Raw genomic sequence first — 57,671 nt, 5'->3', positions numbered from 1 at the left:
TGACCACAAGCGCCGCCAAAGGCGCGGTGCGCGTCGTCCCGGAATAGCGGAGCTTCGCCCGCTCGGGCGGAAGGAAATTCTCTGATCCCTTAAGAAATCTGTCACCCGCCGCGGCTCAATCGCGGCGGGTATATTCATTGATCTGCATCTTGTTCAACGAAGTGCTAACTCACGCCACGCCGAACAGTAGGTTAGACAGGGGTGAGACTTTCTCGGGTAAGAACCGCGGGCGTTGCGCCTGCGCGCAATCGTCAAAAAGGTTCACCCGAGGAGGTTTTGGAATACAGGGAGGAGCCTTCATGGCCGCGAGTGCATTAGACATAGAACGAAACCCGAAATTCAAGCAGTTGGTGGCCGCGCGCAAGTCGCTGGGCTGGACCCTGTCGGTGATCATGCTGTTGATCTATTTCGGCTTCATCCTGCTGGTCGCTTTCAACAAGGATTTGGGCAATTTCCTTGGCACGCCGCTCTATTCGGGCGCGGTCGCCACGGTCGGGATCGTGATCGGCCTGCTCGTCATCATCTCGGCCTTCGTCCTCACCGGCATCTATGTCGTCAAGGCCAACAAGCGCTACGACGAACTCACCCGCCAGATCGTCGAGGAGAGCCGTTGATGACCCGCATCAAGACTCTCGTTTCCGGCGCTGCGCTCGCAGCCCTGGCCTCGCCCGCCTTCGCCGACGCGATCGCCGGCGGCGCGCAGAAGCAGGCGACCAACTGGACCGCCATCGCCATGTTCGCGGTGTTCGTGGTGTTCACGCTCGGCATCACCTATTGGGCGGCCAAGCGCACCCGTTCCGCTGCGCAGTTCTACACCGCCGGCGGCGGCATCACCGGCTTCCAGAATGGCCTCGCCATCGCCGGCGACTATATGTCGGCGGCCTCGTTCCTCGGCATTTCCGGCCTCGTCTACACCTCCGGGTTCGACGGCCTGATCTATTCGGTGGGCTGGCTGGTCGGCTGGCCGATCGTCACCTTCCTGATCGCGGAGCCGCTGCGCAACCTCGGCAAGTTCACCTTCGCCGACGTCGCCTCGTTCCGCTTCAAGCAGGCGCCGATCCGCGTCATGGCGGCCTGCGGCACGCTGGTGACGGTCGCCTTCTACCTGATCGCGCAGATGGTCGGCGCGGGATCGCTGATCAAACTGCTGTTCGGTCTCGATTACGCTTATGCCGTGATCTGCGTCGGCGTGCTGATGATCGTCTATGTGACCTTCGGCGGCATGGTGGCGACCACCTGGGTGCAGATCATCAAGGCCTGCCTGCTGCTCGCCGGCGCGACCTTCATGGCCTTCATGGTGCTGTGGCAGTTCGGCTTCTCGCCGGAAGCCTTGTTCGCCAAGGCGGTCGACGTGCATCCCAAGCATCTGGCGATCATGCAGCCGGGCTCGCTGATCAACAGTCCGCTCTCGGCGATTTCGCTGGGCCTGGCGCTGATGTTCGGCACCGCCGGCCTGCCGCATATCCTGATGCGCTTCTTCACCGTGGCTGACGCCAAGGCGGCGCGCAAGTCGGTGTTCTACGCCACCGGCTTCATCGGCTACTTCTACATCCTGACCTTCATCATCGGCTTCGGCGCGATCGTGCTGGTTTCGACCAATCCGGACTTCCTCAATCCGGCCCTGGTCGCGGCGGGCAAGAACGGCATCGAAGCGATCCGGGGCGGCAACAATATGGCGGCGATCGACCTCGCCGGCGCTGTTGGCGGCAACGTCTTCCTGGGCTTCATCTCGGCGGTGGCCTTCGCCACGATCCTCGCGGTCGTGTCCGGCCTGACGCTGGCGGGCGCCTCGGCGATTTCGCACGACCTCTACGCCACCGTGATGAAACGCGGCCAGGCCAACGAGCAGGACGAAATCCGCGTCTCGAAGATCGCCACCCTGATCCTCGGCGTCATCGCCGTTGTGCTCGGCATCCTGTTCGAGAAGCAGAACGTCGCCTTCATGGTCGGCCTCGCCTTCTCGATCGCGGCCTCGTGCAACTTCCCGGTGCTGCTGATGTCGATGATGTGGCGCGGCATGACCACGCGCGGCGCGGTCTATGGCGGCTTCATGGGCCTGATGTCGGCGCTGGTCGGCGTGATCTTCTCGCCGGCGGTGTGGGAAGCCACGCTCGGCAATCCGAAGGGCTCGGCGCTGTTCCAGATCTCGAACCCGGCGCTGTTCTCGATGTCGATCGCCTTCCTGGGCATCTATATCGTGTCCAAGCTGGATCGCAGCAAGCGCGCCCAGCGCGACCGCGAAGGTTTCGACGCGCAATATGTGCGTTCGCAGACCGGCATCGGCGCCGCCGGCGCCTCCGCCCACTGACACCAAAACCGCCTCTCCCCGCTCGCGGGGAGAGGCTTTTTTTTCCCGGGGGCGCCCGTCCTCGGCGTAACCTCTTCGTCGGCCGCGGCGAGAGGGAGCTTCCTCTCAGAGACTTGCCATGAGCGTGCTTCTCGACACGTCGGCGGCCCCGTTCGATCGGCTGACGCCGGACGAAGCCGAGGAAATGAAATCGTCGCTCGACATCCATTATTACCGGCCCGGCGAAACCATTCTGTCCGAAGGCGCCTCGCCCGAGGGGCTCTATCTCGTGGTCAAGGGCTGCGTGGAGGAGCGCCAGCAGAACGAATTGCTCGGCATGCTCGGGCCCCGCGACTTTTTCGACGCGCGCGCCGTCGTGCAGGGGGCGAGCGTCAGCACCTTCATCGCCGCCGAGGAAACTTTGTGCGCCATCGCGCCGCGCGGCGAGATGTTTCGCCTCATCAACGCCAATCCGCGCTTCGGCGCCTTCTTCTATCTCGACATTACGCGCAAACTCGACGCGCTCGCCGGCGAGAGCGAATCGAACCAGTTCAATTCCATGATGCATGCGCGCGTCCGCGATCTGCCGATGTGTCCGGCCGTGCCCATCGACGGGAGCGAAAGCATCAGGGCGGCGGGCCGGATGATGCAGTCGATCGACTGCAACGCGCTGCTGGTGCGCGACGGCGACCGCCGGGGCATCGTCACCGGAATGAATCTCGCCAAGGCGGTGATCCTCAAGGACATGTCCACGGACGAGCCGGTGAAGAACATCGCCCGCTTCGATCTGGTCACGGTCGCGCCCGACGATTTCGTCGCCCATGTGCTGCTGCTGATGACCAAGCACAACAAGCGCCGCGTCGTGGTGATGCAGGATGAATCCTATCTCGGCATTGTCGAGGACATCGACCTGCTCGGCCATTTCGCCGGCAATTCCCAGCTTGTCTCCAACCGCATCGACCGCGCCGGGACGATCGACGAACTCGCCGCCGCCGCGCGCCAGATCGCCGAGCAGATCAAGCCGCTGCGCCGCCAGGGGGTCAAGTTCCAGGTGGTGGCGGAGATCGTCTCCGACCTCAACCGCCGCCTGTTCGCGAAACTGTTCGAGCTCACCTGCCCCCCGGAGATCGCACAAAAAGTCTGCCTGATCGTAATGGGCAGCGAGGGGCGCGGCGAACAGACGGTGCGCACCGACCAGGACAATGGCCTGATTCTCGCGGAACCCGTCGACAGCAGCTTGCTCGACTCGTTCCGCACCAAATTTTCCGCCGCGCTGGAAAAGTTCGGCTTTCCGCCCTGTCCGGGCAATGTGATGGTCAGCAATCCCTTTTGGGTGCGCACCGTCGATGAATATGTCTCTGATTTCAATCGCTGGATCACGACGCCGGACAATGAATCGGCGATGAATGTCGCGATTTTCTTCGACGCGGCGGCGGTCGCCGGCGATGCGACTCTGCTCCAGGACACCAAATGGGCGCTGCTGCAAAAGGCGCGTCGCGAGCGCGTCTTTCTCGCCCGTTTCGCGGCGGCGGTGCTCGCCTTCGAGCCGCCGATCGGCCTGTTCAACAATCTGAAGCTGGCGGGGGCGGAAGGACTCGACGTCAAGAAGGGCGGCATTTTCCCCATCGTCCACGGCGTGCGGGCGCTGGCCATCGAACAGGGCTTGGAGGAAACCAACACGTTCGAGCGGCTCGGCAAGCTCGCCGAAAAAGGTCTGCTCAAGGAGGATTTCGCCCGCGGCCTGGCGCAGGCGCTGGATTACCTGCTGACCCTGCGGCTCGACGCGCAACTCGCGGCCTCCGACTCGTCCAACCTTTACCGCCCGGGCGCGCTGACCAGCATGGACCGCGACCTGTTGCGCGACTCCTTCCAGCAGGTGAAGCAATTGCGCGATCTGGTGCGCCGCCGCTTCAACCTCAACATGTTCTGAGGCCGCGAAACATGGTGTTGCGCTGGCTGATGCGGCAGATGGACAAGGTTGCGCTCCAGGACCGCTCCTACATGTTCCTGTTCGAGCCGGGGCCGGCGGACGAATATATTTCCATCGATTGCGAAACCACCGGCCTCGACCGCAAGCGCGACGAGATCATTTCGGTCGCGGCCATTCGCATCAAGGGCAACCAGATCCTCGCCAGCGAAAGTTTCAAGGCGATCACCCGCCCGCGCATCGCCATCGATCCCGAGGCGATCAAGGTGCATGGGTTGCGCGAGCAGGACGTCGCCCAGGCGCCGACGATGCAGGAGGTGCTGCCGGAGTTGCTGCAGTTCATCGGGGGCCGGCCGCTGGTCGGCTATTACATCGACTTCGACCTGGACATGCTCAACAAGCATGTGGCGGAGCTGATCGGCGTCGAACTGCCCAATCCGGTGGTGGAGGTGTCGGGCATTTATTACGATTTAAAGTATGGCGACGCTCCGCCGGGCACCCAGGTCGACCTGAAATTCGCCAGCATTTTGCGGGACCTGAAACTGCCGCTGTTCAACCAGCACGACGCCTATTCGGACGCGCTGATGACGGCGATGATCTATGTCGGCCTGCGCGACATGAAGGCCCGCGGCGTCACCATTTCGCGGCCGCGCTTCAAGCCCAAGCAGGATTATTCGGGGGGCTAGAGCATTTTCGAGCGAAGTGGATGCCGGTTCGCGTGAAGAAAATGCGTTAAAACAAAAATCTAGATCGTGTTCGGTGAACTGGAGTTCACTGAGCACGATCTAGCGTGCGGGGCGTGACGCGAAAGCCTGATCGGCCGTCCTCGCCGCGCTGCACACAGGGACCTCCATCGGCAGATCGCTCGACGCCTTTCGCTCGGCGCCAAAGGCGAGGCGGCCCGCCTGAAACGCGCCGCCCGCCAGCGCGACGATGACGGCGGCGCCCAAAAAACCCCATTGAGCGCGCGTCATGAAAACGCCGCCATATCGGTCTCGAGCGCCCGCAAAAAGGCGGTGGCGCTCGCCGTGCGCAGGGGGCGCATCGGCTTGCCCTCGCTCTGGCAGATTTTTTTCACCGCCTCCACCGCGCCATGGCTGACGCAATCCACGGGGAAGAACACGGCGTCGGCCTGACGCACGAGGTCGCCAAGCCGGGCCGAGGCGTTTTCCACGCCGCCATCGTGGTGCAGCAGCTGGCCGTTGCGGCCAGAGATCAGCTGGCGCAGCTTGCAGACGGTTTGGGGACGGCCGCCGACATAGAGCAGGCAGCGGCCGCACAGATTGGCGGAGGCCGCTTCACCGCATTCGGCGTCCTCAATCAGTGTGTCCGCCGCGCACTCCGGCGGCGCCTCCGTCCTGGTGTCGGCGGCGCGCAACCGGGCGCGCAAATGTTCGCATTGCAATTCAAAACCCGTGGCCTCGCGCTTGAGCAGAGCGTTTTCCTGCCGCAGCAGGGTGAGTTCTTCGGCCGAGGCGCTCAGTTGCGCTGCGCAAAAATTCTGGTCGCCCAGATCGCGCAGCCGCGCGCATTCGCGCTGCAGCGGCTCCAGGGAGGCGACCCGCGCGCGCAACGCCGAAATCTCCTTGTGCGCCGCGCGTAGGCGGGCGTCGCGCTCGGCGATGCGCGCGGACAGGCGGCGGGCCAACTCCCCCTTTTCGCGCCGCGCCTCGGCGACGGCGCGGGCGTCGCCGCGGTTGGAGGCGCCGGACATATGCGACATCATGTGGATTTCGCCGTAGACGCGGGATTCCACCTCAAGCGGCAATTTGGGATGGGTGACCATGGCCCAATAGGCGCCAGGCGCGAGGCCCGCATCGACCGCCGCCTCCCAAAAACCAATGAAATCGTCGGCGTTTTGCAGCGCGCGGGCCTTGCGGATCGCGCCCTCGAATTTGGCGTCGAGATGTTTGGTCACCGCGCGGGCGGCGGGATTGTCCGTGCTCATGCGGGCGGTGAGCGTGCCGTGAATGTCGTAATCGCTCATGCGCCAGGGATCGTCGACCACGCCGCATTTTTTGGCGATGCGGCGCAGTTCGCCGAGCGACATGCAGGTGCCGACGATGGAGCACAGCGAGGCGCCGCGCACCTCCCAGATGGCGAGACGGCGTCCTTCGCCGCGATGGTCGGCCGCCGAACTGTTGGCGGGCGGCCGGATCAGATCGGCCAGGATCGGCGTCATCGCCGTGGTCCCCAGCGCCAGCGCCGCCGGCGCGATCGAATCCTTGCACAAATGACGAGCCTCCGGGAGCGATGGGTCTATTCGGCGGCGGTCGCGAAGGCGGCGCGCCCGCTGCGGGCGAGATAGCGCAGGCATTGCTGTTCGCGGTCGTAGCCGAGCAGGGCGCCGAGCATGAAATCCTCTTCCGCCGTGAGCGCGTTCAACGGCCGCGTCGCCAGGGCGCGCGCCACATCGACAAAGGCGCTACGGCCAAAGAACAGGTTCCCCTTGTTGGGACAGACGGTTTGGACGAAATGGTCGATGCCGCAGGTTTGCAGCCGCGCCACGGCGACCGCCAGTTCGGCGCGGTTCAAGGTGAGCAGGAACAGGGCGCGCACGCCGCGCCCATATTCATAGATGTGGTGGTGGAACAGCCGCAGGAATGCATTGCCGTCGGCCGCGCAGGGCGGCGCGAACGGCGTTTCGCCCTCGGGCGTCAGAGCAATTGGCTGAGCCATGCCGTCACTCTTTTCTCGGTCATGCCGGATTGGGTGTCGAGATCGAGCGCGAGGCCGACAAATTTGCCGTCCCGCTCGGCCGTGGATTCGATGTAGTCGAACCCGGCGGTGTCGGTGAAGCCGACGATTTTCGCGCCCAGGGCCGACACTTCGTCGTAGAGAATGCCCATCGCGTCGAGGAACGAGGTGGGATAGGTCTGCTGGTCGCCGGTGCCGAACAAGGCGACCGTCTTGCCCTTGAGATTGGCGCCGCGCAGTTTTTCGATGTTTTCTTCCCAATCGGTCTGCAGGGTTCCGTCGCCATAGGTGGGCGATCCCAGCAGCAACAGGTCGCACGCCTCGAAATCGGCGACGGCGGCCGTTTTGATGTCGATGGCGCGCCCCTGGCATTTGGCGGCGATTTTCGCCGCGACGCCCCGGGTGGCGCCGCCGTCGGAGCCGAAAATGATGTTGATCCTCACGCTGAATTCCTTGTTTCACGTCCGCCCGAAGATCTCGACAAGAGATTGAGCGCAAAGTTTCGCACACGCGCTCTTTTCAAGAGCGCGAATGACTGGGTGATATGCCGAAGCCACGTTGGTCCTGTGAGGAATGAGGCGATTTCACTCCGTCATTTCGACGCTACGACGCAAAAGATACCGACAAAGCGGCGGCGAACAAACAAAAGGCGAAAATTTAGAATCGTTCTATATCTATGGCTGGGCATTGGATGCGGCGACGCCACCGACCGCGTTAGCAGGTCAGTCGACATCCGAGGCCGGCGCGAATCTTCCCCGGGCCCGATCGCCATGCCCTTTGTGGCGTCCATTCCTTTGGCTTATCCTTTGCGCAAGCGCGCCCCTCGGATCGGTTCGAACGTGACGATTGAAACGTGCTTCAGCCGAACGCTTATGCAACGCTCAGTATCGACATTTCGCGCGCAAAAAAAGGCGCGTCCAGCAGGAGCCTCTCTTGACCGACATCACCTTGTTCGAAACGCGCGGCGAGATCGCGCATTTCGTTTTCAACCGCCCGCAGGCCCGCAACGCCCTCACCTTCGAAATGTACGAGCATCTCTATCAGGCGGTGTTGCGCGTGAACGAGGACAAGGCGGTCAAGGCCCTGCTGATTTATGGCGCGGGCGGCAAAGCCTTTGCCGCTGGCACCGACATTGCGGAGTTCCGCGTCCTCGCGTCCGACCAGGACTGCATCGATTATGAGGTGAAGATCGAGCGCATTCTCTCTGCGCTGGAGCAATGCCGCGTGCCCACGCTCGCGGCGATCGCCGGGGCCTGCACCGGCGGGGGCGCCGCCATCGCCGCCTGTTGCGATCTGCGCGTCGCGGCGTCGGACGCCAAATTCGGCTTCCCCATCGCGCGCACGCTGGGCAATTGCCTGTCCGTCGCCAATTACGGCCGCCTCGCGCATCTGATCGGCGCGGCGCGCGTGAAGGATCTGATTTTTACGGCGCGGCTGATCGACGCCGAGGAGGCCAAGGTGTTCGGGCTCGTCGGCGAGATCGTCGCGCCGGACGCGCTCATGACCCGCGCGGAGGATCTGGCGCGGACGGTGGCCGGCCATGCGCCGCTGACGCTCGCGGCGACCAAACAGGCGCTGCTGCGGCTGCGTCCGCCGATGGAGACCGGCGCGGATCTGGTGGTCATGTGCTACCGCAGCCAGGATTTTCAGGAGGGCATGGAGGCTTTCCTCGCCAAGCGCGCGCCGCAATGGCGCGGTGAATGAGCGACCGTGACCTTGGCTGTCCCGACTTCGCCATGGTCTGGGGGTACAGAGAGGCTTGCTCCCCGAAGCGCGCGCGCTCTTCGGGGAGTTGTGTCGGTGAAGGTCTTGCTTCACGTACGTCAGCTTACGTGCGTCACCTGTATTACCAAAGTAAAGCAAGTTACCTACGTCACAAAGTATTGAAATTCACGATTAAAATGTGATTAAGTTGCGACGCACAATGGTTTGCATATGATTGAATTATGGAAGGTGAACTTCTGGGGGAAAATGAAAAGTCTGGATCTGCCGAGAGGAGGCGTCGTCGAAACGCTCGCATCCCGTCGCGTTGTTCTTTCGCCCGGCAGTGAAATTTCGGCTTTCCCGCGGACAATTGAGAGTAACCATAATGTCTGACGTCAATCCCATTGATAAACATGTCGGGGCTCGACTACGGGCCTTGCGCGAGGCGCGCGGGTTTTCGCCGGAGGAATTGGTTCGCCCCACCAACCTCAGCATTGACCGGCTCGAGCGCCTGGAAAGCGGACGGGAGCGCATCAGCGTCGACGACATGCGCAAGCTCTGCGAGGTGCTCGGCGCCACGCCGGGGGATTTTTTCCGGGGCCTCAACGACGAGCGCGGCATTCGCGGGCCCATCGGCGGCGACTTGTCGGTCGAGGAGGAGGGCCGCGTGCTGCTTTCCGATTTTCGCGCCATTGGCGACGCCCGCAAGCGCCGGATGATCCTGATGATCGCCGCCGCTTTCGCCCGGGAAAAGTGAGTGCGCAGGCGACTGGGGTGCGAAAAGCGGCGCTTCGATCAACTTTTATTGAATTTCTGAAATCCGCGTTCGTCGCTATGAGTCAGGGTGTCGCCAACGGCGCGAATTTTGGGGTGGACCATGGCGGTGGCGTTTGAAACCAGCAATCTCGATGTCGCCTTGACCAAGGCCGAGGCGGGCTTTGACGTCACTTATACCGGCCCGCATCACGGGGTGTTCCGGTTCGAGAGCGTGAGGCGCAAGGCGCTGCGCGCCCGTGACAAGATCGCCCGCGCCCGTGCTGAAACTTTTGAAACTGCGCTTGAACGCCTGGTCCAGGACGCTCGGCGCGAGAGCGGTCGTTCCCTGGACGCGTTCCAGCCCTAACGCCTCGAAACGCTCGCTCGAAAAACCCTCCGCTCCCGACGGAGGGTTTTTTCTTTTTCGGGCGCAGAGAGAGGGGATATAATGGTTGCGCTGGCCCTCACAGGGAGAAAAGACATGGAACGCCGGGAATTCATGGCCGCCTTTGGCGCCGCCGCCGTCCTCGCCGCCGCGGATCAGGCCATGGCGCAGACCGAGCACGGCATGCACCCGCCGAAATTCAAGGAATTGCAGGACGCCTGCGGCCATTGCGTCGCCACCGCCAATGATTGCCTGCGTCATTGCATCGGCATGCTGGCGATGAAGGACTATTCCATGACCGGCTGCATCAACACGGCCTATCAGGTCGTCGCCGCCTGCGGCGCCCTCCAGGCGCTGGCGGCGGTGAATTCGGCGCAGGTCCCGGCCTTCGCAAAGGCGACGGCGGACGTCTGCGCCGCCTGCCAGAAGGAATGCGAGAAATTCCCCGACAGCCCCGAATGCAAGGCTTGCGCGCTGTCGTGCAAGACCTGCGGGGAGGCGTGCCGGAAGATCGCGGCCTGAAGGCGGGGCTGAATTGACGTCGCGCCCGGCGACCACTGCGGCGGTGACGCGGGGCGCGCAAAGAATGTTGCGGTCGGCGGGCCTGACCAGCCTGACCGAAGTGTCCCTGCCGAGCGGCCGCCGGGCCGACCTGATGGCCTTGGGCGGCGATGGCGAAATCTGGATCGTCGAGATCAAGTCCTCGCCCGAGGATTTGCGGACGGACCACAAATGGTCGGACTATCGCGCCCATTGCGACAGGCTGTTCTTTGCAGTGGACGGCGCCATGCCGATTGACCTCATGCCCGCCGACGCCGGGCTGATCGTGGCCGACGCTTTTGGCGGCGCGATTTTGCGCGATGCGCCCCTCCACCGGCTGGCCGGGTCGACGCGGCGCAGTCTGCTGCTGCGCTTCGCGCGCATCGGCGCGGACCGGCTTCACGTGATCAACGATCCCGAGGCCGGCGCGGGCTTGCTGTTCTGAACCCTCACACGGGCGCGACGGCGGCGCTGGCGCGCCGCGCCGCCGCCACTAGCGCCGCGACGGCGCAGGAGGCGTAGCGCGTCACCAGCGAGTCGGCGCGGCTGGTCAGAATGATCGGCACGCGCGCGCCGAGCACGATGCCCGCGCAATCCGCCCCTGCCAGGAACGACAGGCTTTTCGCCAGCATATTGCCGGCCTCGAGGTCGGGAACCACCAGAATATTGGCGCGGCCGGCGACCGGCGACACGATTTTCTTCACGCTGGCCGCCTCCAGGCTGATCGCATTGTCGAGCGCCAGCGGCCCGTCGAGCACGCCGCCGACAATCTGGCCACGATCGGCCATCTTGCACAGGGCGGCCGCGTCGATGGTCGAGGGAACCTTGGGATTGACCGTCTCCATCGCCGAGAGGATGGCGACGCGCGGTTCTTCCGCGCCAAGCGCTAAGGCGAGATCGATGGCGTTCTGGACGATGTCGACCTTCTCCTCCAGCGTCGGCGCGATATTGACCGCGGCATCGGTGATGATCAGCGGATGGGCGTGGCCCGGCACGTCCATCACAAAACAATGGCTGATCCGACGCGCGGTGCGCAGGCCGGCGGCGCGCGAGACCACGGCGCCCATCAGTTCGTCAGTGTGCAGGCTGCCTTTCATCAGCGCTTCCGCCTCGCCCTTGCGCACCACCTCGACCGCCTTGTCGGCGGACTCGTGGCTGTGCTCGGCGTCGACGATGCGGAAGCCGGAAATGTCGAGCCTCTGGTCGGCCGCAATGTCGCGGATGCGAGCCTGCGGCCCCACCAGAATGGGATGGATCAATTTCATGCGGGCGGCTTCCACCGCGCCTTCCAGCGAAACCGCATCGCAGGGGTGGGCGACGGCGACAGTCACCGGTCCCGCCTTCACCGCGCGCTCGATGAGATGCTTATATTTTTCGTGCCCTTGGGCTTGAACCGCCTCCATGATCCACCTCCCCAGCCGTCTTGCGCGGAACCCCGAACAGTCCCCGGATTTCGTCGATCCGGTTCTCGGCTTCCGGCGTCAGCGCGCCCTTGGCGCTCACCACATCTTCGATGATCAGGACGACCGTCCGGCGGCGCGAGGGATCGTCCGGGATCATCGCCGGAATGGCGGCGAGCGCCCGCGCCGTGTCCGCCCGCAGCAGCGTCGACTGGCGCCGCACGATGGATTTCAGCTGCGACCCGGACACGCGCTCGTTCTGCGGCGCGGCGGCGCGAATCTGCTCGATGGCGTTGAACTGCCGCTCATCGACGCCGGCGCCCCACATCACGTAAATGAGCGCCCGCAAGCCTGCTTCCAGCAGCCCGCCGCGGCCCATGTCGGCCTCAAGCTCGGCGGCTGTCTCGGCGCGCTCCAGGGCGCCATAGGCGTGCCGCGCCACCTTGGCCTGGTCCGAGTTCAAGCCCACCGCGGCCTGCAGGCCCGGCGATCCATAGGTCGAATGGAACAGGGCTTCCGTCCAGGCCTCGCGCGCGCTGGCGAAGGCCTGAAGGCCGGTGACGATCCACGAGGACATGATCCGCTCGCAGGCGAGGAACGGATTGTCCGGCGACACGGGATGGCGGTGGCCGTCGGCGCGGATGTCCTCGGCGAGTTGCGCGACCGGCGCCATCAACGGATTGGCGTCGGAAAAGGCTTTGAAGGACACCCGGTTCGGATGCATGTCGCGCAGGAAGGCGGCGGTTTCCGGCGTGATCATCGTCTTCACCGCCGGGCTGACGAAGGTCCTGTAAAAACCCTGGTTGATTTCCGACAGGCGCGCGACCGTCTCGAACTTGCGCGTATCCGCCGCGTCATTGCAGCCGAGCGCTTTGATATCGTCGAGCGTGCGCGGCGCGATCTTGGCGACAAATTTGCCTTTCACCAGCTCCGGATTGCTCGTCTGCGCATCCAAGGCCGACAACTCCAGCTCGTACAAACCCGGCGGCATCGCGTCGATCATGTTCATGTTGAGCGCGAATTCCTCGTGCTCCTTGGTCGCCACCGAACCCGCGACGAAAATGCCGAGATGGCCGATGCTCTGGTGCAGGCAATAGAGGATGGTCTGGCCGTTCTCGACGATCTGCTCGACGTTTTCGTAGAGGTCGAGCACCCAGTCGAGCGCCTGCTGCGGCGGGGTGATGTCGTCGCCGAACGAACAGAAGACGACTATGGGCGAGCGGATTTTTCGAAGATCGACGCGCTGGCCGTCGCTCATGATCGTCCGGCCGGTCGCGAGCCGGTTGCCCACAAAAAGTTCGTCGACGATGAACTGCATCTCCTCGGCATTGAGGATGATCGGCACGCCCCACCATTTCTCAAAGCTGAGGAAGCGCTCCGCCTCGGTGTCGACCTTGGCGTAGACGTTATAGGACTTGCTCCAGAACGTGTTCGCCGGATTGTTGGATTCGAAATTGGCGATCAGCGCGGCGCCGTCGAATTTGCCGGCGCCGAGATCTCCGGCCAGCGACGTCATCCAGGAGCCGCCGCACAGGCCGCCGAGATAGCGCATCGGATTTTTTCCGCGCACGCCCGCCCAATAGGACAAGGGCGTCCCCGCCAGCACGATCGGGCCGGGCAGTTCGGGATGGAGCGCCGCCATGATCATGATCTGCCAGCCCGCCTGGCAATTGCCGATCAGCGCCGGCTTGCCGTCGGCGTCGGCATGCAGGTCGGAGACAATCTTCACAAAATGCGCTTCCGCGCGGCAAACGTCCTCAACCGTCTGGCCTGGCATGGGATCGGGCAAAAAGCCGACGAAATAGCAGGAATGGCCCGCCTTCATGGCGACGCCGATCTCGCTGTCGTGTTTCATCCCGCCAATGCCGGGGCCGTGGCCGGCGCGCGGGTCGAAGACGATGAACGGCCGCTTTTTCGGGTCGATCGCCACGCCCTTCGGCGGGGTGATGCGCGTCAGAGCGTAGTTGACGGGTTTTTCCAGCTGGCGTCCGTCGCAGACCACCTCGGCCTTGAAGGTCAGGACGTGGGGCGCAATGCGCTTGGTCTGCTCTTCGTAGATGTTGCCGCGCTGGCGGAGGATGTCGAGAAACAGCACGGAGCGCTCGAAGGCGTCGCGCATGTAGTCGAACCAGGGATTAAAATTTTCGGGTTTCGCTTCGGACATGGACGCCTCCACAGGACGGGGCTGGGACCGCCTACCAGGTCAGATACATGCCGATGTCGCCCGGCAGGCCGTTCGGCCATTCGACGATCATCACTTCCAATTTGTAGCCAAGCGGCTGCAGCTTGTCTTTCCAGGTCAGATAGGCCTGGCGCGGAAGCCCTTGCAGCGTCTCCGGCCAGCCCGCCTCGCCCTGGTTGATGGCGCGTCCGTGATCCGTGCAGAGTTCGCTCGGGAAACGGCCGATCATGATCCGGTCGGCGCCGGTCGCCGCGACCGTCTTGAGCCGCATGAGAAAGGCGCGCAGCGTCGCCTCGTCGATGGGCGCGTCGGATTTGAGATGCCGCAGCAGCTCCTGCTGCTTCTCATACGCCTTGTTATAGGCCGCCAGCGACTGCTTCGCCCGGGCCATTTCGACTTCGGCGACATAGTGCTTGAGCGCCTCGACCGACATCAGCAGGTCGTCTTCGGCGGCGGGAACGGCGGTCGGTTTGTCGGACATGGTCCTCTCCTGTTCTTATCTTTTGTCTCAGGCGGCCGGGGTCTTGACCTCCTCGGCGGGCCGCGCGCCCGGCCGCAGTTTCTCGCGTATGGACTGGAAGAAGACATAGAGCGGCGGGATGGCGAAAATGCCGAGGAAGGACGCCAGCAGCATGCCGCCGAACACCGGCGTGCCGACGTTTCGGCGCGCGAGCTGCGACGCGCCGACCGCCACCACCAGCGGATAGAGGCCGAGGATGAAGGCGAAGGAGGTCATCATCACCGGGCGGAACCGGTCGCGCGCGCCAAGCTCGGCGGCGCGAAGTAGAGCCATGCCCCCCTCGCGCTTCTCCTTGGCGAATTCGACGATGAGAATGCCGTTCTTCGCCGCGAGGCCGATCAGCACGACCATGCCGATCTGGGCGTAGAGATCGAGCGTCAGCCCGCCCATGACAATGCCGAGATAGGAGCCGAGCATGCCCACCGTAACCGACAGCAGGACCGGCACGGGGATCGTCCAGCTTTCGTAAAGCGCCACCAGGAACAGATAGGCAAACAGGATGGCGAAACCCAGGATCATCGCGGTCTTGCCTTCGGCGCGCTTTTCCTGGAAGGCGGTGTCGGTCCATTCCCCGGCGAAACCCGCCGGCAGGGTTTTGGCGGCGACCTGCTCCATCGCCGCCAGCGCCTCGCCCGAGGAATGGCCCGGCGAGGGGCCGCCCTGGATGGTGACGGCGCGGCGGTTGTTGTAGCGGATCAGCGCCGGCGGCCCGACGACGACCTTGACTTCGACCAGGCTGCGCAGCGGGATCATCTGCCCCGAGGCGCTGCGGACATTGATCCGATAGATATCGTCGACGCTGGCGCGGTCGGCGGCCTCCGCCTGCACCTGCACCTGCCAGGTGCGGCCGAACAAATTGGTGTTGTTGACGAAATAGCCGCCGAGCGACGCTTGCAGCGACTGGAAGATCGTGTCGAGCGGCACGCCCAGCACCTGCGCCTTGTCGCGGTCGATGTCGAGATAGATCGACGGATTGGTCGCGGAAAAGGTGCTGAACACGGCGCTGAGGGTGGGGTCCTGGTTGGCGGCGACGACCAATCCGCGCAGCACCTGCGCCAGGGTCTTGGGGTCGCCCGCCTGCAGGTCCTGCAGCACATAGGTGAAGCCGCCGCCCGTTCCCAGGCCGATGATCGGCGGCGGCGCCAGCCCAACGACCGCGCCTTCGCGGATCTGCACGAATTTCTGGCTGAGGCGCGCGATGATCTCCTTGGCCGATTGTCCCGCGCCCTGGCGTTCTTCAAACGGTTTGAGCGTGACGACGATGAAGGCCGAACTCGCCTGCGAATAGCCGTCGATGAAGTTGAGCCCGACCACCGAGGTGTAATCGGCGATCGCCTCCTCTTCCTTCAAATAGTTTTCCGCTTGCGCGACCACGCCCGCCGTGCGGCCGACCGAGGCGCCGCCCGGCAATTGCGCGACGACGAAGAAGGCGCCCTGGTCGTCCTCCGGCAGAAAACCGGTCGGCGTGATTTTCGACAAAGCAGTGACGCCGACGCCCGACAAAACGACGAATAGCAGGCCGATGGAGGAGAAGCGCACGAGCTTTGCCGTCGCGTCGCCGTAGCGGTCGCGGGTCCAGTCGATGGCGTTCATCACCCGGCCCATAATGCCGCGCCGGCCATGGCTGCGTTTTAAAAGAACGCCGCAGAGCGCCGGCGAAAGGGTCAGCGCGTTGATCGCCGACAGCACCATGGCGACGGCGACGGTGACGGCGAATTGCCGGAACAATTCGCCCGATATGCCGGGAATGAAGGCGACAGGCACGAACACCGACAGCAGCACCAGGGTGATGCCGATGATCGGCGCGGTGATTTCCGCCATGGCCTTTTTTGTCGCTTCCGCGGGCGTGAGGTCCGGATGCTCCTCCATCACGCGCTCGACATTCTCGACCACGACAATGGCGTCGTCGACGACAATGCCGATGGCGAGCACGACCGCGAGCAGCGACACGGTGTTGGCGGAATAGCCGATCGCCTTGAGCACGATGAAGGCGCCGATCAGGCTGACCGGCACGGCGAACATCGGGATCAGCGTGGCGCGCAGGCTGCCGAGGAACAGGAAGACCACCAGGACGACCAGGACGAACGCCTCGATCAGCGTCTTCTTCACCTCATGGATCGTGTCGGTGACGAAGACGGTGGGATCGTAGGTGACCTTCCAGGCGAGGTCCTCGGGGAAGCGATCTTGCAACCCCGTCATGAGTTTTCGAATCGCGCCCAGCGCCTCGATCGCATTGGCGCCGGGCGCCTGGTAGATGGCGATCGCCGCCGCCGGCGAACCGTTGAAGCGTGTTTCGCGGTCGAGATTGGCGGCGCCGAGTTCGAGGCGCGCCACATCGCCCAGCCGCAGGATCGAGCCGTCCGAATTGGTGCGGATGACGATATTCTCGAATTCGGGGATTGTGGTCAGGCGGCCCTTGGTCGAGATGTTGAGCTGCAATTGCTGGTCGTTGGAGATCGGACGCGTGCCGATGCGCCCCACGGCGGCTTGCAGGTTCTGGCTTTGGATCGCGTTGATGACGTCGCCGGTGGTCAGGTTGAGGCCGGTCAGCCGGTCCGTCTTCACCCAGGCGCGGATGGCGTAATCCTGCGGCCCCCAGAGCGAGGCGTCGCCCACGCCGGGCGTGCTCTTGATCTGGTCGAGCATGTTGATGGTGACATAGTTCGACAGGAACAGCGCGTCATGGGTGTTGTGCGGCGAGTAAACCGAAATCACGCCCAGCAGCGCCGAGGACTTGTTCTTGACCGTCACGCCCTGCTTCTGCACCTCCGGCGGAAGCTGCGCGAGGGCGATCTGCACGCGGTTGTTGACGTTCACCGCATTGATGTCGGGGTCGGTTCCCAGTTCGAAGGAACAGATCAGCGTGTAGCTGCCGTCGTCGCCGCTGACGCTCTTCATATAGATCATCTTGTCGACGCCGACGACCTGCGCCTCGATCGGCTGCGCCACCGTCGACTCGACCACCCCGCCATTGGCGCCGGGATAGAAGGTGGTGACCTGCACCTGCGGCGGCACGATGTCGGGATATTGCGCGACCGGAATGGTGAGCAGCGCGAGCAGGCCCGCTATAGTGGTGATCAGGGCGATGACGATGGCGAAGCGGGGCCGGTCGACGAAGAGGGACGAAAACATCTCAGTTGGTCCCCATGGCGTTCACGGCCGGTCGCGCGCGCACGGGCGCGCCCGGCCTCACCCCCTGCAGACCATCGACGATGACGAGGTCGCCCGCCTTGAGCCCGTCCTCGACAATGAGACTGTCCTTGAAACCGCCGCCGGTCGTGATGCGCCGGACCTCCGCCTTGTCGTCCTGAACCACGAAGACATACATGCCCTTCTGGTCGGCCAGCAGCGCCGCCTGCGGAACCACCAGTTTCTCCTCGGGCTTGTCGCCCTGCAGCACCACGCGCACGAATTGCCCGTCCACCAGCACGCCGTTCGGGTTGGGGAAGGAGCCGCGCACATTGATCGTGTCGGTGGCCTTGTCGACGCTGACGTCGACGAAATTGAGTTCGCCGTTCTGGTCGTAGAGCGAGCCGTCTGCGAACTTGATCCCCACCTTGAGCTTTTCGCGCGGCGCGCTCGAGCCGTCCCGCCGCATTTTCAAGAATTCGCGTTCGCTGACCGGGAACTTCACATACATCGGATTCTGGCTGACGATCGTGGTCAGCACGCCGCTGTCGGGACCGACCACATTGCCGACGGTCACATTGGTCGCGCCGATCTTGCCGGCGATCGGAGCGGTGATTTCCGTATAGGACAGATTCAGCTTGGCGAGCTCCAGCGCGCCCTCATTGCTGACGATCTGGCCCAGAGCCTGCTGGTCGGCGGCCTGCGCCTGATCGCGGGCCACGGCCGTTCCGGTCTGCTTGGCCAGCAGTTCGTCGGCGCGCTTCAACTGGATGACGCTCAGCTCCTTGGCCGCCTTGCTACGCAACAGCGCGCCTTCGGCCTGCTTCACATCGGCGTCGAACTGGCCCTTCTCGATCCGGTAGAGCGGCGCGCCCTTCTTGATCTCGTCGCCCTCCTTGAACAGCACGGCTTCCAAAAACCCTTTTACGCGCGCACGGACTTCGACCCGTTCGATGGCGCTGACGCGGCCGACGAATTCCACCGCCTGCTCGACCGGGGTCAAGGCGATCTTTGTCACGCCGACCGGGATGGGTTGACCCTGCTGCGCCGATGCGCCCGAGCCCATCAGCAGGGCGACGGCGCACAGGGCGCCGCGCAGCCCGGCAAAGCGCGGGAGCAGGGTGTTCTCGATCCGCTTATCCATCTGTCCACGCCGCTCCTAAAATTCCGCCGGCGCGCGTCGCCGCGCCCGGGTCAGTCAATGATGTGATAGCCGCCGTCGATAAAAATCGTGTCGCCGGTGATGAGTTTTGCCGCGTCGAGCGCGAGGAAGGCCGTGGCCATGCCGACGTCGTCTATGCTGACGAGGCTGCGCGCCGGCGCCTTTTCGCGCGCCTTGTCCAAAAGGTCGTCGAATTCGGGAATGCCGGACGCCGCCCGGGTCGCCAGCGGGCCCGGCGAGATCGCGTTCACGCGAATGCCCTTGGGGCCGAGTTCCGCCGCCATATAGCGCACCGCCGCCTCCAGCGCGGCCTTGGCCACGCCCATGACATTGTAGTTCTCCACCACGGCCTGCGCGCCGTAATAGGACATGGTGAACAAGGCGCCGCCGTTCTTCATCAGCGGCTCCGCGAGATGCGCGGTGCGGATGAACGACCAGCACGACACGTCCAGGGTCGTCAGAAAACCCTGCTTGCCCACATCCACGACGCGGCCGTGCAAAGCGTCTTTCGGCGAGAAGGCGATGGAATGGAGAACAAAATCGAGTTGACCAAAGGTCTTGCCGATCGTGTCGAACACGGCTTCGAGCTGCCCTTCCTGGAGCACGTCGAGCGGCAGCAGCAGGGGCGCCTCGAGCTCCTGCGCCAGGGGCTCGACATATCCTTTGGTCTTCTCGTTGAGATAGGTGATCGCGAGGTCCGCGCCGAACCCGCGAAACGCCTTGGCGCAGCCCCAGGCGATCGACTGGTCGTTGGCGATGCCGATGACGAGCCCCTTCTTGCCGTCAAGGAGCTTTGCGACATCGCGGTAATTGGGAATCATCGCGCTGTCCTTTCCCCCTCCCAGGGTCCAGCAGAACGCCGCCAATCAACATTTACAAGCTAGGACAGCGTGCTCCGCGCGCTTTGATTTGCCTCAACTGTCGAAACGTATTCCGCCCCGCGCTTTCAGGCAAGCCCAAGCATAAAGTAAAAAACTGTCGTGGAAATTCAGCGCCAGAATACTGCTAAGTAACAGAAAATCAATAGAAAAATAGCCATCTTGCTGTCGCGTCCAAGGCTGCGCCGCATGGCCGTTTTGAAAGACCATCGTCATATGGACGCATTTGCGTTGGAGACGATAACATTCGCCCGCCATAGCCACACGTCACCGTCTCGTGGCGACAAAGAGGGAGCCGCTCATGCCCGCGAAGAAGAAAAAGGGCGGACAGGTTCAAATTGCGGAACACGACGCCGCCCAGGACGGAAAACTCAAGAACAAAGCTTACCTGCGCGAACTCGCCCACCTGCACGTCGAGCTGGTCAAGCTGCAGCAATGGGTCGTCCACACCGGCCAAAAAATCTGCATCGTCTTCGAGGGGCGCGACGGCGCCGGCAAGGGCGGCTGCATCAAAGCGATCACCGAGCGCGTCAGCCCGCGCGTGTTCCGCGTCGTCGCGCTGCCCGCGCCGACCGAGCGCGAAAAATCGCAGATGTATGTGCAGCGCTATCTCGCGCATTTCCCCGCCGCCGGCGAAATCGTGATCTTCGACCGCAGTTGGTACAACCGCGCTGGCGTCGAACGCGTCATGGGCTTTTGCACGCAGGCCCAGGTCGAGCGGTTCCTCGAGGTTGCGCCCGGCTTCGAAAGAGCCATGTGCGAATCGGGCATTGTGTTGCTGAAATATTGGCTCGAAGTGAGCGAGGAGGAGCAGGAGCGCCGGCTCCAGTCCCGAATCGGCGACGGTCGCAAGATTTGGAAACTGTCGCCGATGGACGTCAAGTCCTTCAGCCGCTGGTACGATTATTCAAGGGCGCGCGACGACATGTTCCAGGCGACGGATACGCCCTGGGCGCCTTGGCGTGTCTTGCGCTCCGACGACAAGAAGCGCGCGCGGCTGAACCTGATTTCGCATCTGCTGAAACAGTTTCCGTACGAAGATGTGCCCCGCGACAACATCAAGCTGCCGAAACGGCAGGGCCCCGACGGCTATGTCGAGCCCGACTATCCCTACAAATTCGTGCCGGCGCTGAACTGGGGAACGCGCTGAGACCAGAGCGTGGGCGCCGCGGGTCCGATCGTCACAAGAAGGTCACGATCCCGCCAATGTTTTCCGGCGGGATGCGGCGCACTCGCGTGACGCTTGCCGCAGGCGTAAAACGGCGGCTATGAGTCGATCCAAAGCTTGAGCAAAGATTTTTCGACAGGTTCGAGGTGTCCCCTTATGAAGCATTCCCGTTCGGCCCCGCGCACCGCTCCGTTGAACCCCCGGCTGGGCAAGCTGGGGTTCCGCGTGGCCCTGCCGATTGCCGATCACTATTTTCGTACAAAGAATTTCTACAGGGCGAACAGCGCTTTGGCGGCCGAGCGGGCGCGGGAGTTGGCGGCGCGCGTCGGACGCGGCGAAACCGCCTATCTCGTCGGCTTGAGCATTGGCGGATTCCACAACACCGGCGCCGCGCTGGTCGAAGTCTCCCCGGCAGGGATTCGCGTCATCTGCAACAATGAGGAGGAGCGGTTTTCCGGCCAGAAACACTCCAACCATTATCCCCGTCACTCGCTTGACGCTTTGGCCGAGATCATGAACAGCCGGGGGATTCGGCCGGAGCAGATCGTCGCCTGGCTCGCGACCTATGATTACGCCCTGCTGATGGCCACAGGCGCCCGGTCGACCCTGGAGGAATTTCCGGGAAGCCTCGCCATGATCTTCGAGGAGCACGGCCCCACCTACAACGGCGACGATCTGAAGGAAGGTTTGCGCGCGCCAAAAGACCTCGCGCGCCGCTTCGGGCTCGACGCGCCGCCGCCGATCATCGGCATGCCGCATCACGACGATCACGCCTATTTCTCCCATGCGGCCTCGCCCTTCGCCCGGGAGAAGGCGCCGGTCATGGTCGTCGTCGTCGATGGCTCCGGCGACGCCGGCTCCATCTCGCTTTACCTAGCGGAAGAGGGCAGGCTGCGGCTGTTGCGCTGCAACGACAGCCTGTTCGATTCGCTCGGCATGTTCTACGCCGTGCTCAGCGCCACCCAGGGCGGCTGGACCGCGCTCAGCAGCGAAGGCCGCTATATGGGCGCCTCCGCCTATGGCGACACCAATCGTGCAACGAACCGTTTTTATGCGGGGCTGCGCGATATTTTCGATCTCCGCGAAGGCGGCGAGGTGCGCCTCAACCGCTCGCTGGCCAACTGGCACCGCAGCATGCTGCGCAACCCCTACACGCCGGAACTCGCCGAGATCATGGGGCCGCCGATCCCGCCGGAAAATATGTGGAATCCCGACGCCGTGCTGCGGGTGGAGGACATCAAGCATTCGCCCAACACCAAGGAGCGCCTGGACAAGGCGGCGGCGGTGCAGATGGTGTTCGAGGACGCCCTGATCCATCTGATCGACGGTTTTATTCGCGAAACCGGCTCCGACCGGCTGGTGCTGACCGGCGGCGCGGCGCTCAACGCCGTGGCCAACATGCGCGTCCTCGACCATTTTGACGCCGCCTATTACCAGCGCGTCCTGCAGCGCGCGACTCGGCTGCATCTCTGGGTTCCTCCGGTGCCCGGCGATTCCGGCGTCACCATCGGCGCCGCTTACGCCTTCGCCGCTGTGGCGGGCGTGGGCGCGGGCCCCGGCCTCGACCACGCCTTCTATTGCGGGCGCGCGTCGCAGAAATCCGAAATTTTGCAGGCGCTGAAGGGCGCCGACGACGTGGCCTGGATTGAGCTCGGCGACGCCTCGCAAAAATCCGAACGCGAGGCCATCGCCGATTTCATGGCCTTCATCACCGCGCGGGACGGCGTGATCGCGCTGTACCAGGGCGCCGCCGAGACGGGGCCGCGCGCCCTCGGCCACCGGTCCTTCCTGGCCAATCCCTGCAATCCGAACACGCGGGACACGCTCAACGCCCGCGTCAAATATCGCGAGGCCATTCGGCCGCTCGCGCCCATGGCGACGCTCGAAGCCGCCAAGGCGCTTTTCGAATTGTCCGAGGGCGGCGCGGACGACGCCTACAACGTCTACAATTACATGGTGCTGATCGCCCAGGCCAAGCCGGAAGCCTATGAAAAAGTTCCCGCCGTGATTCACGCCGATGGCAGCGCGCGCATCCAGATCGTGCGCGAACACACCGATCCCTTGACCCACGCCTATCTGAAGGCGCTGGGGCGGCGCAACGGCGTCGAGGTTGCGGTGAACACCTCCTTCAATGTCGCCGGGCCCATCGCGCAAACACCGGCCCAGGCGCTCGACACCATCCGCCGCGCCAAGGGCATGGACGGCGTGTTCATGATCGCCGAGGAGGGACCGGCCTTCGTCGCTTGGACCAAAAAGGAAGGCGGTCGCATCGAGACCTGGCTCAAGGAATGGAAAGAGGCGACCAGCGCGCGCGTTTGCGCGACGGAGAGCTGAGGCTCAGTGCAGCGGGCTTTCCGCCGCTTTGCGCAGCGGTAGAAGCATGTCGCAACACACGCCCTCCCGGCCAAAACTCACCTTGGCCTCGGCGCCGATATGACGCAGGCCCCGCTCGATCATGATCATGCCAAATCCGGTCTTTTCGGGCGGGCGGACGGGCGGTCCGCCGCCCTCCGCCCAGCGCAGCGCGAGTTCGGGCCGCTCGCTGAGCGACCAGCTAATGTCGACGCGTCCGCCGGGCGCGGAGAGGGCGCCATGCTTGCGCGCGTTGGTGGCGAGTTCATGCAGCACGAGGCCGACGTGCTGCGCCATTTGCGGTTCAAGCATCGCCTTGGGGCCGCACAGCCGAATCTGTTCGGCGTTTTCCTGACCGATCGCCAGCTGTTCCTGGATCAGCTCCGCGAGATCGGCGCCCGTCCAGGTCGTGCGTGTGAACAGCTCGTGCGACCGCGACAGAGCTTGCAGCCGTCCCTCGAATCCGGCGACGAAAGCAGCGGGATCCCGCATGCGCCGCAGCGTCTGTTTGGCGATCGCCTGCACGGTCGCGAGGGTGTTTTTCACCCGGTGGTTCAGCTCCTCGAGCAGAAGCCTCTGGATTTCAAGCTGGCGGCGCGCTGTCTGTTCGCTTGCTGTCAGCGAGGCCACGAGCTGGACATTGGCGATGGCGGTCGCTGTCGAGCGGGCGAGCGTTTCCAGCAGCGAAACGGTTTCGGCCGCCGGCTCCTCGTAACGCGCCCAATAGGCGCCGATGGCGGCGATGGGATTTTCGACCCGCACCGGCGTCATCACCAGGCTCTTGACGAAGGTCAGTCGATAGGCGTCGGCGGGCACGCGGGCGTCGGCATAAATGTCGGGAATGACGGCGGTCGCCCCGTTCAGCATGCACCAGCCGGAAATGCAGGCCGACATCGGAAATTTCTGCCCGGTCCACAGCGGCGAAATCGCGCTTTCCGCGACATAGTGGCAACGGTCTTCGTCGCGCAGGACGAAAGTGACGCCGTCGGCCCCGGAAATTTCGCGCGCGGAGACGCGGACAATCTCCACGATCTCATCAAGGTCGTGCGCCGCGGAAAGCCGCTGGATCGCCGCCACCAGCGAGGACCAGCGCGCGGCCGAGACGGCGTCGACCGGCTCGGCCTGCGCTATGGATGGAAGCATCGCCTTCCCCTTTGCAATCTCCGCGCGCAGCCTAGGCGGAGTCGCGCCCGGCATCAAGCGGAAGCGCGGCCGTAAGGGCTTGCAAACGAAGGGAGTTTGGCGATAGGCGGACGACCGGAGGCGCGCCGGTCGTCCCAATCGGCGGGAGCTTAGTGCGCCGTCCACCGGCTCCAGGCGTCGGCTGCGGAGAGCTTGAGTCTGGCCGCCTGGTCGACGGAGGCGATCCAGTCCATGGGGATGAGATGATGCTCGCCGTGAGCCGCGGGATCGTCCTTCTTCAGCTCGATGGACGCCCCTTCAATATGGTCGATGACGCCGACATGCTGTCCGTCTGCCCCCAGAACCTCCATGTTCTCGGAAAGGCGGTTCGTGAAACCTTGCTCCGCGCCGCCGGCCAGGCCGGCGCCGCCGGCAAACGCCTCGCCGATCCGCTCGCCGAATGTCTCGGCGCGCATCGACTCTTCCGGCGCCGCCACGCGGTCCTGCGCCGGCGTCCGCGCATCAAAATTGTGGATGCGCACGCGCCCGCGATTCACCGCGCGCCCGAACTGATCGTCCGGAGTCGTCGGCGGCTGGCCCATCGGCGCCGCCGACGGGGTGGAGGCGGCCGCAGGCTCGCCCGCCCCAAAAGCGGCGCCGCCGCCCAGGTCGGAGCTAAATGTTTGCGCGGCCTGGCTTGGCGTCGCCGGTTCGTGCGTCCAGCCTTGCTGGCGCCATTGCTGCTCGCGCTCGTCGAGATCGACGGAGCCGTGCTCGTCGAGAATCTCGCAGGCGCGATCGACACGCGCCTCGTCGACATGCGCCACGACCATGATTCCGCCGCGCCGCAGGCCTTCGCGATAGCTGGGATATTCCGGCGCGGCGCCGAACACTTCTTTCAGAAACGCCCAAAAGCCGGTCTCGGGCTCTTGCGTGGTCTCGGTCGGCCCCGCCTCCGGCGAGACCGTGAGGTCCGTGTCTGTGATCCCATAATCGCGCAGTCTGGCGAGCGCGGTTTCGGCATGCGCGCGGCTGTCGAAGAACGCCGTTACGGTGTGCATCATTGCCTCCCGGATGTTTTCTGAATGCGGGCGGACGCCCTCATCGAAGTGATGCGAAGAACAAGCGTCCGGCCGGGTTGGTTCCGGGCGGTCAGTTCGCCTTTCGAGTGAGGCGCATCGGCTTACTTGCAGACTCCGGCGGACATGTCGCATGTCCCGGAGGCGCAGACGACGTCGCGCTTGCAAGGCGCGCCGGCGGCTTGCGGCGCCTTGCAGACATGCGGGTTCATCGCGAGGATGCAGACTTGGCCGGAGCCGCAATCCTTGTCTTCCTTGCACTCCTGCGCGACGGCGGCCTGCGACAGCAGCAGCGCGAAGGCCGCGGAAAGCAAAAGTTTCGCCGGCATGGATTCATCCTCCCGTTTCCTATGAGAGTGCAAGAACAGCAACCTGCCGAACGGGGTTCCCTTCTCTCACGCGATCTTCGCGTTGCGGGGAAGCGCCAGGATCAAGGGCAGGGCGAGACCCGCCAACGCCGCCATGGCCCAAAAGCTCGCGCCGCCGAACCGCGCGAACAAAATGCCGGAGGCCAGCGACATGGCGGCCGTCGCCGCGCCGACGCCCAGAGCGCCATAAAGGCTTTGCGCGGTAGCGGCGGCGTCTGCGGGCACGGCGCGGCCGATCACCGACATGGCGGTGAGATGCAGCAAGGCAAAACTCAGTCCGTGCAGCGGCTCGGTGAAAGCCATGGCCGGCGCGGCGGCGGTCAGCGCCATCACGCTCCAGCGCAGGATGGCGGCGCCGATCGCCAGCGCGAAGGCGCCGCGCTCGCCAAGCCGGCGCAGCAATGCCGGACCGACCAGCAGAAAAACCAGCACTTCCGAGGCCACGCTTTCGGACCAGAGCAGGCCGGCGACAAAGGGAGAGACGCCCGCCTGCGTCCAGTAGATCATTGCGAAGCCGTCATGGAGCGCGTGGCTGCCAAGCGCCAGCGCCGCGATGAGGACGACAATGCGAAACTCCCTGTTGGCCAGAACCTCCGACCATCGCGATCCCTGCGCCTCAGCCTGCATCGCGGGCTCAGGCGCGCGCAGGGCGGCGAGTGTGGCGAGCGCCAGCAGGACGGCCTGAACCAGCGCCGGAGCGGTCGCGCCAAATCGCGCCGCAAGGGCGCCGCCCGCAAGCGAGCCCAGGATGAAGGCGGCCGAGCCAAAACCTCGGATGCGGCCGTAGGAAAATTTTTCGCGCGCGGCGGCGGAGACCGCGATGGCGTCGGCGAAGGGCGCGGTCGGCGCCAGCGCGGCGGCTTGCGCAAGCGCAAGGGCGATCAGCGCGGGGCCGGCGAGCGGCGCGGCATAGGAGGCGGCGGCGAGCGCCGAGCCGGCGCAGGCGCCGGCCAGCGCCCGGCAAACGGCGCGACGGGCGTCGGCGGCGTGGCCCAGCAGAGGCGCGACCGCCATGCGCACGAGCACGCCGGCGCCGATGACGGCGCCGATCGATTCAGGCGGCAGGCCGCGCGCCTGCAGCAGCGGCGGCAGGTAGGGCGAAAGCGCGCCAAAACCGGCGTAAATCAGCGTGAACAGGAGGATCAGGCTCGCGGGACCGCCCATGCGCATCTTTCCGATGACGGGTGCAGATCACGCTTTAACGCCCCGACGCCCGCAGCGCCTCAACCTGCGGCGGAAACGCCAAGCCAATTCCCGGCGCCTCGACGTTGTGCGATCCCACCAGTCCTTCAATCCAGTGGATGAGCTTCGGCGTGCAAATGCCGCGCGCGTTAAAATGATCCCGCACGAATTGCCGTGCGCGCACGCGTCGGATCGCATGGGCCTCGGGATCGGCGAGGGCGCCGACGATGGTTTCGGCGAGAGCTTCGCGGTCGAACATGGGCGCGAGCAAGCCATTGTCGCCGTCGATCATTTCGCGCACCGGCGCCGTGTCGGAGCCGATCACCAGACAGCCGGCGCTCATCGCTTCCAGAAGCGACCAGGAGAGCACGAAGGGATAGGTCAGATAGACATGCGCCGATGAAACCTGCAGCACGCGGCGATAATCGCCATAGGGCAGGCGGCCGAGAAACAGCACGCGCCGTTCGTCGAGGCGTCCCCGCAGTTCATCGAGCAGCGCCGCCTTCCATGTCGGATGCTTACGGGGGGGCACGCCGTAGGAGATTCCATCGTCGCCGACGATGACGATCTTTGCCTTGGGCCGCGCCTCGAGGACGCGGGGCAGCGTGCGCATAAAACTGTGAAAACCGCGGATCGGCTCAAGGCTGCGCGCCGAATAGGTGACGATCTCGTCGGTTGCGCTGAGGCGCACACCATCGCTCAGAGTCAGCGCCGCGCCGGGATCGGGCGCGAAATAATCGGTGTCGACGCCCTCGTGGATGACCTCGATCTTGTGGCGAAAATCCGACGGAAATGTCGATTTTTGCCAGCGCGTCGGCGACAGCGCCGCGTCGCAGGAGGCGAGCGCCAGCAAGGTCGCGGCGTTCTTGCAGTCCAGCGCCACGGCGCCGTCGACGCCGAGCGCGGGGAACTCCGGGTCGAAGCCGACATCGCCGCCTTCGGCGCGATAATAATATTCGCAATAGACGACGAGTTTCGCCTTGGGAAAGACCGCGCGCAGCGGCAGGTTTTCGCCCCAGCCGGGATGAACCAGGATCAGGTCGGGGACGAACCCGTCCTGCGCGAGCCGCGTCGCCGCGTACAGCACCTGCTCGGCGCGGCGGGTCTCGCCGTCGAACCGCCTGGAAAAACTATGCGCGGGCGTGTGGGGCGCTACGCCCGCATAGCGGTGCAGCGACACGCCCGGCATGGCGCGCGCGGTTTCGCTGCCGATGGCGGCCATTTGCACGCGAGGGTCTCCCGCCAGCGCCGTCGCCAGATTGCGGAATTGCGCAGGGAAATTGTTGTGGACGAACAGCAGCTTCATGCAACGGCCCTGCGGGGTTCGGAGAAGGGCAGTCCGGCTTGCGCCAGGGCGCGGTGGATGCCCAGGCGATCGGCGTCGCGCATAAAACCGACGGCCCAGAGGTCGTAGCCGTCGCCGCGACAGCACCAGGCTTCGGCAAAGCCTGCATGGGCCAGGGCATAGCCGAGGCTCTCGCGGCTAAAACCCATGCGATGCGCCATAAAAGCGTTGCCCGCGGCGATGGCGCCCTGGTGGCCCCAAAGCATGTCGAGCGGCGAAATGGGGCCGGCCGGCGAGGTGTAGACGGGCTGGTCGAATTTGCCTTCGACGATGAGCTGGGCGATGGCGACGACATCGGGACAGGTGATCAGGGCAAAACCGTCGGGGCGCAGCACGCGGCGGAATTCAGCCAGCGCCTGCCGCGCCTCATGGGCGAAAAGATGCTCGATGTTGTGCGACGACCAGATCGCGTCCACGGCGCCATCGGCGACCGTCGCGCGCATGTCGACCATGGAGGCGACGACATCGGGTTCGACGTGGGGGTCGATGTCGAGGCGGATTTCCCGCCAGCCGGCGCCCTGGAACGCAGGATGCAATTTGCGGCGCGGGCCGCATCCGACATGAAGCACGAAGCGCGGAGCAGGCTTGTCCATGAGCGTCATCCTCTAATAGCCCGGCGGCGGCTGCACGCCGGGTTGGATCTGGTTTCGGCGCGGCGCCAGCGATCGCGGCGGCCAGGCCAGGGCGGAATAGGACGGGTCCGACAGCGCGAGCAGCGGGCTGTAAAACGGGTCGGCGGCCAAAGCCTCGCTCCACTTGTGCCGGAGCATCCAAAGCTCGCGGCGAAAGCGGCTTGTGGCGTCCTCTTTTCCGCGCGACGCCGACTCGTGATGGGTGAGGACCGCGTGCGGCGTGAACACCACCCGCAACCCCTTTTCGCGCACACGCAGGCAATAATCGACATCATTGAAATTGATGGGGAAACGCAGCGCGTCAAAACCGCCGAGCTCGAGAAACAGGTTTTTGCGCGTCATCATGCACGCCGCCGTCACCGCGCTGGTTTCTCGGGCGACTTCCAGCGCGCCGAAATAGCCGGGGTCCCGGTCGATGCGGTCGCGAAAATCATGCGCGCAGCCAAAATTCACCCCGAGCGTGACGCCGCCATGCTGGACGACGCCGCTCGGCCACAGCAGTTTCGCGCCGACGACGCCGACGGTCTCGTCAGCGAGACGCGAGGCCATTTCCTCCAGCCAATGCGCGTCCCGGGCGACGACGTCATTGTTGAGGAAGCAAAGCAAGTCGCCCTCGGCCTTGGCGGCGGCGAGAGTGTTGATGTGGGAAAAATTGAACGGCCCCGGCGCCCGCACGACCACGACGCCTTTTTGCGCGGCTTGCTCCAAAACACGAAACGTCTGCGGATCGCTGGAATCGTTGTCGATCACGATGATCTCGTGGACCCCAGCGGTCGCGGGCAAAATGCTGTCGATGCAGGCGCGCAGGAGATCGTGGCGGTTGCGCGTCGGAATGAGGATCGACACTTTGCCGCCGCCCTCACGCTGAACGCGGCAGCGCGGCGCCGATGCGCTTGCGACCGGGTCGACTTTCGCCGCGATCCGCCTCTGTCGCAGATGCGCGGATGTCGCCTGCGCCAGCAGGCCGGAATCGTCGAGGCGGCCCTCCATGCGCATCGCCGGCCCCGGCAGGTGGACGGTTTTTTCGCCGGCGCCCTTCTCGTCAAAGGTCAGATTCGCGAGCCGAAAAAGAGTTTTGGCGCGCGCGACGGCGCATTCGACCGTGGCGCGCGGGATGAGGAAGATTGGAGCGAAATAGGCCTGCTCCAACATGCGCTCATAGTCGAAGGCGGGCAGGGCGACCGGCCAGCCGCCGATCTCGTAATCGGCATAGATGAGGCTGGCGTCGGGATGCGCGTCGGCGGCGGCGGCGAAGCGCGCGAGCGCGTCGGCGTTAAGCGCGGCGCCGGGCGCGACGAACAGAAACCAGGCGATTCCGCCAGCGTGGTCGCGGAGGAAATCGGCGAGGTCCTGTGGAGAAAAAGTCAACGCGCTTTCGGCGCAGGGCAGCACGCCGCAGGTCCAGCGGCGATGCGTTTGCGTTTCGAGACTTTCCAGCGTCGCCTCTACGCCTTCGCCATCGAGCGCGAGCACGCCGATAAAAATTTCGCTCGGCGCGGGCGCCGCGGGCGCAAAATTTTCGCGCGCTCCCGCGTAGCGGCTGAACGGCAGCGCGCCCGGCATCAGGCGGTCGAAAAACTGCGCGGTGAGCCGTTGGCCGGGCGGCGCGTCCAGCTTGGCAAGCGTCGCTTCGAGCCCGCCGGGCGGCGCCACGAAAGTCACCGGACTGCCCTCAAGCTCGATGCCGCGCCCCACCAGGAAGGAGGCGGTCCAAACCCGCCCGTCAGCCAGATGGTCGGGGAGGGTGACATCAAAACCGAATTTCGCCTGGGGGCGCGGACGGTCGACGTGCCGCCAGTTTTCCGCGCGCGCGGTGGCGACGCGTTCGCCGTCGATCAGGATTGCAATTTCGGGCGGCGCCCCGTCGTTCGAATCCGCCCAGCCGGTGAAGCGCAGGCCGCCGCTCCATTCGACAAAACCATGTGACGACGGAGCAACCGCTTGTGCGGGAGTTTCGCCGCCGAACAGAAGCGGCGCGCCGACCGGCGCGCCAATATTTGCGAGCCGCGCCTCGACCATTTTGGCATGGGCGAGAAGGGTTTCGGGGACCACGAAGGTGAAGCCGCAACAGCCGTCGCCAAGACCGCGCTCTTTCGCGGGCGCGCTGGCGTGATCGGCCAGCGCAGCGCCGATGTGCAACCCGTCGACGAGCAGTTCGACGGTGAAACGCCGTTCGGGTTGCGCGGCGTCAAAGGCGAAGCCGGAGACGGCGCGCGCATCGCGCCGAAAAAAATCGCTGACGAGGGTCATGGCGCGCTCGGGTTCGTTTCCAGCCATTGCTCAATCTGGAGCAGGGTTTTGGGCGTGTCGGATGAAGGATGCAGGGAAAGGTCTTCGGCGCATTCGCGGAAATTCGCGCCGGACCAGTCGAAATAGGCGGCCGGCAGCGCACGGACCCGGCGCCAGGATTCGAGCGCCCAATAATGCGAGCTGCGATAGGGGAGCAGATAGCGGCCGACGCCATATTGCCGCGCGACGCGCTCCTGTTCGTCACCGATCGGACCGGTGACGAACAGGCCGCGTCCCATCAGCCGCGCGTCGATCGAGGTTCCCCCGAGGACGATCGCTCGCCCGGCCGCGGGCGTGTTGGCGAGATCGAGCAGGAAGGAGAGGGTTTGAGAGGTCTCCTCCGGCAGAATGATCCCGAGCGCCGGTCCTGCTTCCGCGACGCAGGCTGCGACGCTGAGCGGGAAGTCCCCGCAGGCGGCGCGGCTCATCGCGTCTAATGGGATTTCCCCGGTCATGGCGAGCGCGTTGGTCCGCATCGGCATCTCCGCGACAAGGCGCAGCAGCGGCGCGCGAATTTTTGTCAGCGTGCGAAGCAGAGCCGGCGCCAGTTCGCCTTCTCCGGCGATCTCGATCGTCTCCGGAGACAGCGCGCCAAACAGGTCGACAGCCGCGTCGGCGTCGAGGGCGATGTCGAGTTTTTGCGGCGCGCCGCCAAAACCTTGGAGCCGCAACCGCCAGCCGGCGCCGTCATGCGAGCAGAGGCCGATCACGGGTTTTCCGCCCTGTTCGACAAGCACGCGGGCGCGCAGCGTGAGGATCGCGCGGGCGCGCGCCGGGCCGATCAACAGGCGCCGTCCCGGCGCATCGGCGATCAGCGCCCGCTCGATTTTTTCCCGCGCAGCGGCGAGCGGGTCGAGCAACATATAGGCGTCGCATTCGGCTTCGTGGGCGGGGAAGCGGCGCTTCAGCACGCGATGGTTGCGGGCGACCAGTTGACGTTTCTCGCCGCGAAACGATCGCGATCCCAGATGCGGCGTGAAAATCGAGGGCGCGCAGACGTTGCGAAATCCGGCTTCGCGGATGCGCAAGGCGAAATCGGCGTCTTCGAGATAGCCGTTGTCATATTCCTCGCAGAGCGCGCCGACGGCGTTCAGGCAGGCGCGCGTCAGATACAGGCAGAAGCCGATGCTGGCGGGCGTGTCGACGACGATATCGCGATTGACGGCGCCGGCGGTTTCATGGACGCGCGTCCACCCTTCGTCAAAAGCGTTCTCGACGAAGGGTTTGGGAAAACTGACGAATTCGCCGTGGTTGCTCAGCGGGTTGATCGCGCCGATGCGCGGGTCGCGGCGTGCGATGCGACGGAAACGGGTCACAATATCGGGCGCGACCAGCGTGTCGGCATTGAGCAGCAGAACGTCGCCGTCGGGGATCAGCGACAGCGCGCGGTTGACGGTTCCGACATAGCCGCGGTTGCGAGGGTTGACCACGAGACGGGTCATGGAGCGGCGCGAGAACTGGCGCAAATATTCGGAAAGGGCGGGGGTGGGCGAGGCGTCGTCGAGGATCAAAACATGGACGTCGGCCGTCGCGTGCAGCACCGCATCGACGCAGTCCAGACAGGCGCGCGTGGCGTCGAGATCGTCGTAGACGGGAATGACGATGGTCGCGGTTCCGGGACCGCAGGGCGCCTGCGCTCGCGTCTCTCGGCCGCGCCAAGGCAGACGGACTGAGGCCAGAACCGCATCGCCTGCGGACACCTGAGCGAGGACGCTTTCGCGGTCGGTGGCTTCAAGGGAAAAGGCGGCGGCGCAGCCGAAAAAACGCGCGCGCGGGTCGGCGGGATCGGGCGTAAGCGCGAAGGTTTCCACGCGCTCGCCGAAGATGGAAACGCTCGCTGTTCTGTCCGCGCGCCACGCCGCCCATCCCTCGATCTTTGCCGGCGGAACATATCGGATCGCGGCGGCGCCGGCGGCGCCGCAAGCGGCGAGATGGGCGAGCGCACCCGCAGCTTCGTCCGCGCTGCGCGCCAACAGCGCCTTCGCCGCGCCCGAACCGAGGTCGCGCAGATTCCGCTCCAATACCTTGCGCGCGCCGAGCGGATTGAGCGGATCGCGCGCGAGCGCGGCGACAAGATCGGCCTGTGCGAGATCGTCGAATCCGGCGAGGCGCGCGGCTTCGCTTCGCGTCATCAGGCTGGCGACGGAGGCGCCGCCGATACGGCGCCACCGGTCGGCGTAAGCGAGCGCGGATTGTGCGTCGCCGCAATGGAGCGCGACGAGCGCGGCCTCGGGCTCAGCGCCCGCCGGCGCCATGGCTAAGCCGATGTTTCCCGGGCGCAATTCAGGCGCTCGCGGCAAAGGCGCGGCGCGACCTCGGCTTGCGCGACGCGTCATGGCTACGCAACGTCATTACAGTGAAGTTCAGCATCAAGCTTTGGATCATATTACGGTGATTTCGCTCGTTGCTTTCAAACGCTGCGGAGCTTCGCGTCGTGAGGCGCATTGTAGACATGCGGATACTGGTTGAAACGCAAAACATAACTGCGCCTTTCTGGCGGGAATCGAGGCTTACCTGCGTCAATAAATCCTATTATCCGCTATGCCTGCGCGTCAGTGGAATATCAAAAAAGATCGGTTCTGCTTGGTTTTATGCTGTTGGTGAACGCGAATTATGATTCTTATTCGCAAAATGAAGTAGTCAGATGTTTGAGTAGAAAATTGTGGCGTCATGGTATGTTCTGTTAAACAGTTTTAACTTTTGCGTCTGGGCGAAAACATTACATGTTGCTAACGATTGGCCGTCGAGTTCGGGAGGACATGCATGAGCCAGTCGGAAACCAGGGGAGAGCGCGTCGTCACCATCCCCGTCGCGCCCGGCATTTTTGTGCTGCGCTACGTGGCCGCCGGGGCGTCCGTTCCGCCGCATTTGTTCCTGCGCACGTCGCCGGCCTCCGAAAATTCCGTGGCGCTGATCTTCGCGCCGGGCGCCACATCCGGCGTGCTTGCGGCGCCGGGCGCCTATGCGCTGGTGGTCGCGGAACGCAGCGGCCGCGTTCAGCTCACCATCGTCGGCGCGCCCGGCGAAGATGACGGCGCCGAAATCAAGATCGAGCCGCTCGGCAAGATGATCGAAGCGGCGACCCCTTCGCTCGACGGCGCGATCGGACCGGCGCGCCGAGAGGAGCCGATAGAGCCGCAGGCGCGCATCGACGTCGCGGCTCCCACTTCAGCCGATCCCCATGGTCCCGGGCGGCGCGGGCGCCCCCCGGCCGTGTCGAGCGCCGCCGGCGACGCTGCGAGGCCGACGCGTTCGGGCATTGTCGTCGCGCGCGGAACCGGCCAGGGCGCCGCGGAGCGCGCGCCGGATCTGCGCCCCGAACGGAACGCCGCGGGCTTCGGCTTCGTCTGCCATGTTGCGCGAAAAGGCGATGTCGGCGCGGCTGGCGGCGCCTGGATCGGCGGTCCCGGATCGCCTGCGGTGATCGAGGGCGTCACGCTGCACTGGAGCGCGCCCGCGGGCGAAAAACTCGAATATCAGGCGCTGGTTTCCGGCGCCGGCGGGCGATGGTCCGACTGGGTCCAAGCCGGCGCTTTCGCGGGCACGCGCGGCCGCAGTCTGCCGCTCGTCGGACTGCGCGTGCGCATCGCCGGCGGCTCCGGCCGTTTCCGCCTTCAGGGCGAGGCGGTTTTCCTCGGACTGCCGGCGGTCGTCGACTCCGGCGAGAGCCTGGAATTCTCCAGTTATGCGGGCGTCGATCCGCTGGTCGGCCTGCGCTTGCAGGTCGCGCCGATCGAAAACGCCGCTGCGAGCGAGAGGCCCGCGCCGGGGCCCGAAATGACGAAGCCCGGAACAGGATTGCGGGTCTTCAAACCGATGCGCGCGGCAGAACGCGCTGTTTGAGAGGACAGGGATGATCCCTGAGGACATCACACAACAGGAGGTTGTTTATGGCGCAATATGCTCTGGATCTTTCGACGGCCCAAACGGTATCGGACGCAGCCGTCCAATCCATTCTCAATACGCTCAATCCCTCGCTCGGCGCGCTGTCGGACGATCAGCTCGCCAGCTTTGAGCAGCAATTGGCTTCGATCGGGACCGGCGGTTCGCTGACGCTGCAAGGCGTGCAGATCGATCAGGCGGATTCGACCAGCGACCATACCGTTTACAACATGAAATTTGCAGCGGGCCAGGGCATCGAGGTTCAGGCGGGCGAAGGCTTCGACACGATTTCCGCTTCCGGATCGGACACGGTCTATGGGTCGACCTCGGCGACCGGCGCGGCCAAGCTCGTCGCCGCCGGCGGCGACAATCTCTTGTTCGGCGGCGCCGGCGCGGATTCCATTTATGCGGGCACCGGCCATGACACGCTCGTCGGCGGCGACGGCGCCCAGGCGCTCTATGGCTCGTCGTCGCACAGCGGCGCGGCGCTGCTGATCGCGGGCAGCGGCGACCAGATCCTCAAGGCGGGCTCCGGCAACGACACGCTGATGGCCACCAGCGGCGACGACAAGCTCTATGGCGGCACGGGCAATTCGACGCTGATTTCCGGTTATGGCCACGACACCATGTATGGCGGCTCCGGCCCGCTGAGCAAGACCACCTTCATCGTCTCGTCGGACACGTTCGGCGGCGATGTGATCAAGGGCAGCGCGACGGGGGGAACCAGCATCGTCGAATTCGCCGATCTCAACAGAAACGACGTCGCCATCAACACCGACGCCAAGACCGGCGTGACCACCGTGTCCTATGGCGGGCAATCCATGCAGATGAGCAAGGTCAGCGAAATCGATTTCGCCAACGGCCAGCATCTCAAGCTCTGACCAGGGTTTGGCGCGCGCATCATAAAAATTTGCGCGCGCCGCCCGCCCGATGTGATGACGAGGGAGCGCATAGGCATGGCGGCAGGAGCGTCGAATCTCGCGGCTTTGGTCTTGGTCGCGCGAGAGCTGGAAGTGTCGCTGAGCATCGAAAAGCTCGTCGACGACAACGGGCTCGAAAGCCCCTGCGTCGATGCGGACATGCTGCTGCATTGCGCGCGGCGCGCCGGGCTGCGCGCCAAGAAGGTGAAGCTTTCATGGGAGGGGCTGGTAAAACTCGGCCGGGCGCTTCCCGCCATCGTCGAACTGAAGAACGGCAATTGCCTGGTTCTCACCGGCCTGCGGGACAACGAACATCCCATCGCCTTCGTGCGCGATCCCGCCGGCGCATCCGATGCGGAAATGCCGATCGACCGCCACCGCCTCGAGGACGCCTGGACCGGCGAGGTCGTGCTGGTGAAGCGCCATTACGAGATCGTCGACGAGGAACAGCCGTTCTCCATTCGCCTGATCGCCGCTTTGTTGTGGCGGGAAAAAAGGCTGGTGCGCGACCTCACGCTCTCGGCGCTGCTGCTGGGCCTGCTGGCGCTGGCGCCGATCATCTTCTGGCGGCTGCTGTCGGACAAGGTGATTTATTATCACGCCATGAGCACGTTCAACGTGCTCTGCCTGGTCATGCTGGTGCTGACCTTCACCGAGGCGGGCCTCGCCTTCTTGCGCTCATATCTGCTGCTCGTGCTGACGACCCGCGTCGACATCCGCATTTCCGAATACATGTTCGACAAGGTTTTGCGGTTGCCCATCGATTTCTTCGAGCGCAGCCAGGTCGGCATGATTTCGCGCGACATGAACGAGGTCTGGCGCATCCGCCAGTTCATGACCGGACAGATGTTCGGCACCATGCTCGATTCGATGATGCTGCTGTTCTTCTTGCCCGTGATGTTCGTGTTCTCGCCGCTGCTGACCTTTCTGGTGCTCACCATCTGCGCCCTGATCGCCGGCTGGCTGCTGTTCATGCTGCCGAGCTACCGCCGCGCCACCTGGGCGGTGCTCGAAGCCGAGGGCAAGCGCGGCGCCTTCCTGATCCAGACCCTGCAAGGCATCAGAACCGTCAAATCTTTGGCGCTCGAAGACCGGCAGCAGCGTTCCTGGGACGTGCAGATCAGCCAGATCGCGCAATTGCGCCAGCGCGAGGGCATGGTTTCCGCCGTGATCCAGGCGGTGGTGCGTCCGCTGGAGCGTTTCGCCGTCACCGGCGTCTATGCGGTCGGGACCTATCTCGCGCTCACCACCAATGATCCCGTTTACGTCTCCGCGCTGTTCGCTTTCCTGATGCTATCGCAGCGCGTCGCCGGCCCGTTGATGCAGATGGCGCAACTGGTCAATCAATATGACGAGGCGCGCTCCGCCGTCCGCATTGTCGCCAATCTCGTCAATCAGCCGCGTGAAGCCATCACACATGGCGGGGTGAAGAAGGAGCTGGACGGCCACATCCAGTTCAGCGAACTCACCTTCCGCTATCCCGGCGCGCTCAATCCGGCGCTGCAAAAAATCTCGTTCGAGGTCGCCGCCGGCATGACGCTGGGCGTGGTCGGACGGTCCGGCTCCGGTAAATCCACGATCACGCGTTTGTTGCAGCGTCTCCACAGCGAATATGAGGGCTCGATCAAGATCGATGGCGTCGACGTTCGCGAATACGACATCAGCCATCTGCGCCGCAGCCTCGGCATCGTCTTGCAGGAGAATTTTCTGTTCACCGGCACGATCCGCGAAAACATCATCATCGCCAAGCCCAACGCCAGCCATGACGAAATGGTGCGCGCGGCGCGGCTCGCGGGCGCCGAGGAATTCATCGAGCGTCTGCCGCGCGGCTATGACACCTTCATCTACGAAGGCTCCCCAAACCTGTCCGGCGGCCAGCGGCAAAGGCTCGCCATCGCCCGGGCGCTCATCCAGGACCCGCGCATCCTCATCCTTGACGAAGCCACCAGCGCGCTCGATCCCGACAGCGAGGCCATCGTCAACGCCAACATCAAAAAAATCGCTCAGGGGCGCACGGTGATCGCGATCTCGCACCGGCTGTCGTCGCTGGTTCATTCCGACGCCATCCTCGTTCTCGACCGCGGAAAGTTCCTCGACATGGGAACGCATCGCGAATTGCTGGAGCGCTGCGAGGTCTATTCCGGCCTGTGGAGCCAGCAGAACGACCATGTTCACACCGGGGCGAACGCCTCGCAGCCGAGGAGGGCGCTTCATGCCGTCTGACGCCAAGACGCTCAAGACCGTCCGCAGCTTCCAATCGGAAGTCGGCAATCTGCGCGAGGCGCCGGACCCGGTCGGCGCGCGCCACACCATCCATTTCATCGCCTTCGCCGCGGCGACCATCGCCTTGATCTGTTCGGTGACGCAGATCGACCGCGTCATCGCCAGCACGTCGGGAAAAATCGTCACCTCGACGCGGCCGACCATTTATCAGGCGCTCGACACGTCCATCGTGCGCAGCATCGACGTGCGCGAAGGCGACGTCGTCCATAAAGGCGACGTGCTCGCCACCTTCGATCCGACCTTTGCCGACGCCGATGTCGGCCAGCTCGAGCGGCAGGTGGCGAGCCTGCGGGCGCAGATTTTTCGCGAACAGGCGGAACTGGACGGCGGGGCTTTAAAATTTCCGCCGACCGATAATGCGAACCAGCTTCATTACAACAAGCTGCAATCCGATCTGTTCGACGAGCGGCGCGCGCAATATCAGGCGCAGCTCAATTCCTACGACCAGAAATTCAAGCAGACCGAGGCGACGCTGGCCAAGCTGGAATCCGACGTCGGCAGTCTGCGGGCGCGCGCCGATATCGCGAAAAAAGTCGAGAACATGCGCGTCGCCCTGGTGGAAAAGGGCGCGGGCTCGCTGCTCAACCAGTGGACCTCGACCGACGCGCGGCTGGAAGCGGAGCGCACCCTTCAGGGACAGGCGAACAGCATCAGCGAGGCGCGCCATCAATTGTCGTCCCTGCAGGCGGATCGCGAGGCCTTTATGCGCTCCTGGTCGGGCGACCTGCGCAAGGAAATGGTGCAGGCGCAAAATTCTCTGGACCAGGCCGCTGCGCAACTGGAAAAGGCGCACCGGCATCGCGACCTCGTCCGTCTCGTGGCGGAGCAGGATTCGATCATCCTCACCATCGCCAAGACTTCGCGCGGCTCGGTGATGCGAGAGGGCGAGCAATTCATCACCGCCATGCCGCTGTCGTCGCCGGTGGCGGCGGAAATCCATGTCGCCGCGCGCGACGTCGGTTTTATCCGTCCGGGCGATCCCGCCTATCTGAAGATCGACGCCTTCAATTTCGCCGAGCACGGCCTCGCCGAAGGCGAGGTCAAATGGATCAGCGAAAACGCCTTCGTCACCAACGAGGACACGGGCCAGCCGGTCGAACCCTATTATCGCGTCAGCATCGCCGTGACCAAGGTTGGTTTGATCAATGTGCCCGCCGGCTTCCGCCTGATCCCCGGCATGACCCTGGTCGCGGACATCAATGTCGGCAAGCGCCCACTCGGCTCTTACATCATCGACGGCCTGGTGAGCGGTTTCAGTGGAGCGATGAGAGAGCCATGACCAAAGTTCTTTTGCAGGGGATCGCCCGCTTGTTCCGCTCGCCGCTCGAACGGGGCGAAGAGGCTTATGCCGAGGGAAATTTCTTTGAGGCGTTTCGCCTGTGGAGAAAGGCGAGCGAGGCTGGCGAAGCCCGCGCCGATTATCTCGTCGGAAAGCTGTTCGAGGAGGGGCGGGGCGTGTTGCGCGATGTCGTCGAGGCCGCGAAATGGCACAGGCGCGGCGCCGAACGCGGTCATGCCGGCGCGCAATTGCGCCTTGCGCGCATCCTGCTTCACGGCGGCCGCAACGCTGGTGAGTTTTTTCGCGCGACTGAAGGCGCGGACGACAATCGCGCGCTGCTGTTTCCCGGCGGCGCGCAGATCGATGCGGACTGCCAAGAGGCCGTCGCGCTTCTGGCTTCTGCAGCGGAGCAAGGCGAGGTCGAGGCTGGGGTCATTCTCGGCGCCGTCTTCTTCGAGGGCGTAAAGGCGCCGCGCGATCTCGATGCGGCGCGCCAATGGTACGAATGGGCGGCGGAGCGCGGCGACCGCAATGCGCAATTCGGTCTCGGCGACATGCATTTCAACGGCGTCGGCGTCGAGCGCAATGCGGAGCGCGGCGCCGATTTCTATGAAAAGGCCGCGCAGGCCGGGCACTCCCGCGCGCAACTGGCGCTCGCCACCGTGTTCCATCAGGGACAGGGCCGCGGCGTCGACTTGGCTGCGGCCGGCGCCTGGTATGCGAAGGCGGCGGAACAGAACGATCCGCATGCGCTGCTGGCGGCGGCGGAGATGCACATTTCCGGTGAAGGCCTCGCAAAGAATCTGGATCGCGCGGAAACCTATCTCAGGCGCGCCGCCAAGGCCGGATGTTATCCGGCGGTGGTCCGCCTCGCCGCGTTCTACAGCGCGGGCGGCGAGGTCGAACCGGACTTGCGCGAAGCCGCCAACTGGCATCGTCGCGCGGCGGAAATGGGCGACGCGCGCGCGCAATATATGATCGCGGAAATGCTGTGCTCGGGCGCCGCGGGCGGCGTCAATCTTCCCGAGGCCGCGCGCTGGTTCCGCGCCGCTGCGGAGCAGGGGCACGCGACGGCCGCCTACAATCTCGCCGCGCTCCATGCGACGGGGCAGGGCGTGGCGCGCGACATGGAGCAGGCGTCGCGCTGGTATGTCTTCGCGGCGGAGCGCGGCCTGCTTCCGGCGTTTTTGAAGGCGTCGGAGGCCTGTGAACGCGACGGCGATCCCGCCAAGGCCTTGGAATGGCTTTTGCGCGCGGCCGAGAGTGGCGACGTCGCCGCGCGCATGCGACTGGGCGCGCGACAACTCATCGGCGAGGGTTGCGCGATCGATCTGGCGGCGGCGGAAAAATGGCTCGCCGAGGCGGGCGAGGCCGGCGGACGCGAAGCGCTGCTGCTGCTCGGCCATCTTCATTCAGGCCGCTACGGTGGCGAAGCAGCGCCGCACAAGGCGGCCGAGGCCTATGGGAAGGCGGCGGAAATGGGCGAGCGCGAGGCGCAATATCTGGTCGCCCTGTCCTTGCTCGAGCGGAAGGACGATGCCGAAAAACTGGCGGCCGGCGTCGAGATGCTGCGGCGCGCCGGCGAGCAGGGCCATTCCGCCGCGCAATTCCGCCTCGGCGTCATCCATTGCACGGGGGCGGGCGCGCCGGTCGATTTCGAGGAAGCCGTGCGCTGGTACGAGCGCGCCGCCGAACAGGGCAACGATCTCGCGCGCTACAATCTCGGCGTCATGCTGATGAAGGGCCAGGGCGCGCCGCAGGATTTTTCACGAGGCCGCGCGCTGGTCGCGCAATCCGTGGAGCGGGGCGTCGCCCCGGCGGGCGCGGCCAAGGCTTGATCCATGTTTTTCGAAGGAGCTGACGGCCGATGGGAATGAATTTCAAGCTTGCGCCCAGCGAAAGAGATGGCGCGGGCATGTTCGGCGCGGTGGACGCGTTCGATCCGCAATCCGGCTTGACCGGCTGGTGCGTCGACATTGCCGACGCCGCCGCCGAATGCGAGGTCGAACTCGTGGTCAATGGCGCGGCGGTCGCGAGTGCGCGCGCCGCCCATGCGCGCCGGGACGTCTGCGAGGCCATCGGCATACAGGGCCGTTTCGGCTTCTGCTTCGACGCCTCCGTCTTCGACGCCTTCCTGCTCAACAGGCCGGTTTTCGCCGCCAAGGAGTTTTCGGTGCGCATCGCCGGTCAGGGCTGGACTCTTCCGTCCCATGACGGGCTGCCGACTCTGGGCGCGCTGCTTGAGGCGCGCGAGGCCTGGCTCAAGCGCAGCGAGGGGCAGGCGCTGCTCGAATCGTTGGAGATCGCGCGCCAAGGCGCTGGCGACATGCTGTTCCAGCCGCCGCGCAAGACCGCGGCCGACGCCGATGGCGTGATCGAAGCCATCGCCTTCGGCGCGGGGAACGTTCTGTGGTTCCTCGGCTGGACCTCGAGCCGCGGCGCGGCCGAATTTCCAGCCGTCGTGCTCGACCGGCGCAAATATGCTGCGGGTCTGCGCTGCGCCTATTTTCGGCGCGCCGACCTCGCCGAGCCCGCGGTCGGCATCGTCGGCGCGCTGCTCACCGACTGGCGTCCGTCGGCGTCCTCCGACGCCCTGGTGGCGTTCGGCGAAAACGGAGAAAATGTGCTGCGCGCGTTGCGGCCTTTGCGCGTGACCACGCCCGGCGAAGTGTTCGGTCATTTGCGCTCCCAGGACGAGCCGTATAGTCGCGCGCTCGCCCGCGCCATGCTCGCCATCGCCGCCGAGACCGACGGCTGGGCGCTCGAAACCCCGGCGTCGAAAAAGATCAAGCTCGCTGTCGACGCCGCCCAGTTTATCGAGGGCTTTGGCGTGTTCATGAAGGGCTGGGTCGTCAGCCCGTCGCACCGCGTCACGGGCATGGCGTTAAAACTCGGCGAGGAAGTCTTGGAGGCCGCGCCGTCGTCGCTGCATTTCGCGCCGCGCCCGGACCTGACCGCTGGATTTCCCCGCATGGGCGCCGCCATCGAGCGCGCGGGCTTCACCATTGTGTTTCGCGGCGATCTGCGCGATGCGGACTTTTGCGCCGCGACCTTGCGGCTGACTTACGAGAACAGCGCCTCGACGCATCACCGGCTGGACGATGTGCAGATCGTCCGTCTCTCCCCCGCCGATCTCGCGGGCTTGCGCGATTTCTATCCCGTGCTCGAACGCGAAGCTTTCTTCAAGCCGCTGGCGCTCGCCGTGCATGAGACCTGCGCGCGCGATTACGGGCGGGTCATGGGCGACATCGTCACCCCCTGCGCCCACGCGCTGATCTTCTGCGCGCCCTCGGAGCGCCGCCTGCAATTCCTCCTGTTCGAACATTTGCGCGCGCGTCTCGCCGGGTGCCGCGCGCAGGGCGTCGGCGTGGTGATCGTCGCGCCGGAGTCTTCTCGTCATGGCGAGATCGGCGAGCTGTTTGCAGAATTTGCCGAGAATTTCGCCGGGGCGGCGAGCCTTGTCTTCGTCGCCGACGTCGATTGCGCGCTATGGAGCCTGGACGCCGCGCTGTCGCTGGTGGACGCGCGCCGCTTCGTTTTCGTCGGGCCCGATGTGGCGCTGGCGGACGCCGGCTGGGCCGCGCTTGACCGTCTTGTCGGCGCCGGCGACGACCTGACCTTTTTTGACGCCTCGGACCCGGACCAGCCCTGGCTGCCGGCGCGGATTGGCTCCGCCGCCTTCTCATGGTCCTCACAGGCGTGGCGCCGTTTCTTGCGCGATCAAAATCGCCGCCTGCCGCTGCGCAGCGCGGTCGATGCCGAGGTGTTCCCAGAGGCGCGCAGGATCGCGGCGGGCGCCGAAGTTTTACGCCGGACGGCGCCGCCGCCGCGGCTGATCGAACATGTCAATCGCGTGCTGGCCTTGGGAGCGCAATCATGAGGAAAACGGAAGTCCTGGCCGAAGCGCCGCGCATCGCCATTGTCTCGCATTCCCATCCCAGCGTGAGCAAGGGCGGCGCGGAGATCGCCGCCTACACGCTCTACAAGGGTTTGCGAACGGCGGGCGTGGACGCGATTTTCATCGCGGCCTGCGCTGAGGACTCGCGCGCAAAACTGGCGCTGGCCTCGGAGAACGAATATGCGGTCTTCGTGCGCGGCGACATGTTCGAGCATTTTTTTCAACTCGGCGCCGCGCGCGTCGGCGAGGAGCTTGAAGCCATTTTGCGCGCTCGCCGCGTGCAATTGGTCAATTTCCATCACTTCACCAATCTCGGCCTCGGCGCGCTGCGCCGCATCCGCGCCTTGCCCGGTCTGAAACTCGCCTTCACCCTCCACGAGTTCCTGGCGATCTGCTACAACCACGGACAAATGGTGACGCCGGTCGGGCAGCGTCTGTGCGCGCAGGAGTCGAGCGCGTCCTGCGCCGCCTGCTTCCCGTCGATGACGCGGCACGATTTCATCTTCCGCAAAAAGCTGTTTCTCGAAACATTGCGCGGCTTCGACGTGCTGATCTCCCCGAGCCAGTTCCTGGCCGAGCGCTTTTGTGCGTGGGGATTGGAGCGCGAAAAATTCTCGGTGATTGAAAATGGCCTCGCCGAACTGCCGACCTGTTCGTCGCGCCACAATGCCGATGCGCGCGGCGCCTGGACCTTTGGATTCTTCGGCCAGATCAACCCGTTCAAGGGGGTGGATGTCATCCTCGATGCGGCGGAAAAACTGCACAAGAGCAAGGTTCCCAACATAAAAATCCGCGTGCACGGCAACATCATCGGCCAGAGCGAGCAGTTCGTCACACGCTTCAAGGACGCCTGCTCCAGCGGTCTGGTCGAATATCTGGGACCCTATGACAACACCAATGTCGCGCGCCTGATGGCGGATTGCGATTATGTGCTGACGCCGAGCCGCTGGTGGGAGAACTCGCCGGTGGTGATCCAGGAGGCTTTTGCCGTGGGCTGCCCGGTGCTGTGCAGCGGCATCGGCGGCATGGCCGAAAAGGTCGTGGATGGCGTGAGCGGAAAACATTTTCGCGTCGGCGACGGCGCCGATCTCGCGCGCTGCATGATCGAGGCGGCCTGCGAGGAGACCTATTTCTCCCTGGTGGACGGGCTTCCAAAACCGTTCGACGGCTTGGAAATGGCGCGCCGCTATCTCGCGGCCTTTTCGGGTCGGTGGCAGGCGCCGCCGGTCATGGCGAAACGCGAGCCGGCGCCTCACGCCTGATTTGCGCTCGGAAAATTTTGGAGACTGGGAATGCTGCGCGGCGCGATTGAACTCGTGAACGACGAAAGGATCGACGGATGGCTCTATTCTGATTTCGGCGAGGTTTTTGATCGCACGGTGCTAGCCTTTGTCGACGATCAATGCGTCGGCTCCGGCCGCATCGGCATCGTCCGCGACGATCTGAAGGCCGCCGGCCTCGCCGACGGCAGACTGGGGTTCAGCTTTCCCATCGCCGTCGCCGACCCCAGCGATTTGCCGCGCGTGATCGTCAAGCTCGAAAGCAGCGATTTTTCGCTGCTGCAGAGCAGCGCCACCAAGGGACGATCCGATCTGTTCCAGGCGCCGGCGGCGGCGCTTGCGCGTCTTGAATGGATGCGCGTGCGCGGCATGCTGTCGCCCGCCGAAGCGGCGTTTCTCAAATATGTGCAGCAGCTCGGCGCCTTCGACCATTCGCTGGTTCAGCCGAAATCGAATGGCGCTGAGGTTTTGGTGGAAGACCCGCTGAAAAGCGCGCAGCACTTTTTGGAACTGCTTCTGTTGCGCGAGGCCGAATTGGTCGAGACCGATTTGTCTGCGGCTTGCTTCGACGAGATCGGCATGGCCGTGTTGGCGGACGGCGGCGAGCCGCTGTCGATCGTCGCTTTGTGGAGCGCGGCGCCGGTTTCGATCGCCATCGTCGAGGGGTCGCAGAACGATCGGCGCCGCAGCGGCGGTTTTGAGGGCGCCATCGAATATCGACTCGGACCGGACCGTCTTCTGTTCGTCGACCTCGGCGTGAACGCGCGCATCGAAGTCAACAAACCCATGCCCTTGAAAATTTTCTCCGCCTATTGAGGAGACGTCATGTCCAGCGCCTTCGGGACTTTTGAGGAAATGTCCGGCGCCTGCGAGGCCGCCTGGCGCCATCTCGACGCTGGCGAAGCCGATGCGGCGCAGACGGCCTTCTTGGCCTTCTGGGCGCGCAACGATATTGGCGTCAAGGCGCTGCGCGGTCTGGCGCGCCAGGCGACGGCGGCCGGCGATGGCGTGCGCGCCGAAGCCCTTTGGCGCACGCTCGACGCGCTCGTTCCAGGCGACCGATGGACGCGCCACAGCCTCGGCGTCGCGCTGATGCAATTGCGCAGGTTCGAGGATGCCGCGCAGCTGTTTTCGGAGCTGGTGGAGGCGGACCCGCATTTCGTGGCGGCGCTGCGCGGCCTCGCGCAGACCTGCGGGCACACCGGCGATTTTGGCGCGAGCTTGGGATGGTTCGAGAAGGCCGCGGAAAGCGATCCGCAAAACATCGCCAACACGCGCGATTGCGTGACCGCGGCGGTGAAGGCCCGGGAGTGGGCGCGTGCGGAAGGCCATATCGACGCCCTGCGTCGCCTCGGCGATGACGAGATGGCCGCAACGCTTGCGGGCGTGCTGGATCAGGCGCGGCGACAAACGGAACCGGTCGATCTCTGGGCCCGCTTTCGAGCCGCCGAACAGGCGCGCGGCGCGGGGGAAATTTCGGCTGCGCGCCGACACTACGAATACATGCTCGGGGCGGACCCCGGCTTTGTCCCTGCCTTGCGCAGCCTCGCGGCGCTGGAGCGCGGACAGGGCGACGAGGCGAAGGCGCGACGCATTCTCAGCGAGGGACTGGCGCGCCGTCCCGGCGATCCCTGGCTCTTGCTGGACCAGGCGCAGCAATGCGTCAGGGACAAGCGTTTTGAAGAGGCGCAGAGGCTTTTGACGGCATTGGTCGAGGGCGACGGCGCTTCCGCCACCGCCGCGGCGCTGGACCTGTTTTATCTGCTAAAAATGCGCGGGCGCGAAGGCGCGGCGGCGGATGTTTTAGCCGCCGCCTTGCAAAAAGCGCCGGACGACCGAGGTTTGCAACTCGCGCAGGCGGGCGTGTGGCTTGCCGAAAATCATCTCGATGCAGCCGAGGCGGCGTACAAAAAACTCGCGGATGGCGCTGGGGATCGCTATTGGCCGCTCGTCGGCCTCGGCAATATTTTTCGCGCGCGAGATGATGTCGCGGCGGCCGCTATGCAATATCTTGCGGCCATTGAATTGGCGCCCGAGCGTCCGCACGCCTATGGCGAACTCGCGGCGCTGCATTGCGCGGACGAGGCGCGGGCCAAAGCGCGCGACGCCTTGCGCGCCTGGGCGGCGCGCCGTCCCGACGATCCCGAACCGCTGCGCCTGCTGGCGCGCCTCGCCGTCGCAGATCGGGATTTTCCCGGCGCGGCGCATTTTTGCGCGGAGCTGCTTGCGCGCTGGCCGGACGATGTTGCCGCCCATCTCGACATGGCTAATCTTCTGCTGCGCCAGGGGGACGCGGCGCGGGCGAACCATTGGTTTACGCGCGCCCTCGCGCTTGCGCCGGATCATGTTGCGGTGCTGGAGGCGCGGGCGCGTCGCGCGGAATTGAGCGACGACCTGCCTCAGGCTTTGGCGCTTTACGAAAAAGCCTTGGAGAAAGATCCGGCGCGTAATTGGATCGCTCTGGAAAAGGTCAAGCTGCAGCTCGCGCTCGGGGCGTTCGACGCGGCGCTTGCCGAGCTTGACGCGTTTCGGGACGCGCGCGGCGAGAGCGCCGATTATTTTGTCGCACGCATCGACCTGTTCAAGACTGTCGGCGATCTTGGCGCGGCGACAGAGGCGGCCGAGGCCGGGCGAAAGGCGTTTCCTCGCCATGCACGACTGCGGCTCAAGGCGGCCCTGCTCGATGCGGAGTTGGGACGTTTTCAGGAGACGGATGTGTCGGGGCCCGGAATGCTCTTCGCCGATGGCATGTCCGATCTCGCGCAATGGCGGCTCGACGCGGCCAGCGAAAAAATCTCCGCCGCGCGCGCCGCCGCGCCGGACGACGGCTGGATTCTCGATCGTCTCATCCATACCGATTTGCTGCGCTTCGATCTGGAAAAAGCCGGCGACCATTTGCGCGAACTCGCCCGGCTCAACCGCGGGATCAACCGCATCAAGGGCGTTTCGGCTTCGCCCTCTCAGACGCATTACGGACAATTGTTCGACGAGTTCCGTCTCGACCGTCACGCCTGCGCGCGCACCCGCGAGGCGCTGGCAATTCAGGGCGAGGAACGGATCGACGCTTTGCGAAAAGTCGTCGGCGATTTTCCCGACTATACGCCGGGCGCCATCGCGCTGCTCATCGCCCTGCGCCAGTCCGGCGCGTTTCGTCGCGACCCCATGAACGCGGGATCGGCGCGCATTCCGTTCGCGCTGACGCAGTTTTGGGACAGCGACGAACTCCCCGCCGATCTCGAAACCTATGTCGGATCTTGGCGCGCGAAAAATCCTGGCCTCGCGCATCGTCGCGTGAATGAAGGCGAAGCACGCGCCTTTCTGCGCGAGATCGGCGCCGCGCCCTTGCGCGCCTTCGACCGCGCCGCCGAGCCGGCGATGAAGGCGGATATTTTCCGGCTCGGCTGGCTGTTTGAGAACGGCGGGATTTACGCCGATTGCGACGATCGCTGCCAGGCCGACCTGACGCCTTTGTTGAACGACGGCGCAGAACTCGTGCTCTACCAGGAAGACATCGGTTCGGTCGGCAATAATTTTATCGCCTGCGCGCCGAAAAACCTCGTGATCGGCGCCGCCTTCGACGAGGCGGTGAGAGCGGTCAACCAAGGCAAGACCGAAATTTTGTGGCTGGCGACCGGACCCGGCTTGATGACGCGCATGCTTGGACAGGCGCTCGCGGAGGAGGGCGGTCTGGAACAGCTGTCGCGCATTCGCGTGCTCGACCGCCACGAAGCGCTCGCCTTCGCCGCCATGCACTGCGCCGCGTCCTACAAGCGCACTGAGCGGCATTGGAGCCGAACGGCCTTCGGCGCGTCGCCGCGTCGCGCAGGGTGAAGCGAAGGCGGACGAACCCCTCATCCGGCCGCTGCGCGGCCACCTTCTCCCGCAAGGGGAGAAGGAGCGCCAGCGAACAGCGCTCCGGCTTTAGAGGTATGAGCGGCGGGCGCCTCTACTTCTGCAGCAATCCCAAAAAATGCGACAGGCCGGCGCCGCCCGCCGGCGCGACAAGCGCGTGTTGGTCGGCCACGGGCGCCAGCGCGCGTTCACGCGCCGCTTTGGGCGTCACGCCATAGGTCTCCTTGAACAGGCGATTGAACGCGGCCGGGCTGGGAAATCCCAGGCGCATGGCGATATGGCCGGCGCGGCAGTCGGCGTTTTGCGGCGCGACAATTTCCTGGTGGGCGCGCGACAGCCTTGCATTGCGGATGTAGGTTCCGACGCCGCCCACCGGCTCGAACAGCCGGTAGAGCGACGCGCGCGACAGGCCGAACAGGGTCGATAATTTTTCCGCGCTGAGGCTGGGCGAAGCGATGTTCTGGTCGATGTAACGGCGGATCGCGACGAAGGAGGCGACCGGCGAGCCGAGCGCGGGACCAAGCTCCGCGCGCAGGCGCTGGTTGATCGCGCTGGCCGCGAGATCGACGAGGCCCGTCGCCGCCGCGTCGAATTCGTCGACGTTCATGGCCTCGGCGCGACGCGCGAAACATTCGAGCGCGCTCGCCAAAATATCCGCCGCCGGAAGATCGCGCGCCAGCGACAGGCCATGCAGCGCCAGTTCGTTCGAGAAGCCGCGCAGAACGCGCGACCGCGGAATCCATAACGCCAAAAATTCTTTCGCCTCGTCGAGCGAGTCCAGAACGAAGGGCTGCGCGAGATCGTGGATTTCGACACGATCGCCCGATGCAGAGGGCGCGCCCTCCGCATCGGCGCGGCGCAGCACCAGCGCGAACAGATCGAGACCGTCGCGCAATCCCTGGATGTCGCGGCAGAGCCGTAGACCATTGGCGCGGCTGCGGCTCAGGACGAAATGTCGCGTCGCCAAAATCTGTGTCGCGACGCCGGATTGCGCGAGCGCGTCCGGCGTCGAAAACGCTGCGAACAGGCCGGCGAAGACGCCGTTGCCCTCGATCGTGGATCGCGCGGGCCTGTGGTTGGTCGCGGGGCGCGAGAGGTTTTGCGGCGGCAAGACTGCGTCTCCAGGTTGTGGCGCAGAATCTCATAAACGCAATTTCTGTCTCAACCATCGCGAAAGAGTCTCAAAACCAATCGATTCCGTCGCCGTTTTGGCGCCGGCGCTTGTGCCGTCTTGCGACCTGCGGCCTGCTGTCCTCACAACGAGGAGTTGTTCCAGGTTTGCGTGCGCAAAAGCGTCGGGGCGATCCTGGATCGATGAGGAGGGAGTCGTCACATGGCCACCGACACCAGCAAACATTCCGGCAATTGGGACAAAGGGTCGAACTGGGCGAACGGCGCGCCGACCGCGGACGACGACGCCGTTATCACCGGCGGGAAACATATTGTCGTGGACGACCCGGCGTCGGCGCCGGCGGTGGCAAAGTCCGTCACTGTGGCGGATCGCGCGGAATTGTCGCTCAATGGCGGCGTGCTGACGACGCAGGAGGTCGACGTCGACGGCGAAATCTCCGGCCATGGCGTGATCGACGGCGCCGCGGATGGCGACGGTCTGATCGTCGCGCAGGGCGGCACGCTGGAGATCAAGGGCGCCGTGGACGCCGGCAACGAAGGTCTCATCATGCGCATCGACGACGGCGCCACGCTGAAGCTCGACGGCGCGGTCGGCGGGGCCGAAACCATGCTGGATGGCGTCAGCAACACCGTGATCGATTTCGCCGGCGCCGGCGTGCTCGACCTCACCGGCGAGGGCGCCGGCGGTTCCGGCGAAGTGACGAAATTCCAGGCGACGGTCGAAAATTTTGACGGCGACGACAAGATCATGGTCGCGAGTTCCGGTCATGCCGGCGACAAGGTGCATTTCAACGCCAGGACGGACGTGCTGACCGTGACAGGGGCCGATGGCTCGGTGCTCGAACAAATCCAGCTCGACGGCGACTACAAGGGCATGAAATTCTCGCTTCAGGAAAATGGCGGCGTCGACACGATCACCGTCAGCGCCATCTGCTTCTATCGCGGCACGATGATCCGCACCCCGGACGGGGAAAAACCTGTGGAGACGTTGAAGGCCGGCGATCTCGTGACGACCGCGGACGGCGTCGCGGCGCCGATCAGCTGGCTCGGCCGCCAGACGATTTCGACCGTGTTCTCCGACCCGGAAAAAGTCTGGCCGATCCGCATCAAGGCGGGCGCGCTCGGTGAAAACGTTCCATCACGCGATCTGGTGCTTTCGCCCGATCATGCGGTGCTCGTCGACGGCGTTCTGGTTCACGCGGGCGCGCTGGTGAATGGCGCGTCCATCGTCCGCCAGACCGTGGTCCCGCGCGTGTTCACTTATTACCATATCGAACTCGACGATCACGCTTTGATCCTCGCGGAGAACACGCCGGCGGAAACTTTTATCGACCATCCCCAGCGGCTCGCCTTTGACAATTGGGACGAGCGCCAGGCGCTGCATCCGTTCGGCAAGGATATGGACGAAATGCCGTATGCGAGAGCCAAGTCTCCGCGCCAGGTTCCCGTTCACATCCGCGTCGCCCTGGCCGCGCGCGCCCAGCAGAACGGCCTCGTCGCCGCCAAGGTCGCCTGACCGGCGCCAGGGCGAAGGCGGCGCTTACTTTTGCGAGCAGGCGCCGCCGATGCACAACGCGCCGGAAAAATTTTCCGGCGCCTGGCATTGCGCTTCGTGGCAGTAGATCGACCCGGACACGGCAAAGGCGCGCGGTTCGTCGAACAGGCTGGCGCCGGCTGCGTTGAAATGTCCGACACGAAAATTCGCGTCCTCGATGCGCACCGTTTTCACCGCCCCGTCGCGGCGAAAAATCGCGCCAGAGGCGAAGGCGATGGGTTCGTTGATGCGCAGGCTGCGCAGGGTCGGGTGTTCCGCGCCGACGATCGAAATCAGGCTGCCGAGGCTGGTGTTCTCGAAGTGAATGTCGAGGTCGAGAAAATCGTTCGGCGCGGCATTGGCGAAGGACAGGATGAGGCCCGGGGCGCCCTCGGCATGTTCGGCAAGCGCATAGCCATTGATGAACTTGTGGCGCACCGCGCCGCCGATCCACAACGGCGTCGCGCCGCGCCCAAAGGTTTCGAAGATGCAGGTGTCGCAGGTGTTTTCATTGAAGGATGAGAATTTTCCCGGCGTATAGCGTTCGGGGTAGAATGCGCTTTGGAAGCCGAAAAAATTCGAACCGTCCCAGATCGCCGCATAGGCGCCGTCGCGATAATTGTAAAACCCGCCCGCGACAATATGGGTGGTTTCCGAGGACCGGTTGTAGAAGGCGGTCAGGCCGAAACAGCCAGCGAGCGTCGGATGGTCGAGATGAACGTGGTCGGCGCCGGCTGAAAGACTCTCGGTCTTGCGCGCGAGCACGAGACCGATGGCGGGCGTGTCGGTCTCGCAATCGCCTGACAGGTTGAGGCCGAGCAGGCTGAACTGCCCCGATCCCGTGGCGTCGATGCAGGGTTTGGACCCGGTGCGGCAGAGAATTTCGCTTCCCCAGAACGCGCCGACAAATCCCGATCCGTAGAGATGGGTCAGGTTGAGGGTGTTGCGGATCACGCAACGCCGGCTGGCCAGCCGCACTGTTCCGACATGGCCGACCGGCCAGGCATAGCGTGAGGATGCCGGCCGCTGACGAATGGCGTCGATCGCGGCGTTGATCGCCGCGGAATCGTCCTCTCCCGTGCAGCGCACGTCGATGGTCGCGTCATCGGCCGCAGCGGGCGCCGGCCCCTCGAATGCGGCGGCGGGAGACGCCAGGGCGCAGGTCAGGAGCAGGCCAGGCCATATTTTCCAGGGATTTTTCACCCGAACTCCTCAGCATCGAATATGTATTCATTTTTACATTACATGACCACGAATTAAATTAAGGCCTCGTGAGCATAAGAATGAGGCTTAACTTGCGGCGATCCCTCGCGATGATAGAAATTTATTAACAGGCGCAAAGGATTGAAGACATGCATGTTACCTACGTAAAGTATGCGGGCGTCCGGGTTGGCCAGGATCTCGTCAATTGGTTTGAAAAACCTTTGCCGAAAATGGTCTCGCAATATTTCAACACGGGCGACGTGTGTGTCTACGAATCGACCTTGCGCCTAGCCGGCGCGCGTTCGGGCGCCTATGACCTCAACATCGACCAGCCCGTGGATGAAAAAGTCGTCGCCATGCTCAAGGAGGCCAAGAGCACGATCGTGCTGCGCGGCTCCAATTATCTGCACGAGACCATGGAATGGGGCCCGTTTGCCGACTGGCTCGAAGCGCTTGATCTGCCAGTCGTCGCCTGCGGCGTCGGCGCCCAGGCCGAGACCGAACGTCCCATCGATCTGTCGCCCCAGGGTCTTCGCGTGTGGAAGATCATCAGCGACCATTGTCACTCGATCGGCGTGCGCGGCGCTTTTTCGGCGGAAACTCTTCAGCGCAACGGGGTCAAAAATGTCGAGGTCGTGGGCTGTCCGACCCTTTTTCGCGACCGCAACCGGGGCTTGAAACTGCGCCATGTCGAAGGCGGGCCGAAGCGCGTCACCTTCAGCGTGCGGCGGGAGGTGGACAAGAATTACGCGCTCGATCCCGCGCAATTCGTCGAGACCCAAAAGCAGGTGATCGCGCGGCTCGATCTCGTCTCCGATCTGCATCTCTCCTGCCATGGCGAGCCCGAGGAAAAGGCGTTTTTTTATCGCGCGCCGCAGCTGAAGGACTGGGCTTTGGCGAAATTGACGGCGGAAGGCTGGTTCGACCATGTCACGGGCCCGACGCTGAAGCGGCTCTATGAAAGCAAGCTTTATTATTATGCGCGCCCGAGCGACTATGATTTTTATGCGCCGCAATTCGACGCGGCCATCGGCTATCGCGTCCACGCGGTGCTGCCGGCGCTGGCGGTGGGCGTGCCCTCGGCTTTGTTCGACTATGACACGCGCTCGCGCGAACTGGCGCAAACCTTTGACCTGCCAATCTACGCGCCCGAACAGTTCATGAAAATGAGCCTCGCGGATGCTTTCGCGCCCGAACGGTTCGAGAAATTTTCCGCGCGCTTCCCTGAACGCTACGATCGCATGAAGGCGTTCTTCGAAAAGAACGGCGCCGCGACGCGCATGTGAGTTTTTGATCTCGACGGGGGCATGTCTTTCGGCATTTGCGCCGCGGCGCCCGCCGTCGGGACCCATCGCCGCTATGTAACATCCAAGCTGTCACTGTTAGCCTCTGTGTCAGCGGCCCGCGTAACGTTGTGTAAATGCCGTTTGAGTCGCCTAGTCTTGGTCGTTTGCGTAACGTCACTTGGGGGCGGGCATGCGGCGGCGCGGGACGAAAGAGCTGTTCGAATACTGGAACCGACTGCGTGGCCTGCGAGCCGCGCCGGATCGAAGCGATGTCGAACTGGCCACGCTGAAGCATTTGCTCAACACTACGATGATGCTTGAAGTCGATGCGGGGGAAACATTTCCGGTGCGCGTCTCCTGCCACGGTCTTAATGTTCTGTTCGCCTGCGAGCAGCGCGCCTGTTCCTTCGCCGCTCTCTTTGCGCCGGACGATCGGCCAGAACTCCGGGCGCTGCTGCGCGCCTGCCACAGCGGCTTCCACCCCATCGTGGCGGGCGTGGCGGCCACGTCTGAAGTTGGCGACCTCGCCTTCTTCGAGGCCGTGCTGCTGCCGCTCGGTCATGGGGCCGACGCCGGCGCGCGCATCCTGGCCGCGCTTGAACCGGTCGACGTCAAGGAATGGTTTGGCAAGATAAAGGCCGCCTGCCTACGCCTTTCGTCCGCCCGTTTCCTCGATGCTCCAACCGCCGCCCGCCCGCCGTCTGTGCCTCACGGCCTCGCCGCGCGTCCCATCCATGGTTTCACGCCCGCGGGATCGCTCCGGCCGGGCGTATGAGCGTCCCGGCGGCGACTCGCTGCTCGCGCGCGAATGGATCCAGAATCGTCCCGAGTCCCCACGGGCGAAATGCGCGGGCATCGCCATGGGCGATGGTTTTTGCGCGATCGCGACGGTCGCCGCCGAATCGCCGCCGCGTCATTGGGTACTTCTACCGATGACGTCTGTCCCAGCGCAGTAATGACGGGCCTAAATTCCCGCCGCGCCTAGATTTAATGACGAAGGTTCATACGTTAAGCTTCGCGCCATACACATGGGTTGTCTTTCATTGCAACTCAGGGTTTGTAGCAACTGGGCGTTGAGTATCTTATGTTTCAAGATGATATTGTAACGTTGACAGGCGCATCGCTTGGCCTGTGACGCCTTAAGTTTATGGCGGCGTTTTTCGTCGGCTTTTGAGGCGTGAACTTAACGATACGCCGCCTCGAGCATTCTGTTTCCGATTGGCTTAGATTTACTTCGTGAGCGCGAAATTTTTATTATTTAATCGAGATTTAAATCGATGGCGAGCACCAGCTTTATCGGCGAAAACGAGAAACGAGAGGCGCTCCGACGTGTGCTCTCTGCGAAGGAGTTTCTTTCCTCGCCGCGTCGGCAGATGTTTCTCCGTTATGTCGTCGAAGAAGAAATTGCCGGGCGAGGCCATCTGATCAAGGAATATTCGATCGCGGTCGACGCCTATCATGAGAACACCGACTTCGACACGGCCGCCAGGTCCAATATCCGCGTCCAGGCGCGGCGGGTGCGCGAGTCGCTGAACCGTTATTATGCCGAAGCGCGCGAGTCCGAACCCATCCGTATCAGCATTCCGGTCGGCGGCTATTGTCCGTCATTCACCCTACGCGCCGACATCGAGGACCCGGGTCCGCCGTCGGAACCGACCGGGACCGAAACCGCGACAGCGTCGAAGGCCTCAGCCCAGCCTGCGGCGAATATAGGCTGGACGGGGCGCGCCGCCGTGCTGGGCTGGATCGGCGCGGCGGTCGTCGCGTGCCTCCTGCTGTATCTCGTAGAGCGTGTGATCAATGCCGGCGCCGTTCGCCAAGCCAGATCGGGCTTGCCGCGAATGAGCCTGGATCACGCGGCGTTCGACGATCCAAACGCACGCTCCGCAGCCAAGTATAACGCGTTCGCGGAGAGTCTGAAGGCGGACCTGCGGATGTATGGGACGCTTTCCGTCACCGAGAACGCCGACGAGAGTGACGCGGCGGACTTTCGCTTGAAGCTTGCGACGCTGGATCCGTCGGAACCCGATTTTGTCTCGATCAGCGTCGCCAATGTGAAAGGCGACGTGGTTTTCGCCGAGAAGCAAAGCCTGGCCGAGACGGAGGGGGACGGTCTGGCCGCCGCGGCCAGCGGAACCGCGGCGATCCTGTCGCGGCTGAACGGACCTTTGTACACCGATGTCTTGCGGCGGCGGCCGTCCGCCGCGGTCGTTTGCGTCACGAACGCCGCCGCTTTCGTCCGGCATCCGGTCGGGCGAGATTATCGCGCGCTCACGGATTGCCTGGACGACACGGCGCGCCAACCCGGCTTCGAGGCGCTCGCGGGCAATCTTCTGGCGACTCTGCTGATCACGCTCCATCACTGGGGGCTCGAGAACGAGGCCGGCGCACAGATCGTCACCCTTGCGGAAAATCTGACCGTTCGCGCGCTCGGCTATAATCACCAGATGGTCGCCGGTTTCGGCAATCTGACGGACGTCTATCACGATCAGGAGCGGGACGCCGACGCCCTCGCGCTCGCCGATCAGGCGCTCGCGAAGAACCCCGGCGCCCCCGAGATTCTTTATCGGCTCGGTCGCATTCGCATGGATACCGGCCAATTGGGCGAAGGCGTCGCCCTGATCAAGCGCGCGATGCGCGTCGATCCTTCTCCGCCGAGTTGGGTGCTGTTCTACCTGTTTCTCGAGGCGTTCGCGCGCGACGACTTCGCCACCGCGGCGGCCTATGCGAACAACGCCTATATTGACGAACACCCCAGCGGCGTTTTGGCCAAGATCATCGTTTCTCGCAGGCGCGGCGATGCGGCGGCGGTCACCACCTATGAGCGCATGCTCAACGCGCGCTTCCCCGAATTCGCGCGCGACATCGAGGGCGCGCTTTCACGAAGCCGCGTCGCGCCGCCGCTGACTCAAAAATTGTTGAAGGCGTTGAAGGACTCCGGCGCCGCCAGCGCAAGCGCGCTCGGCGCCGCCGAATAGCTTGCGCGCAAGGTGAGGATGCGCAGGAAGAGGCGTTACGGGTCGTAGCCGTTACGCGGCTATCGCGGCGCGCCGCATTCATGGAGAATCGGGTCGGGGAGCAAACCGAATGTCGGGATCGCGGATCACAGCCGAGAAAATCGACCAATGGGTCGGATCGCGGATAAGGGTGAAACGCCAGCGCATGAGGCTCGGCGTGTCGGAGTTGGCGGAAGCGGTGGGCGTCGCGCCGCAGATGATCAAGGACTACGAGGACGGGGCGCTGCGGGTTTCCGCGGCGCATCTGGTGGCGATCGCCAAGGTTCTGCAAGCGCCGCTGGGAGATTTTTTTGCGTTCCCGCTGGATTCACGCTGCTCCAGGCGACCGCAAGCCAGCTTGAATTAGACAAGTCCGCCAGCAGGCCAGCGGCGCCGTTTGACCGCCTCGTCGACCGCGTCCGGTGCGCAGGCTCTGCGGCGCGGCCTGCGACATATATGTCGTTGTTCCCTTGAGGCGCTTGCGCGACAAGGGCGGTCGCCAGTTCCCTCAAACGAACCCGGAAGCCGTTGGGGTCGGGCGCATGCTGGGCCATGAGTTGGCTCAGCGCCTGAACGGATGGCCTGCAAGGCGAGCAGATTGCCGGCGGACTCGCGCGCCTTCAACGTCCATCACGCGACCGCGGCAGCCAAGACCTCTCGATTAAATACATTGAACGCCTGGCGGATGCAGGCATCGAGCTCTCGGTCGGCAGCGTTGGCGAGTCCTACGACAACGCGCTCGCCGAAACGATCAACGCGCTTTACAAGGCCGAGGTCATTCATCGGCGCGGGCCGTGGCGGAGTTTCGAGGCCGTCGAGTTCGCGACGCTCGAATGGGTCGACGGGTTCAACCACCGCCAACTGCTGGAACCCATCGGCAATATCCCGCCAGCCGAGGCTTTTACGCCTCTCTAGAGCGGATTCGACTTTAATCCGGATCATATCCTGCTGCGGCGAAGAAATTGGCGCACTCTTGCGGCGTGAAAGCTGACAGGAGCGCGCCTATCGCCTCCCATAGGCCCT

At 64.5% G+C, this 57,671-nt stretch carries 47 protein-coding genes and 1 pseudogene (1 of these 48 running past the window's edge); 27 read left to right on the top strand and 21 right to left on the bottom strand.

What is annotated here, in order from left to right:
• The 5 genes from ilvD to M2320_RS06485 form a co-directional block, all read left to right on the top strand.
• A protein-coding gene (ilvD, locus tag M2320_RS06505) for a dihydroxy-acid dehydratase (protein ID WP_264596580.1) crosses the window boundary here: on the top strand, positions 1 to 47 show its 3' portion. It extends 1,795 nt beyond the left edge of the window; only the last 47 of its 1,842 coding nucleotides appear in the window; its start codon lies beyond the left edge, outside the window; it ends in the stop codon at positions 45 to 47.
• Between the two features lie 252 nt (positions 48 to 299).
• Positions 300 to 614 carry a DUF485 domain-containing protein gene (locus M2320_RS06500; protein ID WP_184428780.1) on the top strand — a complete coding sequence of 105 codons (315 nt, stop codon included), beginning with the start codon at positions 300 to 302 and terminating at the stop codon, positions 612 to 614.
• A complete protein-coding gene (locus M2320_RS06495; protein WP_184428779.1) occupies positions 614 to 2,308 on the top strand; it encodes a cation acetate symporter in 1,695 nt (564 codons plus the stop codon). The genes M2320_RS06500 and M2320_RS06495 overlap by 1 nt, the downstream gene beginning before the upstream one ends.
• Positions 2,309 to 2,426: 118 nt before the next feature.
• Positions 2,427 to 4,217 (top strand): DUF294 nucleotidyltransferase-like domain-containing protein, encoded by a 1,791-nt coding sequence (locus M2320_RS06490; protein WP_264596579.1) that lies wholly within the window; start codon positions 2,427 to 2,429, stop codon positions 4,215 to 4,217.
• An 11-nt stretch (positions 4,218 to 4,228) separates the two neighbouring features.
• Complete coding sequence (locus M2320_RS06485; protein WP_264596578.1) at positions 4,229 to 4,900, top strand: 3'-5' exonuclease; 672 nt, start codon at positions 4,229 to 4,231, stop codon at positions 4,898 to 4,900.
• Between the two features lie 99 nt (positions 4,901 to 4,999).
• Here M2320_RS06485 and M2320_RS06480 read toward each other — a convergent pair whose 3' ends face one another.
• The 4 genes from M2320_RS06480 to fldA are packed head-to-tail and all read right to left on the bottom strand — an operon-like array spanning position 5,000 to position 7,354.
• Entirely contained in the window at positions 5,000 to 5,188 is a 189-nt protein-coding gene (locus M2320_RS06480) for a hypothetical protein (protein WP_264596577.1), read from the bottom strand.
• A complete protein-coding gene (locus tag M2320_RS06475) occupies positions 5,185 to 6,447 on the bottom strand; it encodes a DUF2325 domain-containing protein (protein WP_264596576.1) in 1,263 nt (420 codons plus the stop codon). The genes M2320_RS06480 and M2320_RS06475 overlap by 4 nt, the downstream gene beginning before the upstream one ends.
• Positions 6,448 to 6,473: 26 nt before the next feature.
• The gene (locus M2320_RS06470) at positions 6,474 to 6,893 is read right to left on the bottom strand and encodes a DUF2023 family protein (protein WP_184428774.1); all 420 of its coding nucleotides are present in this window, start codon (positions 6,891 to 6,893) and stop codon (positions 6,474 to 6,476) included.
• A complete protein-coding gene (fldA, locus tag M2320_RS06465) occupies positions 6,872 to 7,354 on the bottom strand; it encodes a flavodoxin FldA (RefSeq protein WP_264596575.1) in 483 nt (160 codons plus the stop codon). The genes M2320_RS06470 and fldA overlap by 22 nt, the downstream gene beginning before the upstream one ends.
• A gap of 490 nt (positions 7,355 to 7,844) precedes the next feature.
• On the opposite strand from fldA, the gene M2320_RS06460 reads away from it, so the two are divergent.
• From M2320_RS06460 to M2320_RS06440, 5 genes are all read left to right on the top strand, one after another.
• On the top strand, positions 7,845 to 8,615 hold the full coding sequence (locus M2320_RS06460; RefSeq protein WP_184428772.1) for an enoyl-CoA hydratase: 771 nt from the start codon (positions 7,845 to 7,847) through the stop codon (positions 8,613 to 8,615).
• Between the two features lie 385 nt (positions 8,616 to 9,000).
• Positions 9,001 to 9,372, top strand: a complete 372-nt coding sequence (locus tag M2320_RS06455) for a helix-turn-helix domain-containing protein (protein ID WP_264596574.1) — start codon at positions 9,001 to 9,003, stop codon at positions 9,370 to 9,372.
• Positions 9,373 to 9,492: 120 nt separating this feature from the next.
• Positions 9,493 to 9,738: a hypothetical protein gene (locus M2320_RS06450; RefSeq protein WP_264596573.1), complete on the top strand. Its 246-nt coding sequence runs from the start codon at positions 9,493 to 9,495 to the stop codon at positions 9,736 to 9,738.
• A gap of 114 nt (positions 9,739 to 9,852) precedes the next feature.
• Complete coding sequence (locus M2320_RS06445) at positions 9,853 to 10,278, top strand: four-helix bundle copper-binding protein (protein ID WP_264596572.1); 426 nt, start codon at positions 9,853 to 9,855, stop codon at positions 10,276 to 10,278.
• Between the two features lie 13 nt (positions 10,279 to 10,291).
• Entirely contained in the window at positions 10,292 to 10,741 is a 450-nt protein-coding gene (locus M2320_RS06440; RefSeq protein WP_264596571.1) for an MmcB family DNA repair protein, read from the top strand.
• 4 nt (positions 10,742 to 10,745) lie between these two features.
• On the opposite strand, the gene M2320_RS06435 is transcribed toward M2320_RS06440, so the two are convergent.
• From M2320_RS06435 to M2320_RS06405, 7 genes are all read right to left on the bottom strand, one after another.
• Positions 10,746 to 11,699: a phosphate acetyltransferase gene (locus M2320_RS06435; RefSeq protein WP_264596570.1), complete on the bottom strand. Its 954-nt coding sequence runs from the start codon at positions 11,697 to 11,699 to the stop codon at positions 10,746 to 10,748.
• Positions 11,662 to 13,860, bottom strand: coding sequence for a DUF3141 domain-containing protein (locus M2320_RS06430; protein WP_264596569.1), 2,199 nt, complete (start codon positions 13,858 to 13,860; stop codon positions 11,662 to 11,664). Before M2320_RS06430 ends, M2320_RS06435 begins: the two co-directional genes overlap by 38 nt.
• Positions 13,861 to 13,891: 31 nt before the next feature.
• Positions 13,892 to 14,359 (bottom strand): hypothetical protein, encoded by a 468-nt coding sequence (locus M2320_RS06425; protein WP_264596568.1) that lies wholly within the window; start codon positions 14,357 to 14,359, stop codon positions 13,892 to 13,894.
• Between the two features lie 27 nt (positions 14,360 to 14,386).
• Positions 14,387 to 17,530, bottom strand: a complete 3,144-nt coding sequence (locus tag M2320_RS06420) for an efflux RND transporter permease subunit (RefSeq protein ID WP_264596567.1) — start codon at positions 17,528 to 17,530, stop codon at positions 14,387 to 14,389.
• A gap of 1 nt (position 17,531) precedes the next feature.
• Positions 17,532 to 18,671, bottom strand: a complete 1,140-nt coding sequence (locus M2320_RS06415) for an efflux RND transporter periplasmic adaptor subunit (protein ID WP_184428764.1) — start codon at positions 18,669 to 18,671, stop codon at positions 17,532 to 17,534.
• A gap of 50 nt (positions 18,672 to 18,721) precedes the next feature.
• On the bottom strand, positions 18,722 to 19,510 hold the full coding sequence (fabI, locus tag M2320_RS06410) for an enoyl-ACP reductase FabI (protein ID WP_264596566.1): 789 nt from the start codon (positions 19,508 to 19,510) through the stop codon (positions 18,722 to 18,724).
• 93 nt (positions 19,511 to 19,603) lie between these two features.
• Positions 19,604 to 19,783 (bottom strand): hypothetical protein, encoded by a 180-nt coding sequence (locus tag M2320_RS06405; protein WP_264596565.1) that lies wholly within the window; start codon positions 19,781 to 19,783, stop codon positions 19,604 to 19,606.
• An 85-nt stretch (positions 19,784 to 19,868) separates the two neighbouring features.
• Here M2320_RS06405 and ppk2 point away from each other — a divergent pair, with 85 nt between their 5' ends.
• Entirely contained in the window at positions 19,869 to 20,717 is an 849-nt protein-coding gene (gene ppk2 / locus M2320_RS06400; protein WP_264596564.1) for a polyphosphate kinase 2, read from the top strand.
• A 174-nt stretch (positions 20,718 to 20,891) separates the two neighbouring features.
• Positions 20,892 to 23,069 carry a carbamoyltransferase C-terminal domain-containing protein gene (locus M2320_RS06395; protein WP_264596563.1) on the top strand — a complete coding sequence of 726 codons (2,178 nt, stop codon included), beginning with the start codon at positions 20,892 to 20,894 and terminating at the stop codon, positions 23,067 to 23,069.
• Positions 23,070 to 23,072: 3 nt separating this feature from the next.
• Here M2320_RS06395 and M2320_RS06390 read toward each other — a convergent pair whose 3' ends face one another.
• The 8 genes from M2320_RS06390 to M2320_RS06355 all read right to left on the bottom strand — a co-directional run bounded on the left by M2320_RS06390 (position 23,073) and on the right by M2320_RS06355 (position 33,359).
• Complete coding sequence (locus M2320_RS06390; protein WP_264596562.1) at positions 23,073 to 24,230, bottom strand: sensor histidine kinase; 1,158 nt, start codon at positions 24,228 to 24,230, stop codon at positions 23,073 to 23,075.
• A 149-nt stretch (positions 24,231 to 24,379) separates the two neighbouring features.
• A complete protein-coding gene (locus tag M2320_RS06385; RefSeq protein ID WP_264596561.1) occupies positions 24,380 to 25,270 on the bottom strand; it encodes a DUF2171 domain-containing protein in 891 nt (296 codons plus the stop codon).
• A gap of 122 nt (positions 25,271 to 25,392) precedes the next feature.
• Positions 25,393 to 25,617 carry a dickkopf-related protein gene (locus M2320_RS06380; RefSeq protein ID WP_264596560.1) on the bottom strand — a complete coding sequence of 75 codons (225 nt, stop codon included), beginning with the start codon at positions 25,615 to 25,617 and terminating at the stop codon, positions 25,393 to 25,395.
• Positions 25,618 to 25,683: 66 nt separating this feature from the next.
• A complete protein-coding gene (locus M2320_RS06375) occupies positions 25,684 to 26,820 on the bottom strand; it encodes an MFS transporter (protein WP_264596559.1) in 1,137 nt (378 codons plus the stop codon).
• Positions 26,821 to 26,854: 34 nt separating this feature from the next.
• The gene (locus tag M2320_RS06370) at positions 26,855 to 28,144 is read right to left on the bottom strand and encodes a glycosyltransferase (RefSeq protein ID WP_264596558.1); all 1,290 of its coding nucleotides are present in this window, start codon (positions 28,142 to 28,144) and stop codon (positions 26,855 to 26,857) included.
• Positions 28,141 to 28,776 carry a class I SAM-dependent methyltransferase gene (locus M2320_RS06365; protein ID WP_264596557.1) on the bottom strand — a complete coding sequence of 212 codons (636 nt, stop codon included), beginning with the start codon at positions 28,774 to 28,776 and terminating at the stop codon, positions 28,141 to 28,143. Before M2320_RS06365 ends, M2320_RS06370 begins: the two co-directional genes overlap by 4 nt.
• 12 nt (positions 28,777 to 28,788) lie before the next feature.
• Positions 28,789 to 31,092 (bottom strand): glycosyltransferase family 2 protein, encoded by a 2,304-nt coding sequence (locus tag M2320_RS06360; protein ID WP_264596556.1) that lies wholly within the window; start codon positions 31,090 to 31,092, stop codon positions 28,789 to 28,791.
• Entirely contained in the window at positions 31,062 to 33,359 is a 2,298-nt protein-coding gene (locus tag M2320_RS06355) for a glycosyltransferase family 2 protein (RefSeq protein ID WP_264596555.1), read from the bottom strand. The genes M2320_RS06360 and M2320_RS06355 overlap by 31 nt, the downstream gene beginning before the upstream one ends.
• Positions 33,360 to 33,867: 508 nt before the next feature.
• Here M2320_RS06355 and M2320_RS06350 point away from each other — a divergent pair.
• The 9 genes from M2320_RS06350 to M2320_RS06310 all read left to right on the top strand — a co-directional run bounded on the left by M2320_RS06350 (position 33,868) and on the right by M2320_RS06310 (position 48,477).
• The gene (locus tag M2320_RS06350; protein ID WP_264596554.1) at positions 33,868 to 34,947 is read left to right on the top strand and encodes a hypothetical protein; all 1,080 of its coding nucleotides are present in this window, start codon (positions 33,868 to 33,870) and stop codon (positions 34,945 to 34,947) included.
• A gap of 47 nt (positions 34,948 to 34,994) precedes the next feature.
• A complete protein-coding gene (locus M2320_RS06345; protein ID WP_184428754.1) occupies positions 34,995 to 35,867 on the top strand; it encodes a calcium-binding protein in 873 nt (290 codons plus the stop codon).
• A gap of 75 nt (positions 35,868 to 35,942) precedes the next feature.
• Positions 35,943 to 38,129: a peptidase domain-containing ABC transporter gene (locus M2320_RS06340; protein WP_264596553.1), complete on the top strand. Its 2,187-nt coding sequence runs from the start codon at positions 35,943 to 35,945 to the stop codon at positions 38,127 to 38,129.
• Positions 38,119 to 39,468, top strand: coding sequence for an HlyD family type I secretion periplasmic adaptor subunit (locus tag M2320_RS06335; RefSeq protein ID WP_264596552.1), 1,350 nt, complete (start codon positions 38,119 to 38,121; stop codon positions 39,466 to 39,468). The genes M2320_RS06340 and M2320_RS06335 overlap by 11 nt, the downstream gene beginning before the upstream one ends.
• The gene (locus tag M2320_RS06330) at positions 39,465 to 41,306 is read left to right on the top strand and encodes a tetratricopeptide repeat protein (RefSeq protein WP_264596551.1); all 1,842 of its coding nucleotides are present in this window, start codon (positions 39,465 to 39,467) and stop codon (positions 41,304 to 41,306) included. Before M2320_RS06335 ends, M2320_RS06330 begins: the two co-directional genes overlap by 4 nt.
• A 29-nt stretch (positions 41,307 to 41,335) precedes the next feature.
• Positions 41,336 to 43,348 (top strand): hypothetical protein, encoded by a 2,013-nt coding sequence (locus M2320_RS06325; RefSeq protein ID WP_264596550.1) that lies wholly within the window; start codon positions 41,336 to 41,338, stop codon positions 43,346 to 43,348.
• Positions 43,345 to 44,628: a glycosyltransferase gene (locus M2320_RS06320; protein ID WP_264596549.1), complete on the top strand. Its 1,284-nt coding sequence runs from the start codon at positions 43,345 to 43,347 to the stop codon at positions 44,626 to 44,628. Before M2320_RS06325 ends, M2320_RS06320 begins: the two co-directional genes overlap by 4 nt.
• A gap of 30 nt (positions 44,629 to 44,658) precedes the next feature.
• Entirely contained in the window at positions 44,659 to 45,462 is an 804-nt protein-coding gene (locus M2320_RS06315) for a hypothetical protein (protein ID WP_264596548.1), read from the top strand.
• 9 nt (positions 45,463 to 45,471) lie between these two features.
• Positions 45,472 to 48,477, top strand: coding sequence for a tetratricopeptide repeat protein (locus M2320_RS06310; protein WP_264596547.1), 3,006 nt, complete (start codon positions 45,472 to 45,474; stop codon positions 48,475 to 48,477).
• A 115-nt stretch (positions 48,478 to 48,592) separates the two neighbouring features.
• Here M2320_RS06310 and M2320_RS06305 read toward each other — a convergent pair whose 3' ends face one another.
• Positions 48,593 to 49,609, bottom strand: coding sequence for a helix-turn-helix domain-containing protein (locus M2320_RS06305; RefSeq protein ID WP_264596546.1), 1,017 nt, complete (start codon positions 49,607 to 49,609; stop codon positions 48,593 to 48,595).
• A 222-nt stretch (positions 49,610 to 49,831) separates the two neighbouring features.
• Here M2320_RS06305 and M2320_RS06300 point away from each other — a divergent pair, with 222 nt between their 5' ends.
• Positions 49,832 to 51,145: a Hint domain-containing protein gene (locus M2320_RS06300; RefSeq protein ID WP_264596545.1), complete on the top strand. Its 1,314-nt coding sequence runs from the start codon at positions 49,832 to 49,834 to the stop codon at positions 51,143 to 51,145.
• Between the two features lie 24 nt (positions 51,146 to 51,169).
• Here the strand turns inward: M2320_RS06300 and M2320_RS06295 are convergent, their stop codons facing one another.
• Positions 51,170 to 52,366 (bottom strand): hypothetical protein, encoded by a 1,197-nt coding sequence (locus tag M2320_RS06295; protein ID WP_264596544.1) that lies wholly within the window; start codon positions 52,364 to 52,366, stop codon positions 51,170 to 51,172.
• A 149-nt stretch (positions 52,367 to 52,515) separates the two neighbouring features.
• On the opposite strand from M2320_RS06295, the gene M2320_RS06290 reads away from it, so the two are divergent.
• The 5 genes and pseudogenes from M2320_RS06290 to M2320_RS06270 form a co-directional block, all read left to right on the top strand.
• Positions 52,516 to 53,652, top strand: a complete 1,137-nt coding sequence (locus M2320_RS06290; protein WP_264596543.1) for a polysaccharide pyruvyl transferase family protein — start codon at positions 52,516 to 52,518, stop codon at positions 53,650 to 53,652.
• 190 nt (positions 53,653 to 53,842) lie between these two features.
• Positions 53,843 to 54,427: a PAS domain-containing protein gene (locus tag M2320_RS06285; RefSeq protein ID WP_264596542.1), complete on the top strand. Its 585-nt coding sequence runs from the start codon at positions 53,843 to 53,845 to the stop codon at positions 54,425 to 54,427.
• Positions 54,428 to 55,025: 598 nt separating this feature from the next.
• Positions 55,026 to 56,630, top strand: a complete 1,605-nt coding sequence (locus M2320_RS06280; protein WP_264596541.1) for a tetratricopeptide repeat protein — start codon at positions 55,026 to 55,028, stop codon at positions 56,628 to 56,630.
• A gap of 109 nt (positions 56,631 to 56,739) precedes the next feature.
• Positions 56,740 to 57,015, top strand: coding sequence for a helix-turn-helix domain-containing protein (locus tag M2320_RS06275; RefSeq protein WP_264596540.1), 276 nt, complete (start codon positions 56,740 to 56,742; stop codon positions 57,013 to 57,015).
• A gap of 269 nt (positions 57,016 to 57,284) precedes the next feature.
• Positions 57,285 to 57,563, top strand: a pseudogene (locus M2320_RS06270) (integrase core domain-containing protein); the annotation flags it as partial.
• Positions 57,564 to 57,671: the final 108 nt, after the last annotated feature.

This window comes from Rhodoblastus acidophilus, from assembly GCF_025961575.1.
Taxonomy (GTDB): Bacteria; Pseudomonadota; Alphaproteobacteria; order Rhizobiales; family Beijerinckiaceae; genus Rhodoblastus; species Rhodoblastus acidophilus_C.
Note: the sequence above shows the minus strand (reverse complement) of the source record. Positions and strands in the feature narration are given on the sequence as shown.

What these genes read in the sequence shown, in the direction of transcription:
- M2320_RS06470 (WP_184428774.1), bottom strand. Translation starts at nt 6,893, where the DNA reads ATGGCTCAGCCAATTGCTCTGACGCCCGAGGGCGAAACGCCGTTCGCG.
- M2320_RS06380 (WP_264596560.1), bottom strand. Translation starts at nt 25,617, where the DNA reads ATGCCGGCGAAACTTTTGCTTTCCGCGGCCTTCGCGCTGCTGCTGTCG.
- M2320_RS06365 (WP_264596557.1), bottom strand. Translation starts at nt 28,776, where the DNA reads ATGGACAAGCCTGCTCCGCGCTTCGTGCTTCATGTCGGATGCGGCCCG.
- M2320_RS06275 (WP_264596540.1), top strand. Translation starts at nt 56,740, where the DNA reads ATGTCGGGATCGCGGATCACAGCCGAGAAAATCGACCAATGGGTCGGA.
- M2320_RS06335 (WP_264596552.1), top strand. Translation starts at nt 38,119, where the DNA reads ATGCCGTCTGACGCCAAGACGCTCAAGACCGTCCGCAGCTTCCAATCG.
- M2320_RS06455 (WP_264596574.1), top strand. Translation starts at nt 9,001, where the DNA reads ATGTCTGACGTCAATCCCATTGATAAACATGTCGGGGCTCGACTACGG.
- M2320_RS06450 (WP_264596573.1), top strand. Translation starts at nt 9,493, where the DNA reads ATGGCGGTGGCGTTTGAAACCAGCAATCTCGATGTCGCCTTGACCAAG.
- M2320_RS06355 (WP_264596555.1), bottom strand. Translation starts at nt 33,359, where the DNA reads ATGGCGCCGGCGGGCGCTGAGCCCGAGGCCGCGCTCGTCGCGCTCCAT.
- M2320_RS06300 (WP_264596545.1), top strand. Translation starts at nt 49,832, where the DNA reads ATGGCCACCGACACCAGCAAACATTCCGGCAATTGGGACAAAGGGTCG.
- M2320_RS06345 (WP_184428754.1), top strand. Translation starts at nt 34,995, where the DNA reads ATGGCGCAATATGCTCTGGATCTTTCGACGGCCCAAACGGTATCGGAC.
- M2320_RS06480 (WP_264596577.1), bottom strand. Translation starts at nt 5,188, where the DNA reads ATGACGCGCGCTCAATGGGGTTTTTTGGGCGCCGCCGTCATCGTCGCG.
- M2320_RS06360 (WP_264596556.1), bottom strand. Translation starts at nt 31,092, where the DNA reads ATGGCTGGAAACGAACCCGAGCGCGCCATGACCCTCGTCAGCGATTTT.
- fabI (WP_264596566.1), bottom strand. Translation starts at nt 19,510, where the DNA reads ATGATTCCCAATTACCGCGATGTCGCAAAGCTCCTTGACGGCAAGAAG.
- M2320_RS06290 (WP_264596543.1), top strand. Translation starts at nt 52,516, where the DNA reads ATGCATGTTACCTACGTAAAGTATGCGGGCGTCCGGGTTGGCCAGGAT.
- M2320_RS06485 (WP_264596578.1), top strand. Translation starts at nt 4,229, where the DNA reads ATGGTGTTGCGCTGGCTGATGCGGCAGATGGACAAGGTTGCGCTCCAG.
- M2320_RS06390 (WP_264596562.1), bottom strand. Translation starts at nt 24,230, where the DNA reads ATGCTTCCATCCATAGCGCAGGCCGAGCCGGTCGACGCCGTCTCGGCC.
- M2320_RS06375 (WP_264596559.1), bottom strand. Translation starts at nt 26,820, where the DNA reads ATGGGCGGTCCCGCGAGCCTGATCCTCCTGTTCACGCTGATTTACGCC.
- M2320_RS06425 (WP_264596568.1), bottom strand. Translation starts at nt 14,359, where the DNA reads ATGTCCGACAAACCGACCGCCGTTCCCGCCGCCGAAGACGACCTGCTG.
- M2320_RS06415 (WP_184428764.1), bottom strand. Translation starts at nt 18,671, where the DNA reads ATGGATAAGCGGATCGAGAACACCCTGCTCCCGCGCTTTGCCGGGCTG.
- M2320_RS06430 (WP_264596569.1), bottom strand. Translation starts at nt 13,860, where the DNA reads ATGTCCGAAGCGAAACCCGAAAATTTTAATCCCTGGTTCGACTACATG.
- M2320_RS06445 (WP_264596572.1), top strand. Translation starts at nt 9,853, where the DNA reads ATGGAACGCCGGGAATTCATGGCCGCCTTTGGCGCCGCCGCCGTCCTC.
- M2320_RS06405 (WP_264596565.1), bottom strand. Translation starts at nt 19,783, where the DNA reads ATGACGATGGTCTTTCAAAACGGCCATGCGGCGCAGCCTTGGACGCGA.
- M2320_RS06340 (WP_264596553.1), top strand. Translation starts at nt 35,943, where the DNA reads ATGGCGGCAGGAGCGTCGAATCTCGCGGCTTTGGTCTTGGTCGCGCGA.
- ppk2 (WP_264596564.1), top strand. Translation starts at nt 19,869, where the DNA reads ATGCCCGCGAAGAAGAAAAAGGGCGGACAGGTTCAAATTGCGGAACAC.
- M2320_RS06420 (WP_264596567.1), bottom strand. Translation starts at nt 17,530, where the DNA reads ATGTTTTCGTCCCTCTTCGTCGACCGGCCCCGCTTCGCCATCGTCATC.
- M2320_RS06500 (WP_184428780.1), top strand. Translation starts at nt 300, where the DNA reads ATGGCCGCGAGTGCATTAGACATAGAACGAAACCCGAAATTCAAGCAG.
- M2320_RS06495 (WP_184428779.1), top strand. Translation starts at nt 614, where the DNA reads ATGACCCGCATCAAGACTCTCGTTTCCGGCGCTGCGCTCGCAGCCCTG.
- M2320_RS06320 (WP_264596549.1), top strand. Translation starts at nt 43,345, where the DNA reads ATGAGGAAAACGGAAGTCCTGGCCGAAGCGCCGCGCATCGCCATTGTC.
- M2320_RS06325 (WP_264596550.1), top strand. Translation starts at nt 41,336, where the DNA reads ATGGGAATGAATTTCAAGCTTGCGCCCAGCGAAAGAGATGGCGCGGGC.
- M2320_RS06490 (WP_264596579.1), top strand. Translation starts at nt 2,427, where the DNA reads ATGAGCGTGCTTCTCGACACGTCGGCGGCCCCGTTCGATCGGCTGACG.
- M2320_RS06395 (WP_264596563.1), top strand. Translation starts at nt 20,892, where the DNA reads ATGAAGCATTCCCGTTCGGCCCCGCGCACCGCTCCGTTGAACCCCCGG.
- M2320_RS06370 (WP_264596558.1), bottom strand. Translation starts at nt 28,144, where the DNA reads ATGAAGCTGCTGTTCGTCCACAACAATTTCCCTGCGCAATTCCGCAAT.
- M2320_RS06385 (WP_264596561.1), bottom strand. Translation starts at nt 25,270, where the DNA reads ATGCACACCGTAACGGCGTTCTTCGACAGCCGCGCGCATGCCGAAACC.
- M2320_RS06285 (WP_264596542.1), top strand. Translation starts at nt 53,843, where the DNA reads ATGCGGCGGCGCGGGACGAAAGAGCTGTTCGAATACTGGAACCGACTG.
- M2320_RS06330 (WP_264596551.1), top strand. Translation starts at nt 39,465, where the DNA reads ATGACCAAAGTTCTTTTGCAGGGGATCGCCCGCTTGTTCCGCTCGCCG.
- M2320_RS06435 (WP_264596570.1), bottom strand. Translation starts at nt 11,699, where the DNA reads ATGGAGGCGGTTCAAGCCCAAGGGCACGAAAAATATAAGCATCTCATC.
- M2320_RS06350 (WP_264596554.1), top strand. Translation starts at nt 33,868, where the DNA reads ATGAGCCAGTCGGAAACCAGGGGAGAGCGCGTCGTCACCATCCCCGTC.
- M2320_RS06315 (WP_264596548.1), top strand. Translation starts at nt 44,659, where the DNA reads ATGCTGCGCGGCGCGATTGAACTCGTGAACGACGAAAGGATCGACGGA.
- M2320_RS06280 (WP_264596541.1), top strand. Translation starts at nt 55,026, where the DNA reads ATGTTTCTCCGTTATGTCGTCGAAGAAGAAATTGCCGGGCGAGGCCAT.
- M2320_RS06310 (WP_264596547.1), top strand. Translation starts at nt 45,472, where the DNA reads ATGTCCAGCGCCTTCGGGACTTTTGAGGAAATGTCCGGCGCCTGCGAG.